Raw genomic sequence first — 56,343 nt, forward strand, 5'->3', positions numbered from 1 at the left:
AGGCCGTCCACCATGGTGAGACAACACACCTTGACCAGTCTGTCCGTGTAGAAAGAGAGAAGACCAGCCAACTGCTCGATGACCTACTGCTCACACTGGGCGATCTGGAAAGAAACCAACAGGGCCTTCAGGACGAGGCTCGTAGGCTGCAGCAAGAAATCGAGCGACAAGCCCAAATACTCGCTGAATTGGACAAATCTCTTCGTCCCCATGAGGTGGGCCTTAGTGACTTGCTGGCAGCCCGATCGTCACTCGAACAAGTAATTGGACTGCACGACCAAGTTGCAAAGCTCCGCGCGCTGAGATTACAAGTTGCTACCGAGGTGACAACAGGGGTTACAGATGCTGTCTCCGGCATGGACATTCGTCCCATCAATGAGTTCTCCCAGGAAATAGCGAAAAGACTCAAAGCTTGGGGATTCCCTGACTGGGCGCATGTGCGTTACGACCGGACGGCACAGGATATTGTTTCCGCAGAGCAACTACGCTCCGCCCACGGCAAGGGAGTCCGATCTCTTCTCCATGCAGCCTTCACAGTTGCTCTCGCGCAATACTGCTTTGATCGTGACCTGCCGCATCCGGGATTCATCGTCCTCGATTCGCCACTCATCACCTACCGCGCACCGGATGCGTCGGAAACAGAAGGGCCTGACCGGAATGTGGCGACAGCTTTTTACAATGATCTGCAGCATAATTTCGACGGCCAAGTCATCATCATGGAAAACACAGACCCGCTCGAGGAGCTAGGTGAACAAACAATTGATGTCCAGTTCACGCACCTCGAGGGCGTAGGACAATATGGGTTCTTCCCGATGACAACGGATTGAATCAATCACTGATCAACGAAAAGACCTGCACCAACCTGCGGCCCTAACGCGCGGCCGGCAAGCATTCGGGGGCCCTAGCAGGAACTTGGGACTAAAGAGTACGTCGCGGGCTGGGGCAAATTGCGGAAAGGTAAGTGGCTCAAACTTTCTCCGGGCTACCGGACCATGGGTCGCCGGCCGCCCCGGTATGGCATGTTCTTGGCTGACGAATCCGGTGCGAGGAGTAGGTCGGTCACTGGAACTTCAAGTACGTCCGCGATATCCCACAGTCGCAGTACCCGCGCGTAATAGTCTTCGGTGCTCTCGTCCGTGCGTTGGTCATAGCCCCGACGCCGGTGAGTACCGCCTCGGGGTATCCGCCGGCGTGGGACTGCTCAATGGTGACGCCGGTGTCTTCCACTGCATCATGCGGCTACCCGACCACCATCGCTTACTCGGCTAGGTGTGCCGGTACTCGGGGTAATCGTTAGCGGCACGATGGAACTTCCAATCCGGGTCCTCATCCCACCGCGCGCTGCGCCACGACTGCAGGGCTTTTTCGTCCCTGCACAGGAAAATCATCCGGATCCAGTCGTCCTCGACCAAAGCCAAATGCTTCAGCAGGCCACCCAATGTCACCGTCGATGGTGGCAGCCGACCGTTCAGATCCTCCCGTCCCAAGCCAACGGCGCAACAAAGGCCCATAACCCCCTGTCCCTCACATCACTTTGAGTACCGTCCGACCATCATCCATGAGGCAGTAAGCGTCTCAGACTTGACCTACCAGCCCCTAAGGGCGGCAACGCTACGACGATCGCGTGCTTCCTGCGGCGTGTCTCGCTGGTCCGGTTACCCCGTTTTCCTCGAATTGCAGGGCATCATTCGTTTATGCCTCCCGCCCTGACCCAGCATCCCGAGTTGCGCCGCCGCATTCTCGCTGTACTCAACGCAGAACCCACCGGCGTTCTCACCGCAACCTCTGCGCTTAACCGCATCTACGAAGATTTCTCGTGGACGCCGCAGGATCACGAGCCGTTCCCCAGCGCTGCTGGCGATGAGCCTCGCTGGCGCAAACGGACAACCACTCAATACAGCCGGATGGTTCGTGAAGGTTTGGCTCATCCCTCGCCTGACCAGCGGTGGAGGCTTACCCCGGCCGGACGCGGTGAAATGACGATCGAAGACGAGAGCCTCGGCGCGGAACGATCGCGACGAGCTCGCATGTGGGAAGAACTGCGAGCCAAGGGCGGCCCGACCGAAGTTCGACCGCAGCTCGTCAATGAGCTGGGGTTCCATAGCGGGCAACGATGCATCTACGCAGATAAAACGCGAACCGTCAGCGCGGTCTCTCCAGCCGGTATTGCCTTGACCTTCCTACACACAGGCACGGCCTACGAGGACGAGCTCACCGAAACGGGCGTCGTCTACCACTTCCCATCAACAAACGCCCCCGGCCGAGACCGCTCAGAGATTGAAGCCGCCCGAGCGGCCTACACCTTCGGTATGCCGGTATTCGTGAACACGACCGCTGCCCGTGGAACGAAGACCGTGTACCGCGGCTATATCGAAGACTTCAACGATGACTTGAAGGCACTTCTCGTCACCTTCACCAATGACGAAATACCACCCGACCATGCAGCAGAGAATCCCTTCTCGATAACCGACGAAACGCCGAATGGCACAGCACAGACCCTCCGTGCGACCCGGCCGAACCAGCGACGCTTCGCCTTTGCGGTACTGGCACGATACGAGGAACGGTGCGCGGTTTGCACCATGAACATACCCGGACTCGTGCAAGCCGCGCACCTGGTGCCGAAGAAGAACAAAGGGTCCGATGACCCCCGCAACAGCCTCCCACTATGCGCCAACCACCACCTCGCCCTCGACCGGGGCTACTGGGCAATCAATCCGCAAACCCTCGCCGTCCACACAAGCCGAAAGGGTCCAGCCGCTGCACAGTTCGGATTCACGAAACAGAACCTCCAGCACCTACGCGCGCAGCCACACCCAGAAGCCCTCGAACGGGCTTGGCAGACATGGCAGCGTCACCCGCTCAACTCATGACGAACCTCCCTACTGTCGACACCCGGGAGTGCCCAGCGGAGGTTCGTACGAGGACAAGGGAACATATGACAGAAATCCCCTTAGTACGTCTCCTAGACCCGTCCTAGTTGCGGTTCAGACCGCTCTCGCCCCGCGTCAGCAGGACTCTTTTGTAGTGGGTTTCGGCGTCGTCAATCTGACGTGCGGGGGCGTTGGGCGAAAAGACTTGCAGGATGCTGAACTGAAAATGCCTCCGATGGGTGAGGTCGATATTGTCCAGTTCGCGCAGGGCCGCGTTACCGCCGTGGCCGGTCTTTGCGTACTCGCTCCAGCGGCCGAGAAATCCATCTGCACCGTCGGCCTTCCCCACGTAGAGCCGACGCGTCGACATGTCCGCGATAAGGTAGACGCCTTTCACGGAGGCGAGGGCGGCTTGCCACTCCCGGTAGCGGGAGTCCGCGGTGACTTTTTGCAGTGTTTCGAAGTCGACGATGATGGAATCGAACCCCGGAAAAGGAACCTGCGCGCGGTCAGCAATCTCGACGATAGGAATGTTCTCCGCCTGCTCCCCCACCTTTGCCCAGTTCACCGAGTCGGCCGTCCATTCGATGACCAGTCTGTCCTTATGGGCGGAGAAAATCTCTGAGGGTGTCAGGTCGAAGAACCGCTGAACGTCGGTACCTTCAGATTCAATCTCACCTTGGTTCTCATAGGCCGTGATGAACCGGCCGAGAAGGCCTGTGGTCCCTAGGAAGACCAACCAGATCCGGGGTGGGACCTTGGGTAGCTTGCTATATCTGCGGCCCTGGGTGCGCGTATAGTCCCGCAAAGATTCTCCCCAGGCCATTGCAGCGTCGGCGGCAAGTCCGCGTGCGGTGTGCCGGATTACGATCACATCATCGGGGTCCAAGCCGGCCGCGCGGAAAAGGTGCCCAAGATTGAGCTTGCCGGTACTGTCGCTATTCACTTCTCTCTCATCCCTGCCTTTGAGCCATAAACCTACGGTTAAGAAGCCTACGGTTAGAAGCCGCGATGCTTCCGTTCGAGCCCCGCCAGCTCGACCATGCAGCAACCAGATCACCTAAACGGAACATGCACAACTGGGACCATTGTTCGACTCCGTACGCATCCATGTACTCCAGGACTTCGGGGCTTCGGGGCTGTACACGGGGTCGGGCATTCGCACGCTAGGACACCAGTCGCTCTAGTAGCCGTTTACTCAGCCCCTCGGACACCCGATAAGAAGGGGACCGAATAGGCGACCATGTGATGCGCATCCGGTTCGGTTCGTGCGGGCATTCTTCGTCTAGACTCGCTTGATTAGGAACGGAGGGCTCACCATCGACAATACTGCCGAGATAATCGGACGGTTGCTAACTCCAACCCACCTGTACTCCCGCGAGGAGGTACTCATGCGACCAACACCGGTCGACAAGGCCCCGGGCATCTACGCGTGGTACTTCGACGAACTGCCACCCGGTGTGAACCCGAACGATTGTCTCGCTGTCGGCGACAGCGTGCTCCTCTATGTAGGGATTGCTCCGAAAGAGCCGCCGCGGAATGGACGCCCACCAAGCAAACAAACGCTCCAAGACCGGATCCGATATCACTACCGAGGCAACGCCTATGGTTCCACGCTTCGATTCACCCTAGGCTGCCACCTCACCGAAACCCTAGATATCGCGCTCCGCAGAGTCGGCAGTGGTACCCGACTCACCTTCACCCCTGACGGCGAACGCGAAATCACCGACTGGATGCATTAACACGCCCGCGTTACATGGGCACCGGAACCAGCACCCTGGCTCGCCGAAACGCAGGCCATGAAACAGCTGAACCTACCGCTCAACCTGCAAGGCAACAGCCACCACCCCTACTACCCAATACTCAAAGCACTCCGCGCCAAACACAGAACAACAGCACGCACACTCCCATCACGTGAACCTCGAAACGAGTACACGTCTACTTGAGCACCCAACCCTCTGCCGACTCCCCCGCACTAGGGACTGCCCCGGGTTTCGTTGATTCTCGGGGTTGATGGTTTTTAGGCCGCTTGAAGGCCGGTTTGGATTGTCTCAAACTCAATAGGAGTGAGGTGACCCAGGGCGCTCTGGCGGCACCGGCGGTAGTAGGTCGTCTCGATCCAGGTCACGATCGCCAAGCGCAGTTCCTGCCGGGTCGCCCAGCGCTGGCGATCTAGAACGTTCTTCTGCAACAGCGCGAAGAACGACTCCATGGCCGCATTGTCCCCGCAGGCACCGACCCGCCCCATCGAGCCTGTCAGTGCGTTGCTCTGGAGCGCTGGTGTTGTCACGTGGCTATTCCGTATTCACGGGAAAGTCGCCGACGAGGTTGAGGAAGGTCAACAGTGCATAAAAACCAGCGACTCGTACGTGAACACCTCGTTCTCATCCCTGTGCCAAGAAATTCCCAGTAGATGAAGGGTTTTCAGTGAACTGCGAGTGGAAGCCCGAGCTAGGTCGGGGTGCTTCGGGTGAGCACTCTAAGGGCCTGTAGCCGAACACTAACTGGCGCTCGAGCGCCATCAACTCGCTAGGTTATCGGAGAGTCCCCGATCACGTACAGTTTCGAAAGCTGTAATACAATTCGCCTCGAGCGTTGCGCTGTAACCGAAAAGGTAACTCATTGTTACGGGTTGCGGTACGCGTAGCGTGATTGCGAAATGAGTTGATGCGCGACGTTGAGGGGTATTCGTTCCTGCTCTACACGATATGGTCCATTCCAATCCGGATCAGTAAGAATCTCGTAGGTGGCGAGTTCGGCGTGAGTGAGCAGGGGCAGATTTCTCCGAGTTCGGAGCAGGCTGTTACCCTTCCGGTCTTCGCGGACGCCGAACCTCCTATACTGGGCGAGAGCGGCTGTGTCCATTAGGACGGTGCGGACATCGAGTCCCCGGCTGCGGTAGTCGTTGATGATCTCAAATCCGTCGGCGTCGAGGTCACCCCAGTAAATGACTGTGTCGCAGGCAGTGACCCAGGGCACGAGCGAAATGTGCTTTGGCCCCGCGTCCCCGCCGCCCTGAATAGCGATCGCGTGGTCGAAGTACGGGAAAAAAAGAACGGTGTCCTTGTTCTCGGTGATGATTACCGTGTCTGGTTGGTACGCGGGGGCTGCGTTATCACCGATCGTGATGCTGTCGTGCCGGCGGCCGCCATTCTTCAGGTGCATCGGGTCAAGATAGGTGTAATGCACGGTGCGAGGACGGTTTACGAGGCCCAGGTCTCCCCGGCCGCTGAGATGGCGGACGAGGTGCTGACTGGTGTTGAGCCACTTGCCGTCCAACCCCTCAATGGGAACCTGCCGTGGAGTGAGGCCTGTTGCGTCATGGGTCTGAAACCATGACGCAACACTTAGCAGCAGGTTGAAGTCGACTTGGGACAAGGTGGTCAGCTCGCGCAAGACCGGGGCCAGGTCCGCGTTTGGAAAGCAGGTGGCGGTGATCGCGGTACGCTCCCGGGCTGAACGAAACAGGTTCGGCCATTCACCGCCGAGCAGTCGAGCTGCAGTGTCGGGGTCGGGGAGTCTCAAATGGGTGGGTAGTTTTTGAGCGGTGCCGTGTACCCGGCGGGGGCTTTCATCAAGTTCTACCCCGTAATCACTTGCTAAATCACGCCAGTGGTGTGCCCAGCGCATGGCGGACGGGAAGTCGGCTTCCAGTGCCTTGCCGGTTAGTGCGCCAAGGCTTAGCCGACGGGGCCAGTCGGCAGCTGGGTCTAGGACGGCCCGCTGCCAGTTTCCCTCCATCCACCTGTTCAGTGCGGCAACAACCTGTTCAGGGGTTTTCATACTGTCTCCAGCTCAGAGGCATCGTTTACCTCTTCCAGCTCCATGGTGTTGGTAACTTCCCGCATCGGGCTGATTCGCGAGTAGTGGTCAGGCTTGTTGATGCCGAGGACCAGGTTCACGTGCCGTTCGATACCGCTGACCTTGTCTAGCGGGGCGCCGATGATGAGTTGAAAGCCCAGTTTCTTCCACGCCCCAACTGCGCGTCCGGCAAACTCGGCATCGGCTTTGATGAAGCCCTCGTCGAGTAGGACCGGGGCGAACCGGGGCCGGGTGCTGCTCTCCTCGTCCCCGAGCTGGTAACGCAGCGCGGCACCGACGATAAACGCGATGAGTTCCTGCGTTTCCCCACCACTCTTTCCGCCAAGGCTGTCATAGACGCTGAGCTGCTTCCCGTTGGTATCAATCCGCTCGGCGGTGATTACGATGTGCCGGTGCACGTCCAGATACGTCTCCCGGGTGTTGGTCGCCCCTTTCGGCAGGGTATCTGGCGTGCGGATCAGAGTGATGACAGAGGCAATGTCCTTGAACCGAGTATCGGTTTCTTCGTCAGTGGAGATGTCTGCGTCGGTCGCGGTCTCCGCGATCTTCCGCAGGCGCCGGAGAAATGCGGTGACTTCCGGTATGTTCAGCGGGCGGAGCCTAATTTGCAGGCGGTCTTTATCCCGGCCGAATGGGATGTTGGCGAGGATGGCGTTGACGGCGTTGAGGCGATCGCTGATCCGGTCGATCGAGTCTCGCATGGTGAAGGCTAGGGGGACGAGGTCTCGGCCAGACCACAGTGCCATCTCGCGCTTGAATTCTTGCCGGCGTTCGGGGAGGCCTTCGGCGACGAGTCCGTCGAGGATGCGGCGGTAGTCCGGGTAGGACTGCACGTCTTTGCCGAGGTCTCCGTCTTCCCACAGCCGCTGGTAGGTTTCAAACGCCTTCCGCAGCGCCTCGGCAGCCTTGACCTCCCGGTCACTCGCGGCGGCAGCGCGTTCCCCGAGGTGGCGGCGAACCCTATTGAAGGAGCTCGTAAGCTGGTCCAGGTCGCCGGGCACCCCGTACTCAGCGAGCGCGGCGTCGAGGGTGGCGTGCTGTTCGGCGGTCAGGATCGTGGTGTCCTCCGCGTCATCGATCGCCCGGGCCAGGGCGTCTTGTCGGTCTACAAGCTTGCCGTACTCCTTGTCGAGAGTATTCATGGCTGTACCAGAGTTAGCGCGGAGCACGGTGGCGTCTTCGAGCTTCGTGGCGAGAGCGTTGCCTTCGGCTTCGAGGGTTGCGAGCTTGTCGTTGGAGTTTTGGATGCGGTCTCGTTCGGCGCTGGCTTCGGCAAGCTGAATATCTACGGCGGCAACATCGATGTTTTGCCAGACCGTGTCGAGCACGTACTGGTGGCCTTCGCGGCGGAGTTGGAGGTCCCTGCCCTGCTCGTCGAGGTTCTTGTTGCGTTTCGTGAGTATGGCGAGCTCGTTGTCCAGATTGTTCAGGTGCTGTTCGACCTGCTCACGGTGGGCTTCGTTGGAGAACCCGATGATGAACTCGCCGCGTTTGCCGCCGTGCGCGCCCTTGTCGCCGTCTTTAGTCTGTCCGGTCGCGGTCACTTGCGATTTCTCGCCTGACGTGAAGTCTTCGGCGGTTTGCACGAGCTGGTGACTGAACTGCTTGGTGATTTGCTGTTGAAGCCAGCCTTGGAAGGGCGAGTCGGCGAAATCGAGGGTAGCGGCCAACGTGCCTGTGGGCATATCCGAGCCAGGCCGACCCGTGTCGGCGACTCGGAAGTTGATCCGGTCGCGTAGCGGCAGGGAGTCGATGCTGCGGCGCAGTTTGTCGGCGGTGTTTCGGTCGACGAGCATCACGGTGGCAAAGCCGCGCATGACTAGTTCGGCGGCCTGCCGCCACTGTTCGTTCTCGGGTGAGATGTCAATGAGTTCGGCCACGAATGGCAGGTCCGCAGGGTCCATCCCAGTGTGTTTGGCCACTTCTGTCCGAGCGTTGAGGTAGCGCAGCGGCAGCCTGGTGGTGCGGTTCTTGAGGGATTGGTACTCGCTGTTCACGTCCTCCCGTTCGTCCTGTACCTTCCAGCCTTCGCGTTTGACCTGGTCGAGTTCCTCTGTGAGCTTTTTACTCCGTTCCTCGAAGGAGTCGATGAATTGCTGAGCTTTCACGGTCAGGGCGTCGAACTCATCCCGGTCCTCCGGGGCCGACCGGCCTAGCGCCTTCGTGCGGCTGGTGAAGGTGAGCAGAGCTTCCGCGGCCTCATCGTGTTCGACGCTTAGGTCGGTCAGGCGTTCATCGATTCGCTCCAGCATGTCACCGCCGTTGGCACGCTGATCTTCTCGGTTCTGATGCACCCGGTGCTTCAGCTCCCGTTCCTCGGCGAGCGCGGTGCGTTTGTTCTCCGCTGCGGTTTTGTATGCGGACCTGTTGGTGTTGGAGGCTTCGTCGAGTAGGGCCTTCTCGGTGGTGTGTTGCCAGAGCAGGAACGGGGTGGGCCCGTGGGCGTGAAGGCGGAAGGTGTCGATTTCGTCGCGGGCATGCTGTGCGGCGGTCATGTCCTCGTAATACCCGGAGATCGGTGCGAGTACTTGAACTTTCTGTGCGGCGGTCTGCATGGCGTCGTGGGTTTTGGCTAGGTCGTCGAAGTGGCCGATTACTTCGTCGGCTTTGGCGTAGGTTTCGGGTCGTTCGAGCACGAGCTGTTTGTAGAGCGCGTCTACGGATTTGACGTGTTGGCCGCCTTGGATCCGGGCGAGCAGTTTCATCGCTTTGGCGCCGTCTCCGTTTTGCCCGATGTTGAGCTTGGCGTGGATGGTTTGCGCGAAAGATGTGTAGGTGTGGTGGTTTTGCAAGGCTGGGTAGCGGTTGGTCAGGGCTTGGGGTGGAAATTTGTCGGTGGAGAACTCCTCCATGTCTTTGAGATTTATGGTCCCGTCCTTGGTGAGCATGCGCATGGTTAGCCCGTCGGCGGCGGAGGCCCCGACTCGGGCGTGGTAGAGGCGGATGGCGGTGAAGGCCCGGCCGTCGTTGTTGCGGAAGGTCGCCGCGATCGCGGACCATGTGGCGGTGTTTTTGCCCCGGAGGACGTCATTGACCAGTTCGTCAGTGTCCGTGTCTCGGACGGTGTCTACGGTGCCCCAGATATAGGACAGGACGCTGCGCTGGTCTTTCCCCCGGGCCCTGCCCTTGCCTTCGTTGGATGCGCCGTTAAACGGGGTGTTCGAGTCCATCATCAGTGCGGTGTACGCGTCGAGCAGGGTGGACTTGCCGGTGCCGGAGGGCCCGCTGATGAGGGTTGTGCGGTCGAAGTTCACGCGGTGGTATCCGTGAAAGGTGCCCCAGTTGACCAGTTGTTTCTGCTCGAGAGACCACTGGGGGGTGTCTTCCAAGGTGAAGAGAGGAGTACCGCTCATGCTTGTGTACCGTCTTCCATATCGTTGGTGACCCATTGCCGCAGTGCGTGCAGCTTCTCCACGGTGAGGACTGAGTTGATAACCGGGGCGACTCGCAAGCGTTCCGCGTCACTCTCGACCTTGATCAAGATGCCTTCATCGATGAGCCCGTCGATGGATTTCACTTCCCGGCGGCGGGTGTCGACGTGGTTTGTGTTGTCGGCCCGCCGGTAAGTTGCCAGCAGACTCAGGAGTTCCTCTCGGTCCACGTGCACTGCTGCTGCGCCGCTGGACCACTCTCGGGCGTAGCGTTCGCGTAACTCGACGAGCAGCACGGTCTCTTCCAAGGTGTATTGGCGGTCGTGCAGCAGGGTTGGGAACGTTTCTCCGTCCTCCGAGACGGCACTGCGCTTGTAGGCAAATTTTCGTTCCTCATCGAGCACGAGCACCTGGAAGAGTTCGTTCAAGCGCATCTCGATCGTCGCGCGGGAATCGACCAGTGTTTTCCACTCACGCGGGTTCTTGTCGGCCGCGAGGTATTTACGTTTGAGCAGCACGATTAACGCTTTGCGCTGGGCCAGGGTGAGCTCACCCCGGTCGCCTTCGAACAACACGCCGCTGCTATCGGCGTCGGACTCCTCGTCAGGGCTTAGATCAAGGTTGGCCGGATCCTCCTCCGGGACCCCGGGTTCCTGGGGTAGGTCAGAATCTATTGGGTGTGTCATTGGGTGTCCTCAGCTTCGGTGAGGGCGTCACGGTCCTCGTCGGTGAAAGTTAGGTGTGGCGCCCGGTAAGCGACGCGGGTGCCGTCGCTGCGTACCGCTTCGAACACGTCCTCGCCGTCGCTGCGAGTTAGCGCTTCGCCTGCCACATACAAGACTCCGAGCACTTCGACGGGACGACGATCGGCCGCGGGCAGGCGATTGAATATGTCGGCGGCGCTCACCGTGTGGTCCCCCGCCAACCCTTCCAGCAGCGCCGAACGCAACCGGGCGAAAGACGGCCCACCTTGCTGTCGGATGTCCTCGGCAGAAATACCGCCGGTATCATCTATGGCGTCCTCTAACGGGGGCGGGGGCGCATGGTCGGCCGGGTCATAGAAACGTTCGCGAAGGGTAGCGACCTCCAGCTTGGCCGGAGTCAGCGGCAGCGCCGTGCGAGTACGTACTCCGGACCTACCGATCCGTTCGGCCAGCTGATGCTTTAAGTCGTTCAGGACCGAGTCCAGTTCTTGACTACGAAGGGCCTCCCGCTGGACCAGATTGGTACGAAGAGTAGCGGTGAGGTGACGCTGTTGTTCCTGGATGGTCTCCACTCCGCGCATCAGCAACCCGGCGAGCGCGGTGACTCGTTCCCGGTCGGTCCGCGATAGAGACTGGGCGAACGGATGGCTGAGGATGGTCTCAATGTCGGATCGGAGGGAAGCGAGCATCGCCTCCCGGGCGAGTAGGTTCAGTGCGCCTTGGTACGCCCGGCCCTCGACGGAGTTGTTCAGCGCATCTCGGGAGCGGGCCATGTAATCACCGACGACTTCGCCCTTGGGCCGCTCGTCCGTGCGGAAATCACTAATGATTTCCCGGTGCATCTTTGTAACCAGTTCCTCGACCCGCTTGAAGTCAGAGGGTAGGTCGTTGAGTAGGTCGGCGAGGTTCAGGAACGTCTCTAGCATCCGGTCGTCGGAGGCGATCTCGATTACCCCTCCTTTGGCGAGCCGGTCCCGTTCAGCGCGCAGTTCGATAATCTGTCGGTTCAACCGCTGGAGGCGCTCCTCCCGGTCAGGGTTTGCGTCCATGGCGCTCTGCCGTGCCACGTCGAGGATGGTACGAATGCGGGACTCGGACAAGAGGGCACGCTCGCTGCCGAGGTTCTGCACAAAGTCCATGGCGTCTTGGGCGTGGGAGGTAAGTGCGTAGAACTCCTCCCCGTCTTCGCGGGAGTCAAGGATCAGCCATTTGCGCCTCACCCACTCCCGGCACAACTGGCGGGGCTGGGCCGCGTCGGGGAGATCCTCGTAGCCGCGGGTTCCAAGAATTTCTAGTAAGCCCCGCACATGGGAGTGGAAGGTTGTCGCGACTACTTGCGTGAGCTCGCGGGAGAACGTCACCCGAAAGATCGCCACGACGAGCGAGGCATTTTTCTGGTTAAGCAGTCCAAGGGCCGGGCGCTCGAAGGCTGCTTGGGCCCTGTTCAGTTCTAATACGATGTCTGCCACTTTGGCCTCCTTAGCGGGCACGATAGGTGATGACTCCGACAAAATCGGAAGTCTTCGAAACGGTTGATAGCAACGTCTGGTGAGGATGAGCCACGCGGACCGACGCAGGGGTAGAGATCCACCAAAGGATTTTTGATCAGTTTGTTCCAAATACGTCGCGCGCCCATGTGAAGGTCGCCCCCGCCACCGGCAGGTACTGGCCGCCGAAAAGCAGCCCAATCAACGTCATCAAGATTTCGTCGAAACAGGATCAGTTCGTCGAACCGAGCCCGCTGCCTTGGTAGGCAATGTATGTCCTTTGGCTTGCTGTAACCTACCGCACCATCCAGTCGCCTCAGACAGGACGCCCGTCTGGTTCTACCACGCCCTTCGTCTAGGGTTCTTACAGATGCATCTATCTCTTAGTCGTAAGAGAGGTTGGACTCCTGACGGTGCAGGAAAAGCGCAGGAGTGCAGCAATATTGCGTGAGTCAATCTGGGACTTACAGCCTAAATGACGGCAGAGACTTCGATACGTTATTTATGTCTTCTCGACATAGACGTCCAGCGGAGGAATTTGTGCTGCGGGACGTGAACAGATCGGTCGCTCACATTACAAAATGATCGTCCGAAGTTGATGATCAGGAAGCGTTCCAGTGTGCGCTTTGATACTCGTGTTGGTCCTCATCCGGTGGAAGCGACCGTTCTGAATTACCCTCCCTCGCAGCCAAGTTGTCCACTAGCCCTCATCAACCGGACCAAAGCTGCCCAGAATTTTGCCTCACGAGACATCCGGACGACCCTTAAACTTGTCCGGCACTATGTCGACGACGCGAAGGCGTTCAGCCGAGGTGTGTGGACGACTCGGCCATTAAAAGATTTCGGTGTGGGGAAAAACCCATCTACCGGCACCATCTTGTCTGGATCGCAAGCGACACCTGCACGCGAAACGCAGCCCGGGCAGTCGATTGTCGCGACGACCTCGTCCCAGAGCGCAGACAGCTGCGCCTTCTCGTCGGGGGTCATGTGTCGGGTGCACCCGGACTTGCGCGCGCCTCCCGGCCAGTACGCTCCGAGACTCTGGCAAGGCGTTCCGTTCCTTGTGGCGCGGCCGCAAACCTGCGCCAGATCCTCCTCCATGGCCTCTAGCCTGAATTCCTCGCGTTCCCATGCCTGCTGCAGACGCGTACGGTAGTCGAGGTCATCTGGCCCTGCTAGGGAGACGAAATAGTGCAAACCACCCGGGTCGAGAGGATCTCTCCACGCGCGACCCCGGGAGCTTCGCTCAGCGACGCGGGGGTTAGTCTCCACCAGATCAATCGCCCGCCTCCATTCGCCCAAGGCCTGGTCGAAGGACCGGGACATGCCTTCAAACTGCATGGACTCGTCCGGGCGAAGAAGGCAATCCGGGCTTGTCCGAAGCGCGATCTCCGCCTGCTCATAGATCTTGAAGGCCTTTGAAAGCTCTCGACCGGCAGCAAGCAGATCTCGTTCAAGCTTTGCCTTTATCGTCAGTGGGATCGTAGCCTTTTGTACCTTCATGCGAGCACAGTAACAACAGAAGAGGGCATTCCGATAAGCGGCTTCGCGAGAGGTCCGTATAACGGTGCTTTTGCATCACGCCATTCCAGCGCATCACCATCCCCATCACGCTCATCATACCCATGAGAATCACCGTACTCATCAGTTATTGGTAATCCTTCGGAGAGCTCATCGTCATTTTTCATGCTAGTGAGACTAGAACACGGACAACGAAAATGCAAATGATCGTGTCTTATCCTCTGAGGCACTCTTCAAATTGGTGAACACTTCCCGAAAATGGGGCAGGTAGACATGCTTTACATGTGTGAACACTTTCCTGCTGAGGCCAACTGAAACATGAAAAAACTATCTACCTGAACTGCCGGCTCGCATTGTCTTGAAATTGTTCCCAGAGCTCACCCGGGGCACATTTCAGTCACTCCACGGGACCTAAACACCCGTGCGCTAGGTACCGGGCTGAGCATCACCTCACGAAGTGGTCACCAGCTCACCCAGCCGGGCACCTCAACCCCCACCCCATCACGGGGAACATCCACCACAACGCGAGCAGTACAGCGCATACCCGCCCTGTTCCTGACACAACCCATCCTGCGAGCGCGGTGCAGTGAAGGGGGTAGGAGTTTGGGTGGCTGTGTGGGTGTCTTGTGGTTCTTCGCGCCTCTTGAGTTGGACCGTGGAGCTCGCCTTGGGTAGAAGGGGGCGGGGTGCGGTGGGGGTGGAGGTTGTGGTGGTTGATAAAGGTAGGTGGTTGGGTGGGCTGTGGGTGTGGAGGGGAACGTTAGTGGTTCCGTGCCGGTGTCCGGGTGAGGCTTCGCATTGGGGTGTGCCGTTTTGGGGTAGTCGTTTTGGAGTGTGGGGGTATCTCACCGAGGCTTGGGGATTGTTTTGATGCAGGTGTCGGCCCGGCGCCCTAGAGTCGCCTCATGATCAATGAGGAGGCACTACTGCCCGATGACGTCCTGTCCACCCTGCCCGGTAGGGAGGCGGTGCTGGGTCATGCTGTTGCCGTTGATGGTGAGCGGTGGCGGCGTGCCCTTGTCGATCGGGCTCTTCCCGCGATGACCGGGAAGCTCGCTAGTGGGGGCCGGACCACGGTGACCCGTCAGGAAGTGTTCGACCTGGGAGACCAGGACCGGACTGTGGAGAACGCCTTCCAGCTGCTCTACTACTCCCTCGCCTGGGGACTCGGGACACGGGCATCTCGCCTGCATCAGCGACTGGACGGGCTCGCCAAACACCAGGACACAGCTGGTGAACGCCTCGTCTGCGCCTGGACCTCCGTCAGGAACGGTGACCCAACCGCCGAGGCCTACAGCCTTCTGACCACCAACCGGGGTGGAGGGCGGATTCCGTGGTTTGGGCCAGCGTTCTCCACCAAATTCCTCTACTTCGCTCAAGGAAGCACGACAGCACCCAGGTACCTGATCCTTGACCAGGTCGTGACCCGGAACCTCCGCCGGGACGTATGGCCGGACGCCCCCACCGCCGGGTGGTGGCCTGACACCTACCAGCGATACTGCACCCTCCTCACCCACTGGGCCACCCAAGCCTCCGCAAACCCAGACATGCAGCGAACGGTTTGGGCGGACGAGATCGAACTGGCCCTCTTCAAACGCTGACCTGCCGACCGACCTAACCAGCGTCCTTGTTCTTCTGCCACTCGTAATACTCATTCGCAGGGATGAAGGCACGCCTTTTGCAGTGGACGTGCGGAACGACGGCCACCAGGGGCAGCGCGTTGATTGTTGGCAAGGATGACCCTCGGTGATCGACAGAATTGTGAGGGTCCACCGTATGATTTTGTAGGCCACCAATGAGTAGCCCGAGTTTTCGTGTAGTCGTTTTGAAAGGTACTTCGTGGCACCTCTGCTCCGTTCTCTGCTCCGTGGGAGCACCTCAGTAGCAGCCGCACCGGATGAGAGAACAGCAAGGACTGGGTTGCAACCTCCAAAGTTGTCGAACACTGCGGAAGCTGGAGTCTTTGATCACTTGTCCACCTCGACCTGGGAGCAATTCTGGGCAGCTCAAGGCGGGATCAGTGATCGAGCCAATGAGGACCAGGAATCGATCCAGGCCCTTCTAACAGCCCAGATTGACTGGCTTACAGGTGCTCTGAACCTGCTGCAGCCAGGAAACGGCAAGTCGACTGAAGTTGATGTAGGCCTTCAGATGCGGCAGCAGCTCAGCAGGGGCACGCTCAGCGAGGGGACGATCAATGCTGCGGTGGCGAAGGTTTTAACATCCCATTTCTGGCCGTTTGTTGAAGGACCTCGGGCAGCCGAGATTCGCGCAGAGTACAATAAGCACTCGGCTTCCAGGCCAGCCGTGCGCCTCCTGGCCGGCGATAGTCGACCGGTTCCAGCAGCTCCACCAGCAGGAGTACCGAGTGATTCGTGGACTGCATCCACGGAGCTGATTGCCGAGGTTCTGAACGAACTCACCAACAGGCACGACCTCGCCCATGAAGATCTCGCGAAGCGCCGTGCGGAGGTTCAGAGGCGGGTATATGAACAGCAAGCACAGGGCGCAGATTTCACTGCTATTGCCTCAATAGTGCTGGACGATCTAGATCGTTACATACGGCAGCAACAACCCAAGTACAGAGTCAATGCCAAACGTGGAATCAAAAGCGTAGGGACGATCTGGCGCTCTCGGGCTTTGGCTGAAATCTGTGATTGCCAAGGATGTATATCAGGCCGACATCAGAGAGCATTAGAGATTACGATCGAGGAACTTGGATTATCTGAGATCGAATTGCAGCTACCTGAGGTTAGGCTGCAGCTACCTGAGGTCGAGTTGCGGCACGAGCTTGCGGATGAACTTCGAGATAGAGTTCCGCGGAAGTACCTCGATGTACTCCGGCTCGACCTGGTCGTGGCCCACAACTCGACGGTGGACACTTCGCCGTATACGTGCCATAAAGACCGGGTCCGAAGCATGGCTTCTATTGTCATTTCACTTTTCGCTCACACATCAGACAGCCCGGAGATCAGCTACCTCATTGGCTTGCATGAACTGCTGGAACGGACGCCTTCGCCGGACAGAAGGCGTCCGCTGGCCAATCTGCCTTCGCCAGTCGATGAGCCTTCGCTAGCCAGTGGGCTAACTCCACCCTCGCGTCAGATACGCACCTGGCAGGATGCGGAGGAAAACGCGGCCGAATGGATGCGCTACATGGGGCATCCCGACGCAAGGGTCACGAACGGAGGGGCTGACGGCGGCATCGATGTCGCCTCCCAACGGGCGGTAGCGCAGGTGAAACGTGAAGCCGTTGCTGCAGGAAGCCCCCTCATCCAAAGGTTCTACGGCGCAGCAGCCGCACGTGGTGACTTCCAGTACAAACTCTTCTTTTCGGGATCCGGCTACTCGAAGGCCGCCTACGAGTCTGCAGGGCGACTGGGAATCGCCCTCTTCGATTACCATCTAGACGGTTGGATAGAGCCAGCGAACGCCCCAGCTGAAGCGCTTCTCCACCCAGCTAAAGCAGGGTAATCCTCGAGATAACAGGTCCCAATTTGGGAATCACCCACAGCACGGGACTCGACCTCGCCCAACTCAGCGCCGTGACCACATACCCATCGCCACCGCCCTCCCCACCGCCAGGATCACCTCCACCTGGCGGTGGGGAGTGCAGGAGTCGATTTTTACGACATCAATCAGAAGCGTGCCAGGCGCGCTGCGGTCGGCATCACGATTAAGCAATGGAGTTGCTGATCGTTCGGGGGGTTCCGGTTCTCATCGGGGTCGTGGCCCTCGCAGCTCCCCCGGTACAGGGGGGGTCCAGCGCAAGCGTACCCACGTCAGGCTCGTCTCGGTGCGCATCGATCACCATCGGGAAGCCGTCGACGGGACCCTCGAGCACCGCTTCGTCCTCGGCGAGGAACTGGTCATCACCAACGCAGGACACGGCCGGGTCCAGAACATCGCCAACTTCGAACCGGCACAACTGGCCTGCACCCAGATCGAACGTCTCGGCCCCGGTGAGCGGTACACCCTCCCCCTGCCCGCACCACTGCTGGCCCACCTGGAGCCCGAACCCAGCATCGTCCTGCACCTTCAAGACACCCAGGACAAGTACTGGTCCTGGTCCCCCACCGATGATGAGCTCGAACCAGTCCCGGCTCTCATCACACCCCTGGCCGCCTCGCCTGGACGTCCAATGCTCAAATTTCCAGCCATCCTTGTGTGACCCGCCACACTCCACGTAGCCTTGGTACATCTTGTCCGTACTAGCTGTACGCATTCCTCCGTCAACACAGAGAGAAGATTCGCCATGGCAGCCGAATCGCTTCCGAAGTCCCGCATCCCCCTGTTCGACGGCATGAACCGCATCCCCGGCGGCCTCATGCTCATTCCCCTGATCCTCGGCTCGATCGTCGGGACGTTCGCCCCCGGCTTCCTCGAACTCGGCAGCTTCACCACCGCCCTGTTCGCCGAATCGGCCCTGCCGCTGATCGCCGTCCTGATCTTCGCCACCGGCATGCAGATCACCGCGAAGGCTTCGGGCCCCGTGCTCGCGACCACCGGAGTCGTCCTGCTCTTCAAGACGATCATCCCCGCCGCCCTCGTCGCGGGCCTCGGTCTGCTCGTCGGCATCGACGGCATCCTCGGGATCTCGATCCTCGCCCTCCTCGCAAGCTTCGACAACAGCAACGGCGGCCTCTGGCTCGCCTTCACCGGCCGCTACGGCGACTACCGCGACCGCGGCGCCTACATGGCTTCTGCCATCAACGACGGCCCCTTCTTCACCCTGCTCTTCCTCGGCATCTCGGGCCTCGGCAACATCCCGTTCCTCACCCTGCTCGCCGCCGTCATCCCCCTGATCCTCGGCTTTATCGTCGGCAACCTCGACGCCAAGTGGACCGAGGTCATGCGGCCCGTGCCGAACATCGTCATCCCGTTCTTCGCCTTCGCCCTCGGCACCGGCATCGACCTCCGCAACGTCATCACCGGCGGTCTCAGCGGCATCTTCGTCGGCATCGCCGCCACCCTCATCACCGGCGCCCTCGTCTACATCGGCTATCGCTTCATCCTCCGCCGCGGCGCGAAAGCCGGCATCGGCATCGCCTCCGCCACTACGGCCGGCAACTCCATCGCGACGCCGGCCATCGTCGCCGCAGCGGACCCCAGCTTCTCCCCGTTCGTGGAGGTCGCGACGGCGCAGGTCGCCTCGGCCGTGCTGGTCACCGCGATCTTCGCTCCTCTGCTGGCCACCTGGGTGCTCAAGCGCCAAGGCGGGCTGGACACGGACGACGCCGTCGGCGTCGTCCCCACCTCCGCCTCCGAACTTCCGCCCGCGGGTGATCCGTCCGCCCCGGTCGACCGACCCCGTCGGACGCAGGACGACGACCGGCTGTGACGCCTTCCGCACCCATCGTCGGCATCGCGGCCGATGACGTCACCGGCGCCACCGACTCCGTGGTCCAGTTCTCCCGCACCGGCTGGTCCGCCCGGCTGCTGCTGGGCGAGCTGCTCCCAGACTTAGTGGAGCCTGGCAGCGCTTTGGCCGTCAACACCGACGCCCGCGCCATGGATTCAGCGACTGCCCGAGAGGCGACGGCGAGCGCCATCAGGAACCTCGTCACCGCAGGCGCCGACCGCCTGTACCTGAAGATCGACTCCACCATGCGGGGCAGCGTTCAGGCACAGGTCGCCGGAGCTCTCGACGCGTGGCAGGAGCACCATCCAGGCTCCTTCGCCGTCGTATGCCCGGCTTACCCGGCCATGGGGCGAACGCTCGAGGACGGACTGCTGCGCGTGCACGGCGGACCGGTCGAGGACTCCCCCGCCGGCCGCGACCCGGTCACCCCGGTTCCGACGAGCGAGTTCTCGCAGCTCCTGCCCGGCACGACGACGATCAGCCTCAGCGGCTCTCCCGAGCAGGACGCCCAGGCGCTGCGGGACGCGGCGGGCGACGGCGTCGTGGTCGTCAATGCGGCGTCCGACGACGATCTCCGCACCCTCGCGGCAGCCCTCGTCGTCGCCGGCCCGACGGCGATTCCTGCAGGGTCCGCCGGTCTCGCCGCAGCGATGGCGGCAGCCTGGGCTGACGCCGGGGCAGTACAGGCCTCACTCGAACCCGCACCTGCCCGGCAGGGACAGCGCATCGTCGTCGTCGTCAGTTCGCTGCACGACGTCGCCCGTGCCCAGACCGACCACCTGCGCGCCCAGCTGGACCCGGCAGACCTTCGCGTCCTGCAGCCCGACGAGTCCCTGCTCGACCAGCCGAACCGGCTCGCGCAGTGGGCCGCCGGGGAACTCGAGGTCCCGGAGTCCCTGCCGCGGGTCGTCGTCATCACCACCCCCGAGGCCGTCGGGGGCTCAGCGCTCACCCTGAGCGGCGCTGCCATCGCGAGCAGTCTCGCGTCGGTGGTGCAGCAGACCCTCGCCCGTGCATCTGTCGGCGCCCTCGTGCTCGTCGGCGGCGACGGAGCCCGCGCCGTCCTCGACGCCACCCGCGCCCAGGCGCTGCGCATCACCGGTGCCATCCAGGAGGGCATCCCGGTCGGCATCGTCGAAGGCGGCACCGCGGCTGGAAAGATCGTCGTAACCAAGGCCGGCGGCTTCGGAGCGGTCACCGCACTGCTCGACACCGTCACCGAACTCACCCGAACCCTTACACCCACCCTCGCCCACTCCACGGAGGCATCCTCATGAGCATCCCCACCCTCGCCGTCACCCTCGGCGACGTCGCCGGCATCGGACCGGAGATCACTGCGAAGTCCCTCCTCGGGCACGACGACGTCCGGCAGGAGTGCAGGCCCGTCGTCATCGGCGACGAAGCCGCCATGCGTCAGGGCGTCACCAATGTGGGCGGCGACCCGGACAAGGTCCGCGTGCTGTCCTCGATCGAGGACGCGACGAACGAACCAGGCGTCATCGAACTCCTGCAGACCGGCCCGTCGCTCGCGGACGTGAAGCTCGGCGAACTCAGCCCCGCCGCAGGTGACGGCTCCTACCGCTTCGTCGTCGAGGCTTGCCGCCTCGCCCGCGAGGGCAAGGTGCAGGGTATCGTCACCGCGCCGCTCAACAAGGCCGCGATGCACGCCGGCGGGCACAAGTGGCCCGGCCACACGGAGCTGCTCGCGCACGAGTTCGGCGTGGAGAACTTCAGCCTCGTCCTCTCCGCGGGCGACCTCTACTTCTTTCACCTCACCACCCACGTCTCCCTGCGGCAGGCCATCGAGGACGTCACGCCCGAGCGCACCACCAACGTGATCGAACTGGTCAGCGCGTTCACCAAGGCGCTCGGCAATCCGGACGAGCCGATCGGCCTCGCTGGGCTGAACCCGCATGCCGGCGAGAACCGCCTGTTCGGCGACGAGGACGCCGACATCCTCGCCCCCGCCGTCGCCGCCGCCCGCGAGAAGGGCATCAACGTGCACGGGCCCATCCCCGCGGACGCGCTCATCCCCGCCGCGGTCAAGGGCAAGTGGAACATGGTCATCGCCTGCTACCATGACCAGGGCCACGCACCCTTCAAGGCGGTCTACGGCGACGACGGTGTGAACATCACCGTCGGCCTGCCCGTCGTCCGCGTCTCGGTGGACCACGGCACGGCGTTCGACATCGCCGGCCAGGGCATTGCCCGCGAGGCGAGCCTCGTGCTGTCGATGCGGCGAGCTGCCGCACTGGCCCCAGGCTGGGACCACGTGTGGCGGACGGCGCAGAAGAAGTAGGGGCTCGAGTGGGCGCGGCACCTAGGATCGGAAGCATGACCAGCGACGAAGACCTCGACCCTCCCGTGCCCAGCTACCTCGAGGGCATCGAGCTCAAGCGGGTCCACGACGGGAAGGTCACCGAAGAGCTCGACGACGGCGCGTCACCAGCGGACGAGCCAGGCGAGTAGCTCTTGCCCTACCGGACCGTCTTGCGCTCGACTTCATCCTGAACCGGAGCGGACCTCATGGCTGGAACAGACATCCCTGATGCAGCGGGAACCCCGCTCGACGCTGGCAGCAGCGAGCCGTTGCACCTGCAGCTCCGCGGGCACCTGCGGGCACAGATTCTGAACCACTCGCTGCCGCCCGGCACCGCGCTGCCCAGCGAGGCTCAGCTGCAGGTGCGGTACGGGGTGTCCCGGTCGGTGGTGCGCCAGGCCCTCGGTGCCCTCGCCGATGAAGGGCTGATCGAACGGGGACGCGGTCGCGGCAGCACCGTCGCCCCGCGGCAGGAGCACCACCGCCTCGTGCACCGCACCACGGGGCTGTCGGCACAGATCGCCGGGACGGGCGCAAACGTGGGCACCGAGGTTCTGTCGCTGACGGTGCAGGACGCCGATGCGTCGACCGCCGTCCTCGGGACTCCGCAGGTGCTCGCGCTCGAGCGCCTGCGCACGGCCGACGGCGTACCGATCGCCGTCATCCACACCTGGCTGCCGACGCCGACGTTCGCCGAGCTCGCCGCAGAGGACCTCCACGACGCCTCCCTGCACGCGGTGCTCGGCGAGAAGTTCGGTGTGCAGATCACCTCCGGCAAGCGGCAGATCCGGGCGGTGCCGGGCGACCGCGACCTGCTGCGGCTGCTGCAGCTGGAGGCGTCGTCGCCCGTGCTCCTGCTCGAGGGCACGAGCTTCGACCAGGACGGTCGGCCTGTGGAGGTCTTCTCAACCTGGCACCACCCGGACCATGTGGTGTTCGACATCGACATCCAGCGGGAGCCTTCCCCGTCAGCCCCGACAGGAAGTTTGCCGGTGTCGCAGGGCAGCTCCCCAGTGTCGCCTGCTGATCCCGCACCTGATGCGATGGCGGACCGCGCCCGCCGACTGGGCACGGAACTGCTTCGTTTCGCTAACCAGCTCTCCGACTCGGGCAGCTGACCCCGACGTTGCTCTCGAAACTGCCCCAGTCCAGGTGGTGGTGACGTCGAAGCCGAACCGCTGTCACCAGCTGCCTATGCTGAGCCGGGGCAGCGACCAAGCCAATCATCCTCATCGCAAGCACAGGAGTCTTCATGACCTACGAACTGCGCACCTACACCGCGAACCCCGGCAAGCTGGACGCCCTGATGGCCCGCTTCCGCGACAACACCATAGATGTGTTCACTGAGCACAACATGAGGAGCCTCGGCTACTGGACGCCGGTCGGCACCGACGACGTCCTCGTGTACCTGCTCCAGCACGAAGGCGACCCGAAGGCGAACTGGGCTGCGTTCGCAGCGGATCCGCGGTGGATCGACGCGAAGGCGGCGTCGGAGGTGGACGGCGCGCTGACGGCTTCCATCGAGTCCGTACTGCTCAGCCCGACCGACCTCTACCCGATTGCGGACGCGAAGCGACGCTGACGCCGCCGGGCCCCAGCCGGCAGCGATCGCCACGAAGGAGAGCCCGACCGGCACCGGCCGGGCTCCTCGCGGGGATGGCCTAGCCGCCGATGACCCGTCCACCCTGGATGACGGCACTGATCGACGACTCGGGGTCAGCGAGCACCGTGACGTCGTCGAGGGGGTTCTCGTTCAGGATCAGCAGATCGGCGAAGGCATCGGCAGCGATGACGCCGAGCCTGCCCTCGAGGCCGATGAGTTCCGCCGCCGTCAGCGTCGCTGACCGCAGCACCTCCTGCGCCGTCTGCACCTGGGCGCGGATGCGGAACTCCTCGCTCTGGTGGATCTGCATGGCGCCCAGCAGGTCGGTCCCGAACACGATTTTCACGCCGCCCTTGTTCGCGCGGTCGAGCGCCTCGAGCCCGGCGTGCAGCACGATGTCCACCTTCTCTCGGCTCGCGGCCGGCAGTCCTGCGGCCTCGCCGTCGGCCTTCAGCCGCTCGTAGGTGATGAGGGTGGGAACGAGGTACGCGTCCTTCTCGACGAACAGCCGCACGCTCTCGTCGTCGATCAGGTTGCCGTGCTCGATGCAGCGGACGCCGAGGCGCAGACCGCGGTTCACCGCGCGCGCCGTGTAGGCGTGCCCGCAGACGTACCGGTTGGCACCCTCGGCCTCCTCGATGACGGCCAGGATCTCACTTTCGGAGAACTGCGTGGAGTCCACGCGGTCGGTGGGCGAGGCCACCCCGCCGGAGAGCATCACCTTGATGTGGTGCGCACCGGTTCGCAGCTGATCGCGAGCAGCCTTGCGCACGGCGTCGACGCCGTCGCAGACGATGCCGATGGACGGGCAGCACTGGTGCGGGTCGATGACGCTCGCGCCCATCGAGCGCATGTCCCCGTGCCCACCGGACTGGGAGAGCGCCTTGCCGCCGAAGATCACGCGCGGGCCCTCGAACAGGCCTTCCTCGACCGCCATGGCCACACCGAAATCCGCTCCGGCGACGTCGCGCACCGTGGTGAACCCGCGGTGCAGCATCGCCCTGAGGTTGCGGGCTGTGTGCGCCGCGACGTAGGTGGGCGACCATTCCGCCATCGTGGCCAGATCCGCCGTCCCCGCAGTGACGTGCACGTGCCCGTCGATGAGCCCCGGCATGACGTACTTGCCCCCGGCGTCGATGGTCTCCCCCGTGGCGCGATCGGCCGGAAGCTCGGCGGCGTGGCCGGCCCAGGTGATGACGCCGTCCTCCACCAGGATGCTCGAGTCCGGGGACGCGCTGCCCTCGGCGATGTCCAGGATCGTGGCGTTCGTGATGTGCAAGTGTTGTGGGGCGGGCATGGTGCTCCTCGAAGTGGGATGTGGAATACGCCTGACCTGATACTCACAACAATCAACCGAAGGTGCAACACTTGTTGCACAACCGGAGGGGGCGGCATGGCGCAGATCGCGGAATGGTTCGACGGGCTGTCGCTCGGGCGGAAGCCGAGTCCGGGCATCGAGGCCGTCCTCACGATCGTCCGCACCGATGCCGGCCGCGCATCCTTCATGTCGACGCAGGATCTCGCCTCCCGGGCCAACGTGAACGTCGCGACCGTGGTGCGCGCCGCCCAGTTCCTCGGCTTCTCCGGGTGGTCCGCGCTGAAGTCCGAATTGCGCCACCGCTACCTCGCGTCGCTGACGGCGGAGAAGCTGCTCACCGAGCGCGTCGTCCCCCCCATCGGACTCGCCGGCTCCTCCCTCGCCAACGACGCCCGCAACATGGCGCGGCTCGCCGACAGCATCAGTCCCGACCAGCTCACCCGCGCAGCGGCCATCCTCGCCGCCGCCGATCGGACGATCGTCCTGGCGACCGGCAGCTACGCGGCCGCCGGGTTCCAGTTGGCCCACGTCGGCCAGTGGATGGGCCGAGACATCGAACTCCACACCTCCTCGGGCACCGCGCTCGTGAACCGCCTCCGCATGCTCTCCCCCGGCGACTGCCTCGTGAGCTGCAACCTGTGGCGGGCCAGCAAGTTCGTCCTCGAGGTGGTGCGGGTCGCAGCACAGCGCGGCATCCGCATCGTGGCGATCGCGGACCGCCAGACGGCGATCACCGACCTGGCGGAGGAATCCCTGCTGGTCCCGAGCGAAGGCGTGACGTTCATGCCCTCCACCGTCGCCGCCGTCGCGACCGTTCAGGCGCTCCTGGCCGAACTCTCCTCCAGCGACCCGGACCGCACGATGACCGCCCTGCGGGACACCGAGGAACTGTGGAGCGAACTGGACCTCGTCGACCCCATCTGAGCCGCGGCCGCCGTCCGGCCGTGTTTCGTCCTCGTGAAGTATTGCAACAACTATTGCAGAATCTATTTGCAATGGGAGCTGGATCACACCAGACTGCTCTGAAGAACCGGCGTCCGCCGGGCATCAGTGAGAGGTTCTCCCCCATGCAACCCGTGCACGTTCTCATCCTCGTGGGCTACATCCTGCTCATGGTCCTGGTGGGCGCATGGTTCAGCCGCAGGAAGAAGGTCGCCGACGGCGAAGACTTCATGCTGGCCGGACGCTCCCTTCCGGCGCCCGTCCTCGCCGGCACGCTGCTGGCGACGTTCGTCGGCTCCGGCTCGATCATCGGCGGCGCAAGCTTCGTCTACACCTACGGCCCCGTGGCCGGCATCTTCTTCTTCGCCGGCACCGTGGTGGGCATCATCTGCCTGTACTTCATGGCCACCAAGGTCCGGCGGCTGTCGCACCACACCATCCCCGAGATGCTCGAGGTGCGCTTCGGCAGGCCCGTGCGCATCCTCGCGACGGTCATCATCCTCGTCGCGTTCGTGGGCATCACCGCCTACCAGTTCACCGGCGCCGGGTCGATTCTGAGCATCATCACGCCTCTCAGCACCGCCCAGGGAACGATCGTCGCGGCCATCCTCATCACGTTCCTCGCCCTCGGCGGCGGGCTTAAGTCCGTGGCCTGGACCGACTTCATCTCCGTGATCATCATCGTCCTTGCGCTCGTGGGCACGCTGGCCGTCGTGTTCATCGCCGACGTCGGCGGCATCGGCGGCTACGTCGACCGCCTCGACCCCGCCCTGACGTCGCTGACCGGAACCCTCACCCCCGTGCAGCTGCTGGGCTACTTCCTGCCCCTGTTCCTGCTCATCCTCGGTGACCAGAACATGCACCAGCGACTCGCCGCCGGCCGGAGTGAGGGCACGGCCCGCAAGGCGACGATCGGCTTCTTCGTCGGCGCCGTCGTTCTCCTGGGCACGATCATCCTGCTGGCGTCGTCGTCGTCCTTCCTGCTGCCCGACATCGAACCCGGACAGGCCATCCTCGGTCTCGCGGGCACGGACCTGGTGCCGCTGGGTATCGGCGGACTCCTGCTCGCCGGCGCCTTCGCGCTGATCGTCACGACGGGTTCGTCCTACCTGCTCACCTGCTCGGGCAACATCGTCTACGACCTCGTGCTCCAGCGCCGCAACAGCTCCCGCGATCCGCAGCGTGCCCTGAAGCTCGGCCGCTGGGCCGTCCTCGCGGTGACCGTCCTCGCCTACGTCATGGGACAGTTCTTCCCGAGCGTGCTCGCTCTGCAGATGTACGCGTACACGATGTACGGCGTGGCCATCACCCCCGTGGTCCTGGCCGCCCTGTTCTGGAAGCGCGCCACGTCGTGGGGCGCGATCGCCGGAATGGTCGTCGGCGGCATCGCGACCGTGGTCTGGCAGTCCTCGGGCCGGGCCGCCGAGATCAACGCCGTCGTCGTCGCCCTTCCCCTCGCGGTCGCGGCCCTGGTGATCGTGAGCCTCGTGACGCGCCGGTCGGTAGCGCACGACGGCGACGACGCAGGGACACCAGCGTCCACGCCTCCGCTGGAGACCAAGGCCTCCTAGGCAGTTCCAAGCGGGCGCCGAGCAACCGGTACACCCGCATCAACGTGAAGATCCCCCGGCGCAGCACGCGCCGGGGGATCTTCCGTGTCGGGTGGAGGATCAGCCCTGCGGGCTGCCACCCTCGGTCATGCCGTGCCGTCGACGCCGGAGCAGGAGGAGCACGCCGCCCAGCAGCGCGAGGACGAGTCCGATCCCCGCGATCAGCAGGACGTCGGCGCCGGTCTGGGCCAGCTTTCCGCCGAATCCGTAGGACCCGTCATCCCCGGAACCGTTGCCGGAATCATCCCCGGCACCGCCGTCAGCGAGGGGATCGCCAGCCGGATCGGTTGCCGGGCCCGTCGGTTGATCGGTCGCGGGATCGGTCGGCTGGTCGGTAGGAGGCGTGGGTTCACCAGCAACCGCCGCGCGTCCCAGCGGCGCGGGCTCCACGGGGTTGAACGCCTCGAAGTACGCGACCGTCGCTGCGAGGTCGGCCTGGCCCGTGTCTGCCCGGTTGGTCCCCTCGGCGAGCGTGACGAAGTTGTCGCCACCGGCCGCGAGGAACGAGTTGGTCGTCACCCGGAACACCTGGTTGTCGGTGATCGGCGCGCCCTCAAAGCTCATGGAGACGATGTGCTCGCCGCGCGGAGCGTCCGGGTTGTAGGTGTAGGTGAAGCCCTCGGAGATGCCGAGGTGCAGCTTCGAACGCGACGCGCCCTCCGGCTGCCACTGCTCCTCCAGCACCTGCTTCAGCTGCGCACCCGTGAGGTCCATCGTGAACAGCGTGTTCGCGAACGGCTGCACCGTGGCCACCTCCTTGTAGGTGACGACGCCGTCCTCGCCGTACAGCAGGTCCGCGCGCAGGCCACCCGGGTTCATGAGCGCGATCTGTGCCGGCTCGCCGCCGAACTCCTCGTTCGACGTCGCCCACAACTGGATGTCCGCCACGAGGTTGCCCAGCGAGGACTCGACGCCGCGGTCGGAGCCGTTGACGCCGCCGCGCAGGATGTCCGCGGTGATCGACCCGACCGGCTGTGCACCCTGCTCCTCGGCAGCGGCTGCGGCCTCGGCGACGATCTCCTCGACCTCGGGATTCGCGGCGTACAGCGGCTTCCCGTCCGCGGTGAGCGCCAGGAGCGCCGAGGTAACCGACACGATCGAGTTGTCCGCCCGGTCCACCTCAATCTGCAGCTGGTCCAGCGTGGTGCCGTACTGGCCCGACTGCAGCACGGGGCGCTCGCGGCCATCCTCCCGGCCGGCCACGGGGAACGAGCAGTTGTACTGCTGGTGAGTGTGTCCGGAGAGAATGGCGTCGATCCCGGCGTCCGCACCACGGACCAGCTCGCCGTATGCCGTCGCCTCGGTGGCGATGGTCGCGCAGTCCGCGGTCTCGGATCCGTCGTGGGCCAGCAGCACCAGGACATCGGCCTCGCCGTTGGCGTCGTCGCCGTCCTTGAGCTGCGCCGCGACCCGATTGGCCGCCTCGAGCTGGCTGCCGAACTCCAGGCCCTCGATGCCGGCGGGTGACACGGCCGACGGCGTGGATTCGGTGACGGTACCGATGAAGCCGACGCTCACGCCGTCGACCTCCTCGATGTAGTACTCATCGAGCGCCGGTTCGCCCGTTGCGGCGTCGTAGACGTTCGCGCCGAGGCCGAACTGCGTGCCGCCGAAGCGCGGGAGGACCCGCTCGGTGAGGTCTGCGAAGCCCTTGTCGAACTCGTGGTTGCCGACCGCGGAAGCGTCGAGCCCTCCTGCCCTGAGCGCGTCGATGGTGGGGTTGTCCTCGGAGATGAACGAGGTGAAGGTCGAGGCTCCGATGTTGTCACCTGCGGAGACGAACAGCGTGTTCGGGTTCTCCACCGTCAGCGCGTCGACCGCTCCTGTCAGTACGGCAGCGCCGGCCTCGGCGCCATCCGCCTCGATGTGCCCGTGGAAGTCGTTGATGCCGAGTACCTGGAGGGTGGTCGTCTCCGGAGCCGTGAGGTCGTTGATACCGAAGAGGGTCGTGGTTCCGGAGACCTCGTTGCCGACGGCGAGCACCGGCTGACCCGTGGGAGAGCCCTCCGCCGGGATGAACGCCAGCCCCTCGGGGCCGAGGTCGCCGGCGAGCGCCAGGTCGCCGCCGTCCTCGACGGACTCGGCGAAGTTCCGGTTGTTCACATAGGTGACGAAGGTGCTGGCTGCAGGGGTCGTGATGTCATAGACCGCTATGCCGCCGACGCGCTCGAAGCCGATGAACGCGTACGTACGCCCGCCGACCTCGCCGATGGCCAGGTTCTCGGGCTCGGGGCCCTTGTCGTCGCTGCGCCCCTCGAGGTTGGAACCGGAATGGTTCGAGTTGAAGAACTCCGGGTTGGCGGCGGCGGTGATCTCCTCGAAGTCCTGCCCGGAGTCGAAGACCTGCTGTCCGCTGGTGGTCCAGATGGAGAAGCTGCGGCTGCCGAACGCGTACAGCTCGTCGTAACAACCGGCCTCGGTGAGGCCACTCGCGGTGCTGATGTTCAGGCGACCGAGCAGGGCGTCACCCGTAAGTCCGACGAGGGGGCTCGTCGCGCACAGCGGCGGCAGATCGCCGGTGCCGAGGTCCTTCACGCGGGCGGGTTCAGCGTAGCTGCCCCACTCGCGGGCGTCCCCTTCGTTCGCGGTGACCAGGTAGGTCTGGCCGCCCGCCGCATAGGCGTTGATGCCGTCCGGCATGTACAGGCCGTGAAGTCCCTCGTAGGTGCGGATGTTCTGCGTCGGCGCGTCCCGGGGGTCCCGGTCGGAGGCGTCGAGCCCGTTGCCGGGGAGCCCGTGGTCCTTGGCGCCGAGCGGCCAGATGTCCGTGACGGTGGCGGAGACCAGGTCGACGACGGCGACGGCGTTCGCCTCCTGCAGCGCTGCGTAGGCGGTATCGCCGTCGATCGCGATGTACTCGGGCTCGAGCCCCTCCGAGACCGGACGCGCGGAGCCGGGAATCCCGGCGAAGATGCGGACGCCGTCGGGCAGTGCCTTGCCTCCGCCGGCCTCGAACGCTCCGAAGCCTGCGGTGCGGACGGCCTCCTGCTGTGGAGCCGACACGGTGTCAGGCAGTGACACGACGCTGACGGAGCCTTCCGGGTCGACGGTGTACTCGTCGTTCGGCTCGCCCTCATTGGCGACGACGGCCCGCGTTCCGTCCTTGGAGATGCTCACCATGTCCGGCTGCGCCCCGACCTGCACCGACCTGAGAATCGCGCCGTCACCGGCCGCGTCGAAGAAGACGAGCGACCCGGCGTCGGTCTTGACCGTCGATTCGAGCGCGATGATGCCGAGGCCGTCCGGGCGGATGGCGACGGAGTTGGCGACGCCGGGTGCCGACAGGGTGAAGAGCTTCTTCGGCGCGGACGCGTTGGTGGCGTCGAGCACGTCTACCGCGCCCAGCAGCGCGTTCACGACGAAAAGGCGCTTGGTGCCCGCGTGGTACGCGACGATCTCGGCGGCCGACTCGTCGAACACGCCGCTCTCGTACGAGCCGAGCGGGGTGAGGCCGAGCGCCGCGCCGGGAGCGGAGTAGGTGATGGGTTCGGGCACGACGGCGGCCTCCGCCGGGAGTGCCAACAGGCAGGCTCCGGTGACGGCGGCAGCAACCACGGCGGCAGCGCGCTTCGTGAGCGCGCGATGAAACGGACTGGACGGAGGCATGCTTCTCCCGGGTGATGGATCGGTGGTGTTCCTTCCTGTGTACGAATCCAAGATGGCGGGGAGGTGAATGCGCGGCGGACCCGGAGTGACGACGGCAGGGACAGTCGGCGGGGTGGAGGCGCGAACGGCAATGGCCGGGTTGAACCAGCCCGGCCATCACGCCGTCCCGACACCAGCCCGGTGTCACACCGTCCGGGCGCCCTGAACCTCGCCGACGCGCGCCCTCGCGGAGCCCCACGACTCCAGCGCAGCGCGCACGTCCGCACGCCGTTCCGATGCCACAGCGGACCGGTAGGCCTCCTCGATGACGTCGTCGATCAGGACCCGCTGCCCCGACGTCGCCGACTGCACCGCGGCCTCCACCATCGCGAGGCTCAGCACGTTCGAGTGCACCTCACCCGACGGCACCTCACCGCTGCGCAATGACGCGACGAACTCCGCGAGCGCACCGGCGATCTCCTCGTCGTGCGAGGCCGGAGCAGGCGACGCCGAAGCGCCGTCGGGCACCAGCGCGGAGACCGGCGCGCCGTCCCCGTCCCACGCAGCGGAACCGCCGGCTCCGTTGACGCGCCACGCACCGTTCCATGACGTCTCCAGCCCGTCGGCACACCAGCTGCCGGTGTACACGTAGCGCGTGCCGCCGCTCATGGTGAACACCGCCGTGGCCGCGGCATTCCCGCGGTACCAGCTCCACGACGGGTTGAACTCCTCGCAGTACACCGACACCGGGTCCTGGTCGAGGAGGAACCGCACGGCGTCGAACGGGTGGATGGCCATGTCGACCAGCAGCACGTGCGCCATCTCCTCGCGGAACCCACCGAAGTGCGGCGCCTTGAAGAACTCGGTGGTCACCACGCCGACGTCGCCCAGCCCGCCGGTGATCGCCTTCAGCTCCGTCAGTCCCCGGAAGTACCGGCGCGACTGGCTGATCATGAGCAGCTGCCCGGAGACCTCGGCGGCAGCGGCCAGCGACAGCCCCTCGGCGACGGTCGGCGCCACCGGCTTCTCGCACAGCACCGGCAGCCCGGCGAACATCGCCTCGACGTTCACGGAATGGTGCGCCGCCGGCACGGTCACGTTCACGACGGCGTGTGCGCCCGTCGCGAGCGCCACCTCCGACACGCTCGTGCCCAGCACCACGTCCAGCCCGAACTCCTCCACCGCGGACTGCGCGGTCTCGAGGTTGAGGTCCACGAGCCCGACCAGTTCGACGTCGTCGTTGGCCTGCAGCGTGCGGATCCATGCCCTGCCCATGCCGCCCGCGCCCACCTGCAGGATGCGCAGCGGCCCGGTGATATCGAGGGTCGCGAAGGTGATCACGTGCTCATCGCCCCCTGGTAGTCGTGGCCCGTGTAGAAGTCCTCGGTCTCGTAGCGCAGCAGCACCGGGTCGGTGCGCTCCGGGCGCAGTGTCTTCGCCCATTCGACGCCGTTGGCGATGACCCTGCGGACGTCCTTGTGGTGGTACACCGGATAGTCCTGGTCGCCGGGGCTGAAGAAGAAGATCTTCCCGAAGCCGCGCTTGAAGGTGCAGCCGCTGCGGAACACCTCGCCGCCGCTGAAGGTGCTGAGGAAGATCAGCTCGTCGGGCGCGGGGATGTCGAAGTACTCGCCGTACATCTCCTGCTCCGGAATGATGAACGGGTGCGGCACGCCCTGGGCGATCGGGTGTGCGGGGTTGACCGTCCACACGATCTCGCGGTCACGCTCGGAGCGCCACCGCAGCGTGCAGGACGTCCCCATAAGCTTCCCGAAGATCTTGGACCAGTGCCCGGAGTGCAGCACCAGCAGGCCCATGCCCGCCAGGACGTGGCGGTGGACGCGCTCGACGACGTCGTCCGACACCTCGGCATGGGCCGCGTGGCCCCACCACACGAGCACGTCGGTGGACTGCAGCACCTCCTCGGTGAGGCCGTGCTCGGGGTCGTCGAGGGTTGCGGTACGGACCTGGGCGCGCTCCCCCAAATTCTCCTCGATGCCCTCGCGGATGGTGGTGTGCATGCCCTCGGGATAGATCGCGCGGACCTCGGGCTGGACCTGCTCGTGGCGGTTCTCGCCCCAGACGAGGACCCGCACGGCTTGTGGGTTGGTCATGGTGTTCCTAACTGTCGGGTGAAGCGTTACTTGACGGCACCGCCGGTGGCACCGGCGGCGATGAACTTCTGGGCCAGGATCAGCAGTGCGATCGCGGGCAGGGAGGACAGGACGGCGGTTGCCATGACGGCGCTCCAGTTGGACACCTGCGTGCCCAGGTACTGGTAGATGCCGAGGGTGACCGGCCGCACCTCGTCCGTGGTGGTGAGGGTCAGGGCGAACAGGAAGTCGCTCCAGGAGAACAGGAACGCGAACAGGCCCGCGGTGATCAGCGAGTTGCGGCTGATCGGCAGCACGATCGACACGAAGGCACGCACCAGGCCCGCGCCGTCGACCCTCGCCGCCTCCACGATCGAGGTGGGGATCGCGATCATGAACGCCCGCATGATGAGGATGACGAACGGGATGGCGTGGGTCGCATCCGCGAGGATCAGCCCGGGGATGCTGTTGAGCAGCCCGAGGTCGTTGTACGCCGCGTAGAGCGCATTCGCGATGACGATCCCGGGAATCATCTGTGAGATCAGGATGGCCAGCAGGGCGATGTTCACCCAGCGGAAGCGGAACTGGGCGAGCGCATAGGCCGCCGGCGCCGCGACCAGCAGACTGAACACCACGGTGCCCAGCGAGATGATCAGGCTCGTCACCAGGTTTGTCCCCTGCTCCGAGATGGCCCGGGCGTACCCGTCGAAGCTCGGGTTCCAGGGGAAGAAACTGGCGTTGAGCGTATTGCCGGAGGGCTGCAGCGACGCGTTCACCATCCAGTAGACGGGGAACAGCATGACGGCGAGGAACACGATGCCCAGCGCGGTGTAGCCGGCGGAGCGCGTCCGCTGCCTGCCCGCCCGGTGCTGCGCCGGAACGGAGAGGGCCGGAGCTTCAAGAGTGGTCATGTCTCTCCCCTACTCGTCGACCGCGCGCCGGTTGGCGCGGAGGTAGATGACGGCGAACACGAGCGAGATCAGGATCAGGATGTTGCTGAAAGCAGCACCCACGCCGAACTCGAAGTTGATGAACGATTCCTGGTACGAGCGGATGGACAGCGTCTGCGTCGCGTTCGCCGGCCCGCCGTTGGTCAGGCCCAGGATGATGTCCAGCACCTTGATGGTGTAGACGACGCCGAGCACGAGCACCACGCTGATGACCGGCTTGAGGTTGGGCAGCGTGATGTTCCAGAACGCCTTCCAGCCGGTCGCGCCGTCGAGCGCACCCGCCTCGTACAACTCGTCCGGGATGTCCTGCAGGCCCCCGTAGATGATGGTCACGTTGAACGGGATGCCCACCCAGATATTGACCAGGACGACGGCGATGAGCGCCACCGACGGGCTGGTCAGCCACGGCACGGCGTCGAGCCCGAAGGTTCCGAGGAACCGGTTGAGGATCCCCGAGTCCTGGTCGAGGATCGACCGCCACGTGGCGCTGGACACGATCAGCGGCAGCAGCCATGGCAGCAGGAGCATCGAACGCAGGAAGTTGCTCAGCGGGAAGCGCCGCTTGAAGAAGCACGCCAGCGCCAACCCGAGAACGAACTGCCCCGCGATGGACCCGACGGTGAACAGCGCCGTATTGATCATCGAGGGCCAGAACAGGCTGCTGTTCAGGACCGCCTCGTAGTTGGCCAGCCCCACCCAGGGCGCCTCGCCCGTGAAGAAGGTCTTCGTGGTGTAGGCCTGGAAGCTCATGGTGACGTTCTTGACCACGGGATAGCCGAAGAACAGCAGGAGGTAGAGCGCCGCCGGCGCGACGAACAGGAGCCGGACCACCCCTTCGCGGGTGAGCCGCTTCCGTGTGCGGACCGGGGGCAGCGCGGCCGGGGTGGGATCCGTCGTCGTCGCGGCTGGAAGTGCCACCGGGGACGCCGCCGGCGTCGTTTCTGATACTCGCTGGGGAGCCATGCCCGCGCTATCCCGCCGAGGCCTGTTCGAACGCTTCCTCTGCGGAGGCCTTGCCGGTCAGTGCGAGCTGGACGGCGTTGTAGATGACCGTCGCGGCTTCGGGCCACTGCTCGCCGAGCTGGCCCGTGCGTGAGCGGGCGTTCGCGACCTGCTCGGTGAAGGACTCCATTTCCGGAACCCGGGTGACGTATTCCTCGGCGAGGGTAGTCTTCGTCGGAACGGTGTAGCGCGCCTCGGCGAGTGCGAGCTGGTTCTCGTCGTCGCTGATGCACTGGACGAACTCGGCGGCCTTGGCCTGCTTCGCGTCATCTCCGGTGACCGGAACGGTCCACACTTCGCCGCCGAGCGGGGCGATCGACGTCTGGCCCTGCTCGTTGACCGGGATCTGCACGGAGTCCCACGCCAGGTCGGGGTTCTCCTGCAGAGCGGGGATCTGCCAGGGACCGTTGACCATCATGGCGGCCTTGCCTGCCGCGAACTGGTCCTTCACGTCCGCCTGCGACCAGTTGATGACCGAGCTCGACGCCGACCCGCTGTCCACGAGCTCCTTCCAGAGCGCGAGGCCCTCGGCAACCTCCGGGCTCGTCAGGTCGGTCTCGTCGCCACCGTTCGACCACATGAACGGCAGGAACTGCCAGCTGCCCTCGTACGTGGCGATGCCCGAGAACGCGAGGCCGTACGTCTCGCCCTGCGTGAGCTTCGCGGCCGCGGCCTTCAGCTCGTCCCACGTCGTGGGCGGTTCGACGCCGGCGGCCGCCAGCAGCTCCGTGTTGTAGAAGATGCCGAGGGTGTTGGCCGTGGGTGCTAGCCCGTAGACGTCGCCCTCGTACGTCGCTGCCTCGAGCATGCCCTCGGCGAAACCCGACGTATCGATGTCGTACTCGCTCAGCGGTGACAGTCCGCCGGTCGCCGCGATCTCCTGCACGTCAGGGTTGTCGATCATGAGGACGTCGGGAAGGGTCTTCGACGAGGCCCGCTGCAGCACCTTCTGGATGAGGTCCTTGCCCGGGACGGTCTCGCGCTCGATGGTGACGCCGAGCTCGGTGGCGCAGCGGTCGATCGCCTCCTGCACGAGCGTCTTGTCGGGTTCGTTGTTGTAGTAGTCGACGACGGTGAGGGACTCGACGTCGCCCCCTGCTGCGCTTCCGCCACCGCCCCCGCCACATGCGGTGAGGGTGAGGGGTGCGAGGACTGCCATCGCGGTGAGGCCGGTCATTCTGCGCTTCATGGGGGGCTCCTTTGCCTGGTGAACTGATGAACAGGTGAACTGGTGACGGTGGACGAGCTGTCAGGGCGTGCCGTGGTGCCGGGGGCCGTGCGCCTGGGCGCGGGCCCGGGCAGGCGTTCGGACCCGGAGGTGGTCGCGGAAGAACCGTTCGGCCGGGCCTTCAGCGACGGTGCAGGGGTCGAAGGGGCGGGGCGCCGCCGTTCGGTCTCCGGACTGTGCTGCCTGGACGGACGGCCATCCGAGGAGGGACGCCGTGGGCGATTGCGGCACGGGCCACCTCCTTCCTCGTCGAATGGATGTCCTCTGCGTAACGAACCGGTAAAACGCTTAACCTGACCGTGGGAAGGAGTCTGCCCGGTATCGCTCGGGCTTGTCAAGGGTGCATCTAAACGCTTTACTTCATCGGAAGGGCTGACGATGTACGAGGCGCAGGACCACGCGCCGCTTCCACGCCGAGAAGGGTTTCCATGGCCACAATGCAGGACGTCGCGCGACTGGCCAACGTATCGATCGCCACCGTCTCGTTCACCATCAACAACACCAAACCGGTCGCCCCCGCCACCCGTGCCAAGGTGGAGGCAGCGATGAACGAGCTCGGTTTCCGCCGGAACATCGTCGGCCGCGCCCTCGCGGGCAAACGCACGCGGATCATCGCCCTGCTGTTTCCCGCGTTGCAGCATTCCTTCAGCGGAACCGTCGTGCAGTTCTTCACCAGTGCGGCCGCCGCGGCGCAGGAGCTCGGCTACAACCTGGTCATGTGGCCGATCAGCAACGACGCCGGCCAGACCACGGAGCTGACCTCGAGCGGCCTGGTCGACGGAGTCGTCCTCATGGAGGTCCAGTTCGACGATCCGCGCGTCGGGGAGCTCGAGAAGTCCGGCACGCCGTTCGTTCTCATCGGGCGCACCCGAGACCCGCGATCCCTGACGTACGTGGACATCGATTTCGAGGGGACGCTCGTCCTGGCCGTCCGCCACCTCGTGGGGCTCGGGCACACCCGGATCGCCCTGCTCGACGACTCCGTGGGCAGCCGCGACCTCCGGACCTTCGGCCCCGTCAGCCGGTCGCGGGACAGCTTCGACGCCGAGATGCACCGCCTCGGCCACGAACCGGCCGCCCTCACCTGCGAGGCGAGCCCCAAGGCCGGCACGGCAGCCGCGCACGAACTCCTGCGCTCCTTCCCCGACACCACCGCCGTGATCGTCCAGAACGAGCTGGCCGCCACCGGCTTCGTCAGCGGACTACGGCACCAGGGCATCGACGTCCCCGGAGATATGTCCGTCCTGTCCGTCGGTTCCTCCGCGGAGATGGCGGCGATGGCCGATCCCGAACTCACGGTCATGGCTTCCCCCAGCACCGAGCTGGGCCGCATGGGCGTCGAGGCCCTGATCGATCAACTGGAAGGCCGCGCCTCGGGGTTGCGGCAGGAACTGGTCATGTGCAGGCTCGAGGAAGGACGGTCGACGGGCCCGCGGCGCGACCGGGCACGTGAATAAAAGTCATCCGGCGAAGCCTCGTGCCCGGAGGGCGGACGCTCCGATAAAATCAGGGTGCTGTCGTCATCAGCCCTGACACCCCCGGGATCGCCAGGGCGAGGATTCGCTCCTGGTTGCCGCCCCACGGGTGGTGCATCCGCGGTCGTGATGGACGGCAGGCAGCTGCCTGAACCCCACGAAGGAGACCGTCATTACCCCCCGGAACCGCACCAATGCCCGACTGCGCACCACCCTCGCCCTGCTGGCCGACCACCAGGCTTCCGGCACGTCCGTCTCCCCCAGCGAACTGATGGCGCAGGCCGTTGCAGACACCCCCTTCGACGCCAAGGAATCCGAACTCCTCGCGGGCGGCGTGCCGCGCGGCTATAAGGCGCTGACGACGGCGACGTCGAAGCTCGTGAAGGCCGGCTGGCTTGTCAAGGGCCGCGGCGGCTGGACCGCCACCGAGGAGGGCGTCCGCGCGGTGAACGCGTTCGCGGACCCGGACTCCTTCGTCAACGCCATGCTCAGCGGCGCGCCGATCCCCGAGCAGCCCGTGGAGGCTCCCGCGCACGCGCCGCAGTCGCCCGAGCAGCTGGGCGAGGAGGCGCAGGCCGTGCAGGCGGAAGCTCCCCTCGCCGAGGACCCGACACCTCCGGACGTCACACCGACCCTCGAGGTATCCGCCGAGGAAGCGTTGGCGGGCACCGGAGCGCCTGCCGATACTCCGGCTGACACCGAGGCACCCGCTCCTGCTGCCACCGCCGGTGACGCCTGGCACGACCAGCCGCAGTCCGTCGCGCTCTCCGGCGACTTCGACCCGCTGTTCGGCGAGGCGGGCCACTGGTCCACCGACGTCCGCGAGCTCCAGCTCTCCTACGACCCGGCGGGGAACGCCTGGAAGCAGACGCTTCGCCTCCCGGCCGGCACGTACCAGTACAAGATCGTCGTCAACGGCTCCTGGGATGAGAACTACGGCCGCTTCGGTGTGCGGGACGGCGAGAACCACGAGCTGCACCTGCTCTCGGACACCGCCGTGACCTTCCGGTTCGACTACGGCACGAAGGACATCGAGACCTCCTAGGCCTTCTGGTCCGGACGGCTCCGTCCGCTGCCCGCCCGGCAGCAGGCGGGGCCGCCGTCGCTTCCGGCCCTGCCGCCGTCGTCCCGCGCATCGACACCCGGAGTGCGCGCTGCCGCACACAGGAGGCCTCGCCGCCCGCGTTCGGAGGCACCACAGCAGCCTTTCCGCAGCTTTGACCAAAGAGCCGTCCTGAACAGGACAACCACCACGGACAGCACGCAGGATGGAGCAGAGCAGCCGGAACGAGGAAAGAGACGAGGGAAGAGCAGGACAATGGGGTCGATGGATCGGGAGTGGTATCACGAGGACCGCGGCACGCGGGCCGGCGGCGTGCGCAGGTCACCGTCGGGCAGGGTTCCCCAGTGGTCGATGGACGAGGCCCTCGGCCGGCCGACCCCTCCCCCTGTCTGGCGTGCCGCTCCGATGACGACCACGACGACACGTCGGCGCCGCCTGAGCGCTCGTACGCGGCTACGGCTCGGCACCGCGGCGGTCCTCGCGCTCGTCGCTGTCCTGTACCTCACGCCGTCGCTGTTCGACCGGTTCGTCCTGCCCGTCGCCCTTCCGCACATCCCCGGCGCCGATGTGCCGCCACGCGGGGTCGGCGCCCATGACGCCCCTCTCGGCACCCCTCCGCGCGCGCCGGCGTCGACGGCCTACGCCCTCCTGGAATCGCCGGTCGAGTCGCAGGAGTGGGTCGCCTACGACCCCTGCCGGCCGGTGCACTACGTGGTACGGCCCGACGGCGCACCCGCCGGAACGGAGGGCCTGATCCAGGAGGCGGTCGCCGAGGTCTCCGCCGCCACCGGACTGCAGTTCGTCGACGACGGTACGACGACGGAGGCGCCCACCGAGAAGCGTGACCTGTACCAGCCGGAGCTGTACGGGGAAACGTGGGTGCCGGTGCTCATCACCTGGACGAGCCCGGCCGAGATCCCGGGCCTCGCGGGGGACGTGGCCGGACTGGGTGGCAGCGACTACGCCCAGACGCCGGGAAAGCCGCTCGTCTACGTGGGCGGACAGGTGCAGCTCGACGCGCCGGACGCCGTCGAGACCCTCCGGGTTCCGGGCGGACGCGCCTACCTGAAGGCGACCATCATGCATGAGCTGGCGCACGTCGTCGGGCTCGATCACGTCGAGGACCCCAACGAACTGATGTACCACGAGAACGTCGGCCGGGTCTCGTTCGGCGAAGGCGACCGCGCCGGCCTGGCGCGGCTGGGAGCGGGCCCCTGCGTGCCGGAGCTCTGAGAGCAGGGCACCGCAGGACTCTCGTGACGCCGGACCCAGCGCCCGGGAACGCCGAAGGGCTGCCGGCTGGTTCTGCCGGCAGCCCTTCTGCGTCCTTGGATCAGCCGAGCACGGCGTTCGCGATGAACAGGAGCGGGATGGAACCGGCCCACACCGCCGTCGTGATACCCGACCAGCCGCGGAGCGCCGCAGTGCCCTCGAGGCCGGCGAAACGCGTCACGACCCAGAAGTAAGAATCGTTGAAGTAGCTGAACACCATGGACCCGGCGGTGCACGCCATCGCGGCCACGATCGGGTCGATGCCGAGCGACCCGACGAGCGGAGCCGTCACCGAGGCGGCCGTGATCATGGCGACCGTTCCGGAGCCCTGGGCGATGCGGACGAGGGTCGCGATCAGGAAGGGAACGAGGAAGGCGGGTAGGGGTGTTGCGGCGATGGCTTCGGCGAGCGCGTCGCCGACGCCGGAGCTTCGCAGCACCTGCCCCAGGGCACCGCCTGCACCTGTGATCAGCAGGATCAGACCTGCGGACGCTGCTGCGTCCGCGAACCAGCCCTGCACCTTCGTGCGTGGAGTCCAGCGCGGCAGCAGCGTGTACACCGCGAGGATGACGCCGATGACGAGGGCGACCACCGGATTCCCGACGAACGCGAGCGGAACGGCCCATGCGGACGGCTCGTACTCCCCGGTTCCGACGACGCCCTGGTTGCTCTGGTCGATCGCTCCACTCACCGTGTTGAGGATGATGAGCAACAGCGGAACGAGCAGGGGCAGGGACGCGACGAATGCCCCGACCCGATGGGGCTTCGCGCCCGGGGGCGGAGTACCGAGGTCCACCGACGGGTCGGCCGGCAGCTCATTGCCGTCGGAGGTGGTACCGGAGGTGATGCCGTCGGGCACGTGCGCTCCGCCGTCGTCGTGCCCGGCGACTGACGTCGAATCGCCGACCGCCGTGCGGTCCGCGAGCGCCGTCCCGGTGGACCCGCGCACTCCCGCACCAGCCGTTCCGTAGACGGTCTCGCGCACCGTCCCGGACATCGTCGGTTCGATCTTCGGTCCGATCCACTTCGCGTAGAACACCACGACGGGCAGCAGGATGACCGTGAAGATCAGACCGGTGAGGATCAGGGCGCCCAGGTCGGCGCCGAGGATGCCTGCGACGGCGAGGGGACCGGGTGTGGGTGGCACGAGGTGGTGGGTCAGGGTCATGCCGCAGCCCAGTGCGAGCGCGAGCGTGATGTACCCGGCGCGCTTGACCCGGGCGATGGAGCGCGCCAAGGGATTCATGATGACGTAGCCGGAGTCGCAGAAGACGGGAATGGACACCAGGGCGCCGACACTGCCCAGGGCCCAGGGCTCCCGCCCCTTGCCGAAGAGCCGGAGAAACGCGAGGGCGAGGGCATTTGCAGCGCCGGAGACCTCCAGGATCTTGCCGATGCCGACCCCGAGGCCGATCACGATACCGATGGATGCGAGCGTGTTGCCGAATCCCGTGGTGATGGACGAGACGATGTCCAGAGGAGCCTGCCCTGCGACGATGCCCGTGACGAGCGCGGCGATCAGGAGGGCGACGAACGCGTCGAGGCGCGTTTTCAGCACCAGGACGATGATGGTGGCGATCCCCAGTACCAACGCCAGAAGAAGTTGTATATCCACGATGACGTACTCCTTGATGGGACGCTGGGCGGGCCTCGTTGCCCGTCCAGGTGGGTCGCACGGCCCCATCGGACGCATTGACGGGCACTGTGCTGGATGTCACACTAGCACCGGCAGTATGACGTCTGACAGGGCTATTTCGACGAAGGTGTTGATGCGGATGGTCGGAGCGCTGGTGCCTCCCGCGCCAATGGCTCACGCCGACGTCGACGGCCCGCTCCGGGTGTCGCTGCCATGAGCAGGAAGCCGCTCGCGCAGACCGTGTTCGAGGACCTCCTCGAGCAGATCGTCCAGGGCGACTACGCCCCGAACGAAGCACTGCCCGCTGAGGGACACCTTGCCGCTGCCGCGGACGTGAGCCGCCTGACGGTCCGCGAAGCCCTGAAGAAGCTGCAGGCCCAGAACATCGTGAAGGTGAAGCGGGGCCTCGGGACGTACGTCAATCCGACGGCCCAGTGGACCGACCTCGAGGCGATCCTCCGGGTTGCGGCCGCCAACGCCGACACCCCCGACGTCTCGCTCCGCCTGCTCGAGATCCGGCGCATGGTGGAGACCGGCGCGGCCGAACTGGCAGCGCTCCACGCGACGGACGAGGACCTCGACCACATGCAGGATGCCATCCGGGACCTGGAGCTGGCCCACGCCGCCGAGGACCTCGACGCCGTCACGGCGGCGGACCTCGCGTTCCACGACGCCGTGTTCCGCGCCTCCGCCAACCCCTTCCTCCCGGTGGTCCTCGGACCCCTCGGCCAGCTCCTGTACTCGATGCGCCGTGAGACGTCGTCGTTCCGGGAAGTGCAGGTCCACGCCATCGAGCACCACCGGCTCGTCCTCGAGGCCATCCGCACCCGGGATCCCCTGCGGTCACGGCAGGCGATGGAAGCCCACATCGACCAGACCTACGGCGACTACGAACATTTCATCCACCGCACCACCCCGAGGAGACCGGAATGACCGACGCAGCAGAATTCCCGACCGACCGCACCGCAGTCCTGACCGGCGCCGCCTCCGCGCGCGGCATCGGGCGCGCGACGGCGGACCGCCTCGCCCGCAAGGGCTGGGCCGTCGCCATCCTCGACATCGACGGGCCCGCGGCAGAGGAAGCCGCGGCAGACATCGCCGGCCGGCACGGAGTGCAGGCGATCGGCGTCGGGACGGACGTGTCCGACGAGGCCTCCGTCGACGCGGCGATCAGTCGCGTCGAGGCCGAGCTGCCGCCGATCGTGGCCCTCGGGAACCTCGCCGGCATCAGCTCGCCGACGGAGTTCATGCAGGAGACCAAGGAGGCGTGGGAGCGTGTCTTCGCCGTCAACATGACGGGCACCTTCCTCGTCACCCAGCGCGTGCTGCGCGGCATGATCGAGCGGAAGCTCGGACGGGTGGTCAGCGTCTCCTCGATCTCGGCCCAGCGAGGCGGCGGCACCTATTCCAAGGTCGCCTACAGCGCCTCGAAGGCCGGCATCATCGGATTCACCCGGGCGGTAGCCCGCGAGATGGGCGAGCACAACATCACCGTCAACTGCGTGGCTCCCGGTCCGGTCGACACCGACATCATGGGCGGCACGCTGACGGAGGAACGCAAGCGCGACATGTCGCGGGACATCCTCGTGGGACGCGTGGGCACCGTGAGCGAGATCGCGGCTCTCATCGCCTTCCTCGTGGGGCCGGACGCCGGCTACATCACAGCCGCTACCTACGACATCAACGGTGGGTTGCAGGTCTCCTGAGTGCGTGTCAATGCTGCGTCTCGCGTGGGTGGCCGGACGTTTGTCGCGACGCCGAAAGCACGTAGATTTACCCAATGAGCAATGACGCCGCTTCCACGATCCTCCTGCCCTTCGACCCCGACGGAGGAGACGACCAGACCGCGGAGTCACTCGAGGCGCTGATCGCACAGGTCGAGGGCGAGGTAGCGGAGCTGCAGTTCACGCGCTTCACCAATGACGACGCCGTGGCTCTCGGTCAGCTGCTCGTCCAGCTGGGCGTGAGCCGCAACCTGCCGATCGCCATCAGCATCTGCAAGCCGAACCACATCCTCTTCCGCGCCGCGCTCGACGGTGCGACGCCGGACAACGACTACTGGCTGGACGCGAAGAGCCGGACGGCCGCGCGCTACTTCGTGCCGTCGCTGCTCGTCGGCCTGAAGGCACGCCGCAACGGTGGTCGGGCGGAGGACAACCCGATGTTCGACACGGCGACCCACGCCGCCCACGGCGGTTCGTTCCCGCTCTACATCCGGGGCGTGGGGCCGGTGGCCACGGTGACGGTGTCGGGGCTGCCGCAGCTCGAGGACCACCGGCTCGTGGTCGAGGCACTGCGGACGTTCCACGCCGCCGACGGGCTGTAGCCGGAGGTCACCGCCGGACAACGTCGCGCCGACGACGTCGCCGCCGGACAACGTCGCGTCCGACGCGTCGTACGCCGTCGCGTCGACGCCGTCACACGAGGCATCCGCGCGGCCTTCGCCCGCGACAGCGGATGTCCGCTATCAGACGCGTCGCTGGGCCTGCAGCGGGAACTGGGACCGCGCGTCCCGCACCGCGTCGAGCGGCAGGTCCACCGTCAGGAGGTCCTCCCCCGCACCGCACCTGCCGATGACCTCCCCGAGCGGCCCTGCCACCACGCTCCGGCCGATGGAGACCGGCTCGGCCTGCGACACCGCGACGACGATCACGCCGTTGTCGAGGGCCCTCGCCCTGGTGAGGAGGTCCCACTGGTCCGCCTTGCCCGCGCCCGGCACCCACGACGACGGGGCGAGGACCACCTGCGCGCCCGCGTCGCGCAGCGACTGCGCGACCCCGGGGAAGCGGAGGTCGTAGCACGTGAGCAGGCCGAACACGGTGCCGTCGCGCCTGAAGGTGACCGGCGCGACGTCGGGCGCGGGTTTGATATGGCCGGACTCGTGGAAGCCCCGGCTGTCGAAGAGGTGGATCTTGCGGTAGGCGGCGACGAGGTCGCCCCCGTCGTCGAGCGCGACGATCGTGTTGTAGGCGCGGTCGGGCTCGTCGGAGGTCTCGACGATTCCGGCGACGACCGTGACGCCGTGCCGCCGGGCCATGCCCGCCAGGGCCTGCACGACGCTGCCGTCGAGCGGCTGGGCCGCAGCGACGAAGGAACCGTCGACCCGGCTCTTCTCGTACGTCGCGTACTCCGGAAACACGACGAGCCGCGAGCCAGCAGCCGACGCCGCTGCGGCGACGGCGTCCATCCGGGCGAGGCTCACAGGGGTGTCCGTGCCGGACGCCAGCTGGCCGAGGGTTACGCGCATGCCTCCTATCAGACAGCCTCCTTCTCCACGGACGCCAGCTCGGGTGGGGCCTCGCGGAACCCGCGCGTGATCACGGCGAGGACCACGATGCCGATCGCGAGCCAGCTGAGACCGAGCGTGATGGCGGTGGGGTCGAGCTGCGTCAGCAGGAACGCATCCACCAGCGCACCCACCGCGGGGATCACGACGTAGGACACCGGGTTGAGCCGCCGTCCAGTCCGCTTCTCGCGCAGGTAGTACACGATGACCGCGACGTTGACCAGGGTGAACGCGGTGAAGGCGCCGAAGTTGATGAAGGACGTGGAGGTGGCGACGTCCAGGAAGACGGCCACGAGTCCCACCACGCCCGTGATGACGATATTCGTCACCGGGGTGCGGAAACGGGCATGCAGGAACCCGAACACTTTCGGCGGCAGCACGGCGTCGCGCCCCATCGCGTAGAGCAGGCGCGAGGCGCTCGCCTGCGCTGCGAGACCCGAGGCGAACTGCGCGACGACGAGGCCCGCGAGGAAGACGGCGCCGAAGAGCTGGCCGCCGATCTGCAGGGCGATGTCCGACGCGAGGGACGCCGAGTCCTCGAAGGTGCCCCCGGGCCGAACCAGCTGGGTCACGTAGGACACCAAGACGAAGATGGCGCCGCCGATCAGCGCGATCAGCATGATGGCCCGCGGCATGGTCTTCCGGGGCTCGACCGTCTCCTCGGTGAGCGTGGTGACGGCGTCGAACCCGAGGAAGGAATAGGCGGCGATGGCCGCGCCGGCCGCGATCGTGCCGAGGTTCGCCGTCGGGTTGATGAAGGGCTCGGAACTCACGAGCGCACCGGCACCGGCCGTGCTCACGAGGGTGCCGATCGTCAGTGCCACGAAGATCGCGATCACCAGCAGCTGGAACGCCATGAGGAGGTAGTTGGCCTTCTCGGCGACCTTGATGCCGACGATGTTGAGCACGGTGGTCACCACCACGAAGGCGAGGATCCACACCCCGATCGGCGTACCGGGGAACTGGGCCGAGAGGTAGGACCCGCCGATCAGCCAGATGACCATGGGCAGGAAGAGGTAGTCCAGGAGGACTGCCCACCCGACGAGAAACCCGACGCGGGCCTCGATGGTCCGCCGCACGTACGTATAGGCCGATCCGGCCACCGGGAACGCGACGGCCATACGTCCGTAACTGTGAGCGGTGAAGAGCATCGCGACGAGCGCGAGGAGGTAGGCGGACGGCGATGCACCGCCGGTCGCCTCGGCGATGACACCGAAGATCGCGAGGACGATCAGGGGCGTGAGGTACGCGAGCCCGAACAGGACGAGCGAGGGCAGCCGGAGCGTGCGGGTGAGCTGGGACGGTTGCTGCATTGCTAGTCCTGACGTGCGGTGGACGCAGGCGTCCACGTGGCGGGGTCGATGCGGCCCGAGTACATGGGCAGCTCGATCGGGGTTTCGTGGGCGCGGAACTGGGACCACATGCGGTTCAACCCGGCAGTGCCGTGCGTGCGCACGTGGTCGACGCGCGGCAGGTCGAGCGTGGCCACCATGACGGCCGGGCCGTCGTCCTCGATCGCTTCGAGGACGGCACCCTCGGGGTCCACGATGATGCTCTGGCCACGCCCGGTGGGGCCGGCGCAGTTGACGCTGACGATGAACACCTGGTTCACGATGGCATTGGCACGGGCGAGGACGAGCTCGTGCTCGCGGTCCTCCGTGGTGGTCTTGACGACGTTGAGGATGACGTCGGCCCCGAGCCAGGCCAGCTGGCGGGTCACCTCGGGGAACCACGCGTCGTAGCAGATCGACAGGCCCGCGCGGCCGTATCCCTCGAGGTCGACGGTGACGAAGGCGTCCCCCGGGTCGTAGGGCTCGAACGGTCGCCACGGGAAGATCTTGCGGTAGCTCGCCGCTAGCTCGCCCTGCGGCGACAGGACGAGTGAGGTGTTGAACAGCCGCCCTTCGGGGCCGCGCTCACAGATGCTGCCGGGAACGAGCCAGACCCCGAGATCGCCGGCGAGCTGGGCGAGTTCGCGGACGAGGGGGCCGTCGAGGGGCTGCGCGGCGTCCTGCAGTGCCTCGGTGCGCTGCTGGTCCGGGTAGCCGTCGCCGAACAGGTGTAGCTCCGGGTAGACCACGAGGCGGCTCTCGGGATGTGCTGCGATGGCGTCGGAGACCTGTCCGGCGAAGACCGACGACGGCTCACCGATGGCGAGCGGTTCGGACTGGATCGCAAGGAGCGGAAGGGGCTGGGTCATGGGGTGCCTTGGCTAGGGTGACGGGGCTCACGCTATATTAGCTCAGGTTGAACTAATATCAAGGCCAGGGTGCTACGTCGGGGGGAAGCAATGGATGATGTGTCGGCCCAGGGGCCGCGTACGGCAGCGAGGGACCTGCCGCCGCATGGGCGGCGCAGCGCGATCGACGCCGTCCGCGCCCGCATCGCGACGTCCATCTCCCTCGGACTCCTGCAGCCCGGCGAGCGACTGCCCGACCAGGCAGACCTGGCACTCGGGCTCTCGGTGAGCTCCATGACCGCGAGGCGGGCGATGGCGAGCCTCGCCGAGGAAGGCATCGTGGTGCGGCGCCGGGGGCGCGACGGCGGAACCTTCGTGGCAGCGGAACCTCCGGCCGCGGCCCTCGAGAGGTTGTCACTCGGCGCGACGGACGCGGCCCTGGTCCACGAGCTCGTCGACCAGCGCCTGCTGGCCGAATGCGCCGTCACCCACTTCGCCGCCGTTCGCGCCACGAGCGACGAGCTCGGGGCGCTCGAGGCCCTGACCCGCCGAATGGCCTCGGCCACGGACTGGTCGGAGTACCACCAGGCCGACGACGAGTTCCACCGCTCGGTAGCGGCGGCATCGCATCTCGGCGCCGCCGTCGACGTGCATGCGGCGATCCTGGCGGAACTGTATGGGCACTTCGTCCCCTACCCCATCGAGGCGCTGCACCGGGCGAACGAGGACCACATCGCTCTGGTCCACGCACTGCGGAAGCGCGACGTCACCGGAGCGGTGGCCATCGCGCACGCCCATGTGGACAGTCTGCATTCGACGATGTTCATGGAGCTTGCACGGCGGACGTGACCAACGTCGGCGTGAGGGCCTGCCTGCAGCTCCTAGAAGGAGCGCGCGTTCGCCAGGACGGGGAGCTTGCCGCGGGCATCGTCGATCTCCGCGGTGTCAATGTCGACGAAGGCCAGCTCCGGTGCGGGCCCCAGTTCGGCGATGACCCGGCCGAGCGGCGACACCACGGCACTGTGCCCCACGCCGGTGGGTGCCGACCCGGCCAGCTGCATGCCGCTGCTGGCCGGATCGGCCTGACCGCAGGCGACGACGAACGTGGTGCTGTCCAGGGCCCGCGCCCGCGCCAGCAACGACCACTGCTCCACCTTGCCCTCGCCCGCGCCCCAGGAAGCACAGACGATGTTCACCTGGGCGCCCTTTCCGGCATTGGCCGCGAAGAGGGCGGGGAAGCGGATGTCGTAGCAGGTCGCGAGGCCGACCGTGGCGCCCTCGAGCGCGAAAGTGACCGCCTGCGTGCCCGGCTCCACGCTGTCCGACTCGCGGTACCCGAAGGCATCGAACAGGTGCACCTTGTCGTAGCTGGTGTCGACGCCCGGACCGACGGCGAGCAGTGTGTTCCGCACGCGCCCCTCGCTGCCCGGCGTGAACATCCCGGCCACGATCACGATTCCCGAACCGACGGCAATCTCTCGGACGCGTGACGCCCACGGCCCGTCGAGCGGCTCGACGACGGCAGAGAGGTCGTTGCCGAAAGCGCACATCGTCGCCTCGGGGAACACGACGAGGTCGGCTCCACCGGCGGAGGCCTCCCGGGTGAGGCGCTCGACCTGCTCCAGGTTCTCACTGGGATCGGAACCGCTGGTCATCTGGGCGATGGCAACACGCATCGGTCTCTCCTTTTCGTTGTATACCTAATGTATGGCAAGAACTAGTGGCGGCGCCGTCTCCGGCCGCGAGAAGGCATACGCCTACCTGCGCGAGAACGTCCTGACGGACGGGTCCATGCAGGGCCAGTTCCTGAACGAGCAGGAACTCGCGGAGCGGATCGGGGTATCCCGGACGCCGGTGCGCGAGGCGTTCCTCCTCCTGGTGGCCGATGGCCTCGTCGAGCTGATCCCCCAGCGCGGGGCCTACATACCGATCGTGACCGCTCGGCAGGTCTCCGATCTCATGGACCTCCGGGGAGTTCTCGAGAGCCATGCCGCACGCGTGTCCATCGCGGCCGGAACTCCGCCCATCGACAGCATGCAGGACATCCTGAGCCAGCAGGCTGCCCTGCCGGACCCACTGGTCGCGGACTCGGTGAAGGAGTTCATCCGGCTGGACGCCCTCTTCCACCAGGCGCTGGTCGACGCCGCCGGCAATGAGCTGATGTCGCAGACCTACCGCAAGCTGCAGGTCCGGCAGGTCCTCGTGGGCGTGGAAGCCCTGATCAGGGTCGAGGGACGGCGGCAGCAGGTGTGCGGCGAGCACCAGGACATCATCGACGCCCTGGCGAGCGGCGATGCCGAAGCCGCGATCAGCCGCCACCTCGCCGTGACGCGCAGCATCCTGCTCCGGGCCTAGCAGCGGCCCGGAGCAGGATGCGGATCCCAGGGTCAGACCTTCGACCCTTCGAGCATCAGCCGGTATTCGTCGTCCTCCGTGGCATGCGGGTCGCGCCCGAGCGAGAGCCCGATCAGGGTGACCACCCCGGCGACCGCGACGTACACGGCTACCGGAACCCAGCTGTCGAAGTTGCTCAGCAGCACGGTGAACATCAGGGGTGCGATAGCACCACCGATGACACCGGCGAAGGTGTAGGCGAGTGAGCTGCCCGTCGCGCGGAGGCGCGGTGAGAACTGCTCCACGATGAAGGCGGCCTGCGGCCCGTACATGAAGGAGTGGGAAGCCAGCCCGAGCACGATGCCGATGATCAGCAGGAACTGGTTGTCGCCGTCGAGCAGTGCGAAGAAGATAAACGTCCACAGCGCTCCGAGGACGGCGGCGATACCGTACACCAGCCTGCGGTTGATGCGGTCCGAGACCGCCCCCGCCAGCGGGATCAGGAAGAGCTGGCAGCCCGAGCCGATCAGCACCGCGGTGAGCACCTGGTTCCGCTCGAACCCGAGTACCTGGATGCCGTAGGTCAGCGTGAAGACCGTGAACAGCGCGTACAGCACATCCGGACCGACGCGGGACAGGATGGCGGCGATCAGCGGACGCAGTTCGTTGCGGAACACCTCCTTGATCGGCGCAGCCGGTCGCTCGCCGTGCGCTTCGATCGCCTTGAAGATCGGGGTGTCCTCGAGCCGCAGCCGGATCCACAGGCCGAAGCCCACGAGGAGTGCCGACGCCAGGAAGGCGATCCGCCAGCCGAAGTCGAGGAACTGCTCCTCCGAGAGCAGGACGGTGAGGAGGGCGAGCGCGCCGTTGGCCATCAGGTTGCCGGCAGGAGGACCCACCTGCGCGGCCGATGCCCAGAATCCGCGCTTCTGGGGATCGCCGTACTCACTGGAGAGCAGGACGGCCCCGCCCCATTCCCCGCCGACGCCGACGCCCTGGGCGAAGCGCAGCATCACCAGGATGATCGGGGCGGCGATACCGATGGACGAATATCCCGGCAGGACGCCGATCAGCACCGTGGCGATTCCGATGATCATCAGCGTGATGACGAGGATCTTCTTCCGCCCGATCCTGTCCCCGAGACGCCCGAAAATGATCCCGCCCACGGGCCGGGAGATGTACCCGATGGCGTACGTGGAGAAGGCGAGGATGGTTCCGGTCAGTGGATCGGACGCGGGGAAGAAGATGATCGGGAAGACGACTGCCGCTGCCGCGGAGTAGACGGCGAAGTCGTACCACTCGAGGGCGGTGCCGGTGAGGCTCGCCGCAAAGGCCTTGTAGAGGCCGGGTGGACGAGGGGGCGTGTCGGCGCCGGGCGCGCGGACACCGGACGGACCAGGGTTGTGTGCCATCGAAATTCTCCAGACTGAAGGTGATTCCCGCCACACCGGCGTTACATGTATACATTACGCATACATGTTGTAGATTGGCGACCACTTCGGTTTCCGGAATGTAAAAGCTTCACGCCACCACAGGAGGACGACCCATGACGACCCTTACCTTCGAACTGCCGGACGGCACACAGCAGGACGTCGAGGTGACCCGGCTGCTCAATGCGGGCTACGCCGGCCGCGAGCAGGACGAGGTCCAGGCGCACATCGCGGAGCTGGCCGAGCTCGGCGTGCCCGGCCCATCGACGACCCCCGCCCTGTACCCCGTGTCGCCCTACCTGGCTCAGCAGACCGGCGCGGTCAGCGTGCAGCATGCGAAAACCTCCGGCGAGGCCGAATGGGCCCTCGTGATCACCGGGGAGGGTGTCCTCCTGACCGTTGCGTGCGATCACACCGACAGGGCGCTGGAAGTGCACGGCGTGGCCTGGAGCAAGAACGCCAGCCCGGACGTCCTCGGGCGCCAGGCCTGGCGGCTCGACGACATCCGGGACCACCTCGACGCCATCACACTCCGCGCCTGGGTGCGCTCGGACAGCGGCGAGGAGCTCATCCAGGACAGCACGCTCGGTGCCCTGCTGTCCCCTGACTACTGGCTCGACGTCCTCGCCGGGATGGGCCTCGCCGAAGCCGGTACCGTGCTGATCTCGGGAACCGTCCCCATGATCCACGGTGTCAACCAGTTCGCCTCGGGGTGGCGCGTCGAGATGGCCGATCCGGTGACCGGACAAGCCATCGGCGTGGAGTACGAGGTCATGCCGATGCCGGCGCCCATCGGCTAGCAACCGCACACCGGACGGTCCGCAGCCCCGGCTGATGCAGGTCTGCCGGGGCGGCGCCCCAGAAGGACGCCGCCCCTACTGGGCGGCAGCCCTACAGTGCCGCGTCGATCGCCGCCGCAATGGGCGTCTCGCCACTGTTGAACTGGATCGTCCTGTCCACGGTGCCGAGGTTCCCGAGCACGACGGCGGCAACGTGCGCCACATCCTCGCGCGCGACGGAGTCCCGCTGGGGCGAGTCCGACACCTCGATCTTCCCGGTGCCCGGGTCGGTGGTCAGCGCGCCCGGACCGAGGATCGTCCACGCGAGCTCCGAGTTCCGCAGGTGCTCGTCCGCCGCCGCCTTGGCCTCGGCGTAGTGATAGAAACCGTTGTCCTCGGGCACCCCGTGGTCCTTCCGGGCACCGAGGTAGGACACCATGACATAGCGCCCGACCGATGTCTCCTGAGCGGCGTCCATCGAACGGATCGCAGCGTCGCGGTCGACGGCATAGGTGGCCTCGGGACTGCTGCCACCCGCGCCGGCGGACCACACGACGGCGTCGTGCCCGCGGAAGACGTCCGCCATCTGTGCGACGGACAGCTCCGAGACGTCGGCCACGACCGCCGTGGCGCCGGCCTGCTCGACGTCGGCAACGTGGTCCTGGTTGCGGAAGATCGAGCTCACCTGGTGGCCCTGGCTGGTGAGGATCTTCGTGAGGTGCAGGGCTACTTTTCCGTGCCCACCGATGATGGCTACGCGTGACATGGGAACTCTCCTGGCTGGTGATGGTGGCGTGGATGCCTTGGTTCCGACGCTAGTACCCGCACCTGACCCTGGCCACCCGCTCCTCGGTTTTCAGCCCGCAGCGGATGCCTATTCCCGCAGGTGCCGGACGGATCAGCTTTTGTTATTGAGAACCGTTCTTATATAGTGGCGCAATGCACCTCGTCATCCTCACCTCCCTCGATGCGATGAGCCGTAACAGTGCAGCCGCGCTGGTGGCAGGCACCGCCAACGGCACACCGGTCGTCCTGCACGACCTCCTCGACGGCGGAGTGGTTACGCGCCGCATCCACCGCAACGACCGCATCGTGGAGCGCGAGTCGAGGGTGCTGGAGCACGGCTGCCTCAGTTGCACTGTGCGGTTCGACCTCGCCCCCGCCCTCCTGCGCCTCGCGTCCGAGGGCGTCGAGCGTGCCGTGGTGGGTCTGCCACCCGGCACCACGGCCGAGAACGCCATCGACGGACTCCACTCGATCGCGCCCGGAGCCTTCGTCGTGGACGCCGTCGCGCTCGCACTGCGCCCCGAGGACGTGGAGGACCAGCTGTGGGACCACCACACCCTGTTCGCCTCCGGCTACACCGCGGTTCCCGAGGACGCGCGCACGCCGGGCGAGTTCCTGATGGGTGAGCTCCTGTTCGCGGACACGGTCCTCACCACGGTGAGCGACCTCCTGCCGACCGACGCCGCCCTCGACGCACGCGGGCTCCAGCTCATCGGGGAACTCGCTCCGCACGCCCGTATTTCGGCGGCCGGGGCCGGCACCCTCGCCCGGCACGACTACGGGGCGTCCCAGGCGCAGAGCCTGCCCGGCGAGGTCCACGTGCCCACGATCGCGTCGGCACCGTTCCGCACCCTCGAGCACCGCATCGCCCGCCCCTTGCACCCGGGCCGCTTCCGCACAGCCCTCGGCGCCGTCTCGGAAGGCTGCTGCTTCGTCCGCGGCAGTGTCTGGATCGCGAGTATGCCGGACACGAGGGTCGCCGTGCACGGAGTCGGCCCGCGTATCTCACTCGGCGACGGCGGGACATGGACCGCGGCCGAGTGCCACGGCGGGTGGAACCGCGGCACGCACCTCGCTCTGACCGGCGACGCCCTGGACGACGACGACATCACCGGCCTGCTCGACGCCTGCGCTCTCACGGATGACGAGCTTCGCTCGTCCCCTGCGTATTCCCACCCCACCAGCGAGAATCACTGAAGGAGCACCATGAAAGTCCGCAATTCCCTCCGCGCCCTCAAGAAGGTCCCGGGCGCCCAGGTTGTCCGACGCCGCGGCAGGACCTTCGTCATCAACAAGAAGAATCCACGCATGAAGGCCCGCCAGGGGTAGCACCACGGGCAAGGCCACCTGCGGGGCGGCGACGTTGTCGCGCACCACGGCGCGAGGGCGACGACGCCCCTCCGCCGTAGTCCGTTCCCATGGTGCTGCCCGCGGCTGCTACCGGCAGCGGCGTGGGAAAGGGCGGACTAGCGGAGGTAGGACGCGCCGTTCGCGTCGACCACGGTGCCGCTGACCCAGAGGGGAGCATCGGTGGCGAGCCAGGCGACGGTCTGCGCGATGTCCTCCGGGGTCGCCACGCGGTTGAAGGGACTCTGCGCTCGGACAGCGTCACCGCCCGGCCCGTCGAGGACCGACCTGCCCATGTCCGTCTCGACGAATCCCGGTGCGACCGCCGCCGCGAGGATGCCGTGCGGTGCGAGGGCGACCGCCAGGGACTGGGTCATGGAATGGAGCCCCGCCTTGCTGGCCCCGTAGGCCGGGGTGAGGGGCTCACCGCGGTAGGCGCCGCGCGAGCCCACACTGACGAGCCTTCCGCCCTCGGGTCCGGACGGGCGATCGAGCAGGTGCCGCGCCACCAGCCAGGCAAGGTTCGCCGGTCCGAGCAGGTTGACGGCCAGCGTGTGCCCCCATGCCTGCTGCCATTGCTCGAACGGCGTCGTATCGATGGGGTGCGCTTCGAAGATGCCCGCATTGTTGACGAGGACATCGACCCCGCCCAGGTGCCCCACGGTGTCGGCCACGATGCTTTCACACGCTTCCGGATCCGCGACGTCACCGACGACGACGGCGTGACCGGTGCCGGGCAGCGCAGCGTGGACCGCTGCTGCGGCAGCGCCGTCCCGCCCGGCATGCACGGCAAGGCGGTGCCCCCGCGCGGCAAGCTCCTGCGCGATGGCGGCTCCGATGCCACGGCTCGCTCCGGTCACCAAGATGCTCAGGGTCATGACCCAGACGCTACAGCGTGAGCGACGAACCCCAGGGGACGGCGTGCACTTGTGGACTCGGGGGTCACACGAGGAGTCACCCTTGCTAAGCTGTTCAGCCATCGACCGCCGGCCCACCGCGAAGGAATCCATGGACCCGTTCAGTGTGCACTTCGAGAGGGGTTTCCTCAGGCTGCGGTGGCGGCGCGGTGTAGAAATCACGCACGCGCACGGCGTCGCTGCAGCCCGCGCCCTCGCCGAGTTCCACGGCCCCGCGGCCTTCCCGCTCCTGGTGCACATGCACGGCGTCACCGGCGTCACGCCGGAGGCGCGCGTGGGCATGGCGGCCTACCGGGGCTATTCCCGGGTGGCGCTCGTGGGTCAGGACGCCATGGACGAGGTCTTGTCAGGGTTCTCGCACCGCTCCCCCACCCCGACGCGGTTCTTCACCTCTGAATCCGAAGCCCTGGCCTGGCTCCTGGAGGGCATCGCGTCGGAGCACGGTGCAGCCCCCGCGCCGAGCACCGGGTAGTCTCGCGGCGCGGTCTCGCTCCGCCGGGCAGATACTGGACGCGAGCGCCGACGCAAACCGCACTGCAGCGTTGACCCGCCCGGTGCCGCAGTGCCAAGGTGACTGCATGAGCGCCGAAGATACGGGCACCACCGGAAACGCACCAGAAACGGGCAACACGGGGGTCGAGGTCAGCAACAACGAAGTGAAGAGCCGCTACACCGCGAGCCTCGAGGGTGAGCCCGTCGGGATCGCCGCGTACGAGCGGTCTGACAACACCATCACCTTCACGCACACCGTGGTGGACGAGGAGGTGGAGGGGCAGGGCATCGGGAGCACCCTGATCCGCCACGCCCTCGACGAGGCCCGCGCCCAGGGCCTCACCGTGGTCCCGCAGTGCGTGTTCGTCGCCGCCTTCATCGAGGACCATCCCGAGTACCAGGACCTGGTGGGTTAGGCGGCGCCTGACTTCTCCCTGCCGAGGGCTGCGTCGATGAGCACTTCGGCGGCCGCGCGCGCCTGAGTGGCCGCCTCCGTCGACCCGGCGATGGCCGCCGTCGTCTGAGCGCCTTCGGCGAGGATCGACAGCTGCGGACCGAGGTACGACGGCGCTCCTGCTTCCGCGACCAGCTGTGCGACGTAGTCCTGGAACGATGCCTTGTGCCGCCGGGCGTAGTCCGCAACCTCCGGACTGACCGCTCCCAGTTCCGCGAATGTGTTGATGAATCCGCATCCCCTGAACGAGTCCTCACCGAACCATCGCGTCAGGTAGTCGAAGATCGCCAGCAGCCGCGCGCGCGGGTTCTCGGCCTGACGGACCAAGCCGTCAAGACCCTCTGTCCACGACCGGTGCCGTCGCTCCAGCACGGCCATGACGATCGCACTCTTGGACGGATACTCCTGGTACAGCTTCTTCAGCGACACACCAGCGGCCGCGCGGAGTTCGTCCATCCCCACCGCCTGGATCCCTCTCGCGTTGTACAGATCATCAGCCGTCGCCTCGATGCGCTCTCGGATCTCGGAAAAACTCATGGACCCATAGTACTTGTAATGAGAACGATCGTTCTATACGCTGTGAGAACCGCAGAGAACGACCGTTCTCTACTCTCGAGACAAGGACCAGGACAATGGGCTTCATCACAGTCGGCACCGAGAACACCACGGACATCGAGCTCTACTACGAGGACCACGGCACGGGCCAGCCCGTCGTCCTGATCCACGGCTACCCCCTGGACGGCAACTCGTGGGAGAAGCAGTCCAACGCCCTGCTGAACGCCGGCTACCGCGTCATCACCTACGACCGCCGCGGTTTCGGCCAGTCCAGCAAGCCAACCACGGGCTACGACTACGACACCTTCGCCGCTGACCTGAACACCGTCCTCGAGACCCTCGACCTCCACGACGTCGTCCTCGTCGGCTTCTCCATGGGCACCGGTGAGGTCGGCCGCTACATCGGCACCTACGGCGAGGCACGCATCGCCAAGGCCGCTTTCCTCGCCTCCCTCGAGCCGTTCCTGCTCCAGACCGGCGACAATCCCACCGGCGTTCCAGCCACCGTCTTCGACGGCATCCGCACCGCCGCCACCGACGACCGCTACGC

Annotated in this window: 52 protein-coding genes and 2 pseudogenes (2 of these 54 running past the window's edge); 28 read left to right on the forward strand and 26 right to left on the reverse strand. The window is 65.8% G+C overall.

Going from position 1 to position 56,343, the window contains the following annotated elements; translation table 11 throughout:
- Nucleotides 1-827: the 3' portion of a hypothetical protein gene (locus FDK12_RS07780; RefSeq protein ID WP_137369042.1), read on the forward strand. The gene continues 1,000 nt to the left of window position 1, outside the view; only the last 827 of its 1,827 coding nucleotides appear in the window; its start codon lies off the left edge, out of view; the stop codon is at nt 825-827.
- A gap of 438 nt (nt 828-1,265) precedes the next feature.
- Here the strand turns inward: FDK12_RS07780 and FDK12_RS15460 are convergent, their stop codons facing one another.
- A complete protein-coding gene (locus FDK12_RS15460) occupies nt 1,266-1,511 on the reverse strand; it encodes a DUF664 domain-containing protein (protein ID WP_137369043.1) in 246 nt (81 codons plus the stop codon).
- A 183-nt stretch (nt 1,512-1,694) separates the two neighbouring features.
- Here FDK12_RS15460 and FDK12_RS07790 point away from each other — a divergent pair, with 183 nt between their 5' ends.
- Nucleotides 1,695-2,870 carry an HNH endonuclease gene (locus FDK12_RS07790; protein WP_137369044.1) on the forward strand — a complete coding sequence of 392 codons (1,176 nt, stop codon included), beginning with the start codon at nt 1,695-1,697 and terminating at the stop codon, nt 2,868-2,870.
- 103 nt (nt 2,871-2,973) lie between these two features.
- Here FDK12_RS07790 and FDK12_RS07795 read toward each other — a convergent pair whose 3' ends face one another.
- Complete coding sequence (locus FDK12_RS07795) at nt 2,974-3,816, reverse strand: GIY-YIG nuclease family protein (RefSeq protein ID WP_137369045.1); 843 nt, start codon at nt 3,814-3,816, stop codon at nt 2,974-2,976.
- Between the two features lie 445 nt (nt 3,817-4,261).
- Between FDK12_RS07795 and FDK12_RS15465 the strand changes: the two are divergent.
- Nucleotides 4,262-4,816, forward strand: a pseudogene (locus FDK12_RS15465) (GIY-YIG nuclease family protein).
- 74 nt (nt 4,817-4,890) lie between these two features.
- On the opposite strand, the pseudogene FDK12_RS07805 reads toward FDK12_RS15465, so the two are convergent.
- From FDK12_RS07805 to FDK12_RS07835, 7 genes and pseudogenes are all read right to left on the reverse strand, one after another.
- Nucleotides 4,891-5,148: pseudogene (locus tag FDK12_RS07805) on the reverse strand (IS3 family transposase); the annotation flags it as partial.
- Nucleotides 5,149-5,495: 347 nt separating this feature from the next.
- Nucleotides 5,496-6,653, reverse strand: coding sequence for a Wadjet anti-phage system protein JetD domain-containing protein (locus tag FDK12_RS07810; protein WP_137369046.1), 1,158 nt, complete (start codon nt 6,651-6,653; stop codon nt 5,496-5,498).
- A complete protein-coding gene (locus FDK12_RS07815) occupies nt 6,650-10,045 on the reverse strand; it encodes an ATP-binding protein (RefSeq protein WP_189636298.1) in 3,396 nt (1,131 codons plus the stop codon). Before FDK12_RS07815 ends, FDK12_RS07810 begins: the two co-directional genes overlap by 4 nt.
- Nucleotides 10,042-10,749 (reverse strand): DUF4194 domain-containing protein, encoded by a 708-nt coding sequence (locus tag FDK12_RS07820; RefSeq protein WP_137369048.1) that lies wholly within the window; start codon nt 10,747-10,749, stop codon nt 10,042-10,044. Before FDK12_RS07820 ends, FDK12_RS07815 begins: the two co-directional genes overlap by 4 nt.
- Nucleotides 10,746-12,236 (reverse strand): DUF3375 family protein, encoded by a 1,491-nt coding sequence (locus FDK12_RS07825; protein WP_189636299.1) that lies wholly within the window; start codon nt 12,234-12,236, stop codon nt 10,746-10,748. Before FDK12_RS07825 ends, FDK12_RS07820 begins: the two co-directional genes overlap by 4 nt.
- A gap of 798 nt (nt 12,237-13,034) precedes the next feature.
- A complete protein-coding gene (locus FDK12_RS07830; protein WP_137369050.1) occupies nt 13,035-13,757 on the reverse strand; it encodes a hypothetical protein in 723 nt (240 codons plus the stop codon).
- Nucleotides 13,754-13,942, reverse strand: a complete 189-nt coding sequence (locus tag FDK12_RS07835) for a hypothetical protein (RefSeq protein WP_137369051.1) — start codon at nt 13,940-13,942, stop codon at nt 13,754-13,756. Before FDK12_RS07835 ends, FDK12_RS07830 begins: the two co-directional genes overlap by 4 nt.
- Before the next feature lie 738 nt (nt 13,943-14,680).
- Between FDK12_RS07835 and FDK12_RS07840 the strand changes: the two genes are divergently transcribed.
- From FDK12_RS07840 to FDK12_RS07875, 9 genes are all read left to right on the forward strand, one after another.
- Nucleotides 14,681-15,376, forward strand: coding sequence for a hypothetical protein (locus tag FDK12_RS07840; protein WP_137369052.1), 696 nt, complete (start codon nt 14,681-14,683; stop codon nt 15,374-15,376).
- Between the two features lie 370 nt (nt 15,377-15,746).
- Complete coding sequence (locus FDK12_RS07845) at nt 15,747-17,249, forward strand: restriction endonuclease (RefSeq protein ID WP_137369053.1); 1,503 nt, start codon at nt 15,747-15,749, stop codon at nt 17,247-17,249.
- Nucleotides 17,250-17,571: 322 nt separating this feature from the next.
- Entirely contained in the window at nt 17,572-17,946 is a 375-nt protein-coding gene (locus tag FDK12_RS07850) for a hypothetical protein (protein WP_137369054.1), read from the forward strand.
- Nucleotides 17,947-18,030: 84 nt separating this feature from the next.
- Nucleotides 18,031-19,116, forward strand: a complete 1,086-nt coding sequence (locus tag FDK12_RS07855; protein ID WP_137369055.1) for a 2-keto-3-deoxygluconate permease — start codon at nt 18,031-18,033, stop codon at nt 19,114-19,116.
- Nucleotides 19,113-20,414: a four-carbon acid sugar kinase family protein gene (locus tag FDK12_RS07860; RefSeq protein WP_137369056.1), complete on the forward strand. Its 1,302-nt coding sequence runs from the start codon at nt 19,113-19,115 to the stop codon at nt 20,412-20,414. The genes FDK12_RS07855 and FDK12_RS07860 overlap by 4 nt, the downstream gene beginning before the upstream one ends.
- On the forward strand, nt 20,411-21,436 hold the full coding sequence (pdxA, locus tag FDK12_RS07865; protein WP_137369057.1) for a 4-hydroxythreonine-4-phosphate dehydrogenase PdxA: 1,026 nt from the start codon (nt 20,411-20,413) through the stop codon (nt 21,434-21,436). Before FDK12_RS07860 ends, pdxA begins: the two co-directional genes overlap by 4 nt.
- Before the next feature lie 35 nt (nt 21,437-21,471).
- Entirely contained in the window at nt 21,472-21,606 is a 135-nt protein-coding gene (locus FDK12_RS15350) for a hypothetical protein (RefSeq protein WP_262983309.1), read from the forward strand.
- A gap of 57 nt (nt 21,607-21,663) precedes the next feature.
- Complete coding sequence (locus FDK12_RS07870; RefSeq protein WP_137369058.1) at nt 21,664-22,575, forward strand: GntR family transcriptional regulator; 912 nt, start codon at nt 21,664-21,666, stop codon at nt 22,573-22,575.
- Nucleotides 22,576-22,709: 134 nt separating this feature from the next.
- Nucleotides 22,710-23,039, forward strand: coding sequence for an NIPSNAP family protein (locus tag FDK12_RS07875; RefSeq protein ID WP_137369059.1), 330 nt, complete (start codon nt 22,710-22,712; stop codon nt 23,037-23,039).
- Nucleotides 23,040-23,118: 79 nt separating this feature from the next.
- Here FDK12_RS07875 and FDK12_RS07880 read toward each other — a convergent pair whose 3' ends face one another.
- Nucleotides 23,119-24,357, reverse strand: coding sequence for a metal-dependent hydrolase family protein (locus FDK12_RS07880; protein WP_137369060.1), 1,239 nt, complete (start codon nt 24,355-24,357; stop codon nt 23,119-23,121).
- A 96-nt stretch (nt 24,358-24,453) separates the two neighbouring features.
- On the opposite strand from FDK12_RS07880, the gene FDK12_RS07885 reads away from it, so the two are divergent.
- Both FDK12_RS07885 and FDK12_RS07890 read left to right on the forward strand, forming a co-directional pair.
- A complete protein-coding gene (locus tag FDK12_RS07885) occupies nt 24,454-25,302 on the forward strand; it encodes a MurR/RpiR family transcriptional regulator (protein ID WP_189636300.1) in 849 nt (282 codons plus the stop codon).
- Between the two features lie 143 nt (nt 25,303-25,445).
- Nucleotides 25,446-26,891 (forward strand): sodium:solute symporter, encoded by a 1,446-nt coding sequence (locus tag FDK12_RS07890; RefSeq protein WP_137369062.1) that lies wholly within the window; start codon nt 25,446-25,448, stop codon nt 26,889-26,891.
- 99 nt (nt 26,892-26,990) lie between these two features.
- On the opposite strand, the gene FDK12_RS07895 is transcribed toward FDK12_RS07890, so the two are convergent.
- The 7 genes from FDK12_RS07895 to FDK12_RS07925 form a co-directional block, all read right to left on the reverse strand.
- Nucleotides 26,991-30,536 carry a choice-of-anchor I family protein gene (locus FDK12_RS07895; protein WP_137369063.1) on the reverse strand — a complete coding sequence of 1,182 codons (3,546 nt, stop codon included), beginning with the start codon at nt 30,534-30,536 and terminating at the stop codon, nt 26,991-26,993.
- A 183-nt stretch (nt 30,537-30,719) separates the two neighbouring features.
- On the reverse strand, nt 30,720-31,856 hold the full coding sequence (locus tag FDK12_RS07900) for a Gfo/Idh/MocA family oxidoreductase (RefSeq protein WP_317616722.1): 1,137 nt from the start codon (nt 31,854-31,856) through the stop codon (nt 30,720-30,722).
- Complete coding sequence (locus tag FDK12_RS07905; protein ID WP_137369065.1) at nt 31,853-32,629, reverse strand: ThuA domain-containing protein; 777 nt, start codon at nt 32,627-32,629, stop codon at nt 31,853-31,855. The genes FDK12_RS07900 and FDK12_RS07905 overlap by 4 nt, the downstream gene beginning before the upstream one ends.
- Nucleotides 32,630-32,655: 26 nt before the next feature.
- Nucleotides 32,656-33,519 (reverse strand): carbohydrate ABC transporter permease, encoded by an 864-nt coding sequence (locus FDK12_RS07910; protein WP_137369066.1) that lies wholly within the window; start codon nt 33,517-33,519, stop codon nt 32,656-32,658.
- A gap of 9 nt (nt 33,520-33,528) precedes the next feature.
- Complete coding sequence (locus FDK12_RS07915; protein ID WP_137369067.1) at nt 33,529-34,521, reverse strand: carbohydrate ABC transporter permease; 993 nt, start codon at nt 34,519-34,521, stop codon at nt 33,529-33,531.
- 7 nt (nt 34,522-34,528) lie between these two features.
- Nucleotides 34,529-35,749: an extracellular solute-binding protein gene (locus FDK12_RS07920; protein WP_137369068.1), complete on the reverse strand. Its 1,221-nt coding sequence runs from the start codon at nt 35,747-35,749 to the stop codon at nt 34,529-34,531.
- A 60-nt stretch (nt 35,750-35,809) separates the two neighbouring features.
- Complete coding sequence (locus FDK12_RS07925; RefSeq protein WP_137369069.1) at nt 35,810-36,019, reverse strand: hypothetical protein; 210 nt, start codon at nt 36,017-36,019, stop codon at nt 35,810-35,812.
- Between the two features lie 197 nt (nt 36,020-36,216).
- On the opposite strand from FDK12_RS07925, the gene FDK12_RS07930 reads away from it, so the two are divergent.
- The 3 genes from FDK12_RS07930 to FDK12_RS07940 all read left to right on the forward strand — a co-directional run bounded on the left by FDK12_RS07930 (nt 36,217) and on the right by FDK12_RS07940 (nt 39,559).
- Nucleotides 36,217-37,245: a LacI family DNA-binding transcriptional regulator gene (locus tag FDK12_RS07930; protein WP_137369070.1), complete on the forward strand. Its 1,029-nt coding sequence runs from the start codon at nt 36,217-36,219 to the stop codon at nt 37,243-37,245.
- Between the two features lie 289 nt (nt 37,246-37,534).
- Nucleotides 37,535-38,308: a glycosidase gene (locus FDK12_RS07935; RefSeq protein ID WP_137369071.1), complete on the forward strand. Its 774-nt coding sequence runs from the start codon at nt 37,535-37,537 to the stop codon at nt 38,306-38,308.
- Between the two features lie 282 nt (nt 38,309-38,590).
- Complete coding sequence (locus tag FDK12_RS07940) at nt 38,591-39,559, forward strand: matrixin family metalloprotease (protein WP_137369072.1); 969 nt, start codon at nt 38,591-38,593, stop codon at nt 39,557-39,559.
- Between the two features lie 100 nt (nt 39,560-39,659).
- Here FDK12_RS07940 and FDK12_RS07945 read toward each other — a convergent pair whose 3' ends face one another.
- Nucleotides 39,660-41,213, reverse strand: coding sequence for a GntP family permease (locus FDK12_RS07945; RefSeq protein WP_223263165.1), 1,554 nt, complete (start codon nt 41,211-41,213; stop codon nt 39,660-39,662).
- 234 nt (nt 41,214-41,447) lie between these two features.
- Between FDK12_RS07945 and FDK12_RS07950 the strand changes: the two genes are divergently transcribed.
- From FDK12_RS07950 to FDK12_RS07960, 3 genes are all read left to right on the forward strand, one after another.
- Nucleotides 41,448-42,167: a FadR/GntR family transcriptional regulator gene (locus FDK12_RS07950; protein ID WP_137369073.1), complete on the forward strand. Its 720-nt coding sequence runs from the start codon at nt 41,448-41,450 to the stop codon at nt 42,165-42,167.
- Complete coding sequence (locus tag FDK12_RS07955; RefSeq protein WP_137369074.1) at nt 42,164-42,940, forward strand: SDR family NAD(P)-dependent oxidoreductase; 777 nt, start codon at nt 42,164-42,166, stop codon at nt 42,938-42,940. The genes FDK12_RS07950 and FDK12_RS07955 overlap by 4 nt, the downstream gene beginning before the upstream one ends.
- A gap of 74 nt (nt 42,941-43,014) precedes the next feature.
- Nucleotides 43,015-43,560: a heme-degrading domain-containing protein gene (locus tag FDK12_RS07960; protein ID WP_137369075.1), complete on the forward strand. Its 546-nt coding sequence runs from the start codon at nt 43,015-43,017 to the stop codon at nt 43,558-43,560.
- A 141-nt stretch (nt 43,561-43,701) separates the two neighbouring features.
- Here the strand turns inward: FDK12_RS07960 and FDK12_RS07965 are convergent, their stop codons facing one another.
- Genes FDK12_RS07965 through FDK12_RS07975 form a run of 3 tightly spaced genes read right to left on the reverse strand, consistent with a single transcriptional unit; the run spans nt 43,702 to nt 46,720 of the window.
- The gene (locus FDK12_RS07965; RefSeq protein ID WP_137369076.1) at nt 43,702-44,481 is read right to left on the reverse strand and encodes a nitrilase-related carbon-nitrogen hydrolase; all 780 of its coding nucleotides are present in this window, start codon (nt 44,479-44,481) and stop codon (nt 43,702-43,704) included.
- An 8-nt stretch (nt 44,482-44,489) separates the two neighbouring features.
- Nucleotides 44,490-45,833, reverse strand: a complete 1,344-nt coding sequence (locus FDK12_RS07970) for an APC family permease (protein ID WP_137369077.1) — start codon at nt 45,831-45,833, stop codon at nt 44,490-44,492.
- 2 nt (nt 45,834-45,835) lie between these two features.
- A complete protein-coding gene (locus FDK12_RS07975) occupies nt 45,836-46,720 on the reverse strand; it encodes a carbon-nitrogen hydrolase family protein (protein ID WP_137369078.1) in 885 nt (294 codons plus the stop codon).
- A 90-nt stretch (nt 46,721-46,810) separates the two neighbouring features.
- Between FDK12_RS07975 and FDK12_RS07980 the strand changes: the two genes are divergently transcribed.
- Nucleotides 46,811-47,548 carry a FadR/GntR family transcriptional regulator gene (locus FDK12_RS07980; RefSeq protein ID WP_137369079.1) on the forward strand — a complete coding sequence of 246 codons (738 nt, stop codon included), beginning with the start codon at nt 46,811-46,813 and terminating at the stop codon, nt 47,546-47,548.
- Between the two features lie 32 nt (nt 47,549-47,580).
- Here FDK12_RS07980 and FDK12_RS07985 read toward each other — a convergent pair whose 3' ends face one another.
- Nucleotides 47,581-48,375 carry a carbon-nitrogen hydrolase family protein gene (locus tag FDK12_RS07985; protein ID WP_137369080.1) on the reverse strand — a complete coding sequence of 265 codons (795 nt, stop codon included), beginning with the start codon at nt 48,373-48,375 and terminating at the stop codon, nt 47,581-47,583.
- A 31-nt stretch (nt 48,376-48,406) separates the two neighbouring features.
- Here FDK12_RS07985 and FDK12_RS07990 point away from each other — a divergent pair, with 31 nt between their 5' ends.
- Nucleotides 48,407-49,054: a GntR family transcriptional regulator gene (locus FDK12_RS07990; RefSeq protein WP_137369081.1), complete on the forward strand. Its 648-nt coding sequence runs from the start codon at nt 48,407-48,409 to the stop codon at nt 49,052-49,054.
- A 32-nt stretch (nt 49,055-49,086) separates the two neighbouring features.
- On the opposite strand, the gene FDK12_RS07995 is transcribed toward FDK12_RS07990, so the two are convergent.
- Nucleotides 49,087-50,445 carry an MFS transporter gene (locus FDK12_RS07995; protein ID WP_137369082.1) on the reverse strand — a complete coding sequence of 453 codons (1,359 nt, stop codon included), beginning with the start codon at nt 50,443-50,445 and terminating at the stop codon, nt 49,087-49,089.
- Nucleotides 50,446-50,579: 134 nt separating this feature from the next.
- On the opposite strand from FDK12_RS07995, the gene FDK12_RS08000 reads away from it, so the two are divergent.
- The gene (locus FDK12_RS08000; protein ID WP_137369083.1) at nt 50,580-51,263 is read left to right on the forward strand and encodes a DUF2848 domain-containing protein; all 684 of its coding nucleotides are present in this window, start codon (nt 50,580-50,582) and stop codon (nt 51,261-51,263) included.
- A 91-nt stretch (nt 51,264-51,354) separates the two neighbouring features.
- Here the strand turns inward: FDK12_RS08000 and FDK12_RS08005 are convergent, their stop codons facing one another.
- Entirely contained in the window at nt 51,355-52,008 is a 654-nt protein-coding gene (locus FDK12_RS08005; protein ID WP_137369084.1) for an SDR family oxidoreductase, read from the reverse strand.
- A 173-nt stretch (nt 52,009-52,181) separates the two neighbouring features.
- Between FDK12_RS08005 and FDK12_RS08010 the strand changes: the two genes are divergently transcribed.
- Together FDK12_RS08010 and ykgO are read left to right on the forward strand one after the other, a co-directional pair.
- Entirely contained in the window at nt 52,182-53,225 is a 1,044-nt protein-coding gene (locus FDK12_RS08010; RefSeq protein WP_137369085.1) for a GTP-binding protein, read from the forward strand.
- 9 nt (nt 53,226-53,234) lie between these two features.
- Nucleotides 53,235-53,357, forward strand: coding sequence for a type B 50S ribosomal protein L36 (gene ykgO / locus FDK12_RS08015; RefSeq protein WP_026544400.1), 123 nt, complete (start codon nt 53,235-53,237; stop codon nt 53,355-53,357).
- Nucleotides 53,358-53,494: 137 nt separating this feature from the next.
- Here the strand turns inward: ykgO and FDK12_RS08020 are convergent, their stop codons facing one another.
- Nucleotides 53,495-54,253 carry an SDR family NAD(P)-dependent oxidoreductase gene (locus tag FDK12_RS08020; protein WP_137369086.1) on the reverse strand — a complete coding sequence of 253 codons (759 nt, stop codon included), beginning with the start codon at nt 54,251-54,253 and terminating at the stop codon, nt 53,495-53,497.
- A gap of 130 nt (nt 54,254-54,383) precedes the next feature.
- On the opposite strand from FDK12_RS08020, the gene FDK12_RS08025 reads away from it, so the two are divergent.
- Nucleotides 54,384-54,764: an STAS/SEC14 domain-containing protein gene (locus FDK12_RS08025; protein ID WP_189636301.1), complete on the forward strand. Its 381-nt coding sequence runs from the start codon at nt 54,384-54,386 to the stop codon at nt 54,762-54,764.
- A 106-nt stretch (nt 54,765-54,870) separates the two neighbouring features.
- Nucleotides 54,871-55,200, forward strand: a complete 330-nt coding sequence (locus tag FDK12_RS08030; protein WP_137369088.1) for a GNAT family N-acetyltransferase — start codon at nt 54,871-54,873, stop codon at nt 55,198-55,200.
- Here the strand turns inward: FDK12_RS08030 and FDK12_RS08035 are convergent.
- Nucleotides 55,197-55,775 carry a TetR/AcrR family transcriptional regulator gene (locus tag FDK12_RS08035; RefSeq protein ID WP_137369089.1) on the reverse strand — a complete coding sequence of 193 codons (579 nt, stop codon included), beginning with the start codon at nt 55,773-55,775 and terminating at the stop codon, nt 55,197-55,199. The genes FDK12_RS08030 and FDK12_RS08035 overlap by 4 nt on opposite strands.
- 95 nt (nt 55,776-55,870) lie before the next feature.
- Here FDK12_RS08035 and FDK12_RS08040 point away from each other — a divergent pair, with 95 nt between their 5' ends.
- On the forward strand, nt 55,871-56,343 hold the 5' portion of the coding sequence (locus FDK12_RS08040) for an alpha/beta fold hydrolase (protein WP_137369090.1). 361 nt of this gene lie beyond the right edge of the window; the window shows 473 of its 834 coding nt (coding positions 1-473); the start codon lies at nt 55,871-55,873; the stop codon falls past the right edge of the window.

This window comes from Arthrobacter sp. NamB2 (assembly GCF_005281365.1).
GTDB lineage: Bacteria > Actinomycetota > Actinomycetes > Actinomycetales > Micrococcaceae > Arthrobacter_D.

What these genes read in the sequence shown, in the direction of transcription:
- FDK12_RS07990 (WP_137369081.1), top strand. Translation starts at nt 48,407, where the DNA reads ATGGCAAGAACTAGTGGCGGCGCCGTCTCCGGCCGCGAGAAGGCATAC.
- FDK12_RS07815 (WP_189636298.1), bottom strand. Translation starts at nt 10,045, where the DNA reads ATGAGCGGTACTCCTCTCTTCACCTTGGAAGACACCCCCCAGTGGTCT.
- FDK12_RS07985 (WP_137369080.1), bottom strand. Translation starts at nt 48,375, where the DNA reads ATGCGTGTTGCCATCGCCCAGATGACCAGCGGTTCCGATCCCAGTGAG.
- FDK12_RS07840 (WP_137369052.1), top strand. Translation starts at nt 14,681, where the DNA reads ATGATCAATGAGGAGGCACTACTGCCCGATGACGTCCTGTCCACCCTG.
- FDK12_RS07830 (WP_137369050.1), bottom strand. Translation starts at nt 13,757, where the DNA reads ATGAAGGTACAAAAGGCTACGATCCCACTGACGATAAAGGCAAAGCTT.
- FDK12_RS08030 (WP_137369088.1), top strand. Translation starts at nt 54,871, where the DNA reads ATGAGCGCCGAAGATACGGGCACCACCGGAAACGCACCAGAAACGGGC.
- FDK12_RS07960 (WP_137369075.1), top strand. Translation starts at nt 43,015, where the DNA reads ATGAGCAATGACGCCGCTTCCACGATCCTCCTGCCCTTCGACCCCGAC.
- FDK12_RS07790 (WP_137369044.1), top strand. Translation starts at nt 1,695, where the DNA reads ATGCCTCCCGCCCTGACCCAGCATCCCGAGTTGCGCCGCCGCATTCTC.
- FDK12_RS07895 (WP_137369063.1), bottom strand. Translation starts at nt 30,536, where the DNA reads ATGCCTCCGTCCAGTCCGTTTCATCGCGCGCTCACGAAGCGCGCTGCC.
- FDK12_RS08035 (WP_137369089.1), bottom strand. Translation starts at nt 55,775, where the DNA reads ATGAGTTTTTCCGAGATCCGAGAGCGCATCGAGGCGACGGCTGATGAT.
- FDK12_RS07855 (WP_137369055.1), top strand. Translation starts at nt 18,031, where the DNA reads ATGGCAGCCGAATCGCTTCCGAAGTCCCGCATCCCCCTGTTCGACGGC.
- FDK12_RS07940 (WP_137369072.1), top strand. Translation starts at nt 38,591, where the DNA reads ATGGATCGGGAGTGGTATCACGAGGACCGCGGCACGCGGGCCGGCGGC.
- FDK12_RS08010 (WP_137369085.1), top strand. Translation starts at nt 52,182, where the DNA reads ATGCACCTCGTCATCCTCACCTCCCTCGATGCGATGAGCCGTAACAGT.
- FDK12_RS08020 (WP_137369086.1), bottom strand. Translation starts at nt 54,253, where the DNA reads ATGACCCTGAGCATCTTGGTGACCGGAGCGAGCCGTGGCATCGGAGCC.
- FDK12_RS15350 (WP_262983309.1), top strand. Translation starts at nt 21,472, where the DNA reads ATGACCAGCGACGAAGACCTCGACCCTCCCGTGCCCAGCTACCTCGAG.
- FDK12_RS07820 (WP_137369048.1), bottom strand. Translation starts at nt 10,749, where the DNA reads ATGACACACCCAATAGATTCTGACCTACCCCAGGAACCCGGGGTCCCG.
- FDK12_RS07975 (WP_137369078.1), bottom strand. Translation starts at nt 46,720, where the DNA reads ATGACCCAGCCCCTTCCGCTCCTTGCGATCCAGTCCGAACCGCTCGCC.
- FDK12_RS07810 (WP_137369046.1), bottom strand. Translation starts at nt 6,653, where the DNA reads ATGAAAACCCCTGAACAGGTTGTTGCCGCACTGAACAGGTGGATGGAG.
- FDK12_RS07915 (WP_137369067.1), bottom strand. Translation starts at nt 34,521, where the DNA reads ATGGCTCCCCAGCGAGTATCAGAAACGACGCCGGCGGCGTCCCCGGTG.
- FDK12_RS07965 (WP_137369076.1), bottom strand. Translation starts at nt 44,481, where the DNA reads ATGCGCGTAACCCTCGGCCAGCTGGCGTCCGGCACGGACACCCCTGTG.
- FDK12_RS08025 (WP_189636301.1), top strand. Translation starts at nt 54,384, where the DNA reads ATGGACCCGTTCAGTGTGCACTTCGAGAGGGGTTTCCTCAGGCTGCGG.
- FDK12_RS07955 (WP_137369074.1), top strand. Translation starts at nt 42,164, where the DNA reads ATGACCGACGCAGCAGAATTCCCGACCGACCGCACCGCAGTCCTGACC.
- FDK12_RS07950 (WP_137369073.1), top strand. Translation starts at nt 41,448, where the DNA reads ATGAGCAGGAAGCCGCTCGCGCAGACCGTGTTCGAGGACCTCCTCGAG.
- FDK12_RS08005 (WP_137369084.1), bottom strand. Translation starts at nt 52,008, where the DNA reads ATGTCACGCGTAGCCATCATCGGTGGGCACGGAAAAGTAGCCCTGCAC.
- pdxA (WP_137369057.1), top strand. Translation starts at nt 20,411, where the DNA reads ATGAGCATCCCCACCCTCGCCGTCACCCTCGGCGACGTCGCCGGCATC.
- FDK12_RS07910 (WP_137369066.1), bottom strand. Translation starts at nt 33,519, where the DNA reads ATGACCACTCTTGAAGCTCCGGCCCTCTCCGTTCCGGCGCAGCACCGG.
- FDK12_RS07980 (WP_137369079.1), top strand. Translation starts at nt 46,811, where the DNA reads ATGGATGATGTGTCGGCCCAGGGGCCGCGTACGGCAGCGAGGGACCTG.
- FDK12_RS07880 (WP_137369060.1), bottom strand. Translation starts at nt 24,357, where the DNA reads ATGCCCGCCCCACAACACTTGCACATCACGAACGCCACGATCCTGGAC.
- FDK12_RS07995 (WP_137369082.1), bottom strand. Translation starts at nt 50,445, where the DNA reads ATGGCACACAACCCTGGTCCGTCCGGTGTCCGCGCGCCCGGCGCCGAC.
- FDK12_RS07885 (WP_189636300.1), top strand. Translation starts at nt 24,454, where the DNA reads ATGGCGCAGATCGCGGAATGGTTCGACGGGCTGTCGCTCGGGCGGAAG.
- FDK12_RS07835 (WP_137369051.1), bottom strand. Translation starts at nt 13,942, where the DNA reads ATGAAAAATGACGATGAGCTCTCCGAAGGATTACCAATAACTGATGAG.
- FDK12_RS07875 (WP_137369059.1), top strand. Translation starts at nt 22,710, where the DNA reads ATGACCTACGAACTGCGCACCTACACCGCGAACCCCGGCAAGCTGGAC.
- FDK12_RS07970 (WP_137369077.1), bottom strand. Translation starts at nt 45,833, where the DNA reads ATGCAGCAACCGTCCCAGCTCACCCGCACGCTCCGGCTGCCCTCGCTC.
- FDK12_RS07890 (WP_137369062.1), top strand. Translation starts at nt 25,446, where the DNA reads ATGCAACCCGTGCACGTTCTCATCCTCGTGGGCTACATCCTGCTCATG.
- ykgO (WP_026544400.1), top strand. Translation starts at nt 53,235, where the DNA reads ATGAAAGTCCGCAATTCCCTCCGCGCCCTCAAGAAGGTCCCGGGCGCC.
- FDK12_RS07935 (WP_137369071.1), top strand. Translation starts at nt 37,535, where the DNA reads ATGGCGCAGGCCGTTGCAGACACCCCCTTCGACGCCAAGGAATCCGAA.
- FDK12_RS07920 (WP_137369068.1), bottom strand. Translation starts at nt 35,749, where the DNA reads ATGAAGCGCAGAATGACCGGCCTCACCGCGATGGCAGTCCTCGCACCC.
- FDK12_RS07870 (WP_137369058.1), top strand. Translation starts at nt 21,664, where the DNA reads ATGGCTGGAACAGACATCCCTGATGCAGCGGGAACCCCGCTCGACGCT.
- FDK12_RS08000 (WP_137369083.1), top strand. Translation starts at nt 50,580, where the DNA reads ATGACGACCCTTACCTTCGAACTGCCGGACGGCACACAGCAGGACGTC.
- FDK12_RS07930 (WP_137369070.1), top strand. Translation starts at nt 36,217, where the DNA reads ATGGCCACAATGCAGGACGTCGCGCGACTGGCCAACGTATCGATCGCC.
- FDK12_RS07905 (WP_137369065.1), bottom strand. Translation starts at nt 32,629, where the DNA reads ATGACCAACCCACAAGCCGTGCGGGTCCTCGTCTGGGGCGAGAACCGC.
- FDK12_RS15460 (WP_137369043.1), bottom strand. Translation starts at nt 1,511, where the DNA reads ATGGGCCTTTGTTGCGCCGTTGGCTTGGGACGGGAGGATCTGAACGGT.